Source organism: Paenibacillus algorifonticola (genome assembly GCF_000971975.1).
In the GTDB taxonomy this organism is placed as follows: domain Bacteria; phylum Bacillota; class Bacilli; order Paenibacillales; family Paenibacillaceae; genus Pristimantibacillus; species Pristimantibacillus algorifonticola.
The window spans coordinates 115,343-173,013 of record NZ_LAQO01000006.1 but is presented as its reverse complement, the minus strand read 5'-3'; the positions used below and the strand labels follow the sequence as shown (position 1 = coordinate 173,013).

48 protein-coding genes, 1 pseudogene and 2 riboswitches (1 of these 51 cut by a window edge) are annotated in these 57,671 nt (G+C 50.3%); of the genes and pseudogenes, 14 read left to right on the top strand and 35 right to left on the bottom strand.

Translation table 11 applies throughout. The features are described 5' to 3' along the window. Nucleotides 1-148: the final stretch of a response regulator transcription factor gene (locus tag WH37_RS14375; RefSeq protein WP_046231282.1), read on the top strand. The gene continues 452 nt to the left of window position 1, outside the view; the window shows 148 of its 600 coding nt (coding positions 453-600); its start codon lies off the left edge, out of view; the stop codon is at nucleotides 146-148. A 195-nt stretch (nucleotides 149-343) separates the two neighbouring features. Here WH37_RS14375 and WH37_RS14370 read toward each other — a convergent pair whose 3' ends face one another. From WH37_RS14370 to WH37_RS14360, 3 genes are read right to left on the bottom strand one after another with little or no spacing between them, the layout of a single operon-like run. After that, nucleotides 344-1,246, bottom strand: coding sequence for a MetQ/NlpA family ABC transporter substrate-binding protein (locus WH37_RS14370; RefSeq protein ID WP_046231281.1), 903 nt, complete (start codon nucleotides 1,244-1,246; stop codon nucleotides 344-346). Between the two features lie 45 nt (nucleotides 1,247-1,291). Next, nucleotides 1,292-1,957: a methionine ABC transporter permease gene (locus WH37_RS14365; protein WP_046231280.1), complete on the bottom strand. Its 666-nt coding sequence runs from the start codon at nucleotides 1,955-1,957 to the stop codon at nucleotides 1,292-1,294. Then, complete coding sequence (locus tag WH37_RS14360) at nucleotides 1,954-2,739, bottom strand: methionine ABC transporter ATP-binding protein (protein WP_046231279.1); 786 nt, start codon at nucleotides 2,737-2,739, stop codon at nucleotides 1,954-1,956. Before WH37_RS14360 ends, WH37_RS14365 begins: the two co-directional genes overlap by 4 nt. A gap of 294 nt (nucleotides 2,740-3,033) precedes the next feature. Between WH37_RS14360 and WH37_RS14355 the strand changes: the two genes are divergently transcribed. Then, nucleotides 3,034-4,389, top strand: a complete 1,356-nt coding sequence (locus tag WH37_RS14355; protein ID WP_046231278.1) for an LLM class flavin-dependent oxidoreductase — start codon at nucleotides 3,034-3,036, stop codon at nucleotides 4,387-4,389. Nucleotides 4,390-4,524: 135 nt separating this feature from the next. Here the strand turns inward: WH37_RS14355 and WH37_RS14350 are convergent, their stop codons facing one another. From WH37_RS14350 to WH37_RS14335, 4 genes are all read right to left on the bottom strand, one after another. Further along, the gene (locus tag WH37_RS14350) at nucleotides 4,525-5,466 is read right to left on the bottom strand and encodes an ADP-ribosylglycohydrolase family protein (protein ID WP_046231277.1); all 942 of its coding nucleotides are present in this window, start codon (nucleotides 5,464-5,466) and stop codon (nucleotides 4,525-4,527) included. 57 nt (nucleotides 5,467-5,523) lie between these two features. Continuing rightward, nucleotides 5,524-6,336, bottom strand: coding sequence for an inositol monophosphatase family protein (locus WH37_RS14345; RefSeq protein WP_046231276.1), 813 nt, complete (start codon nucleotides 6,334-6,336; stop codon nucleotides 5,524-5,526). 156 nt (nucleotides 6,337-6,492) lie between these two features. Further along, complete coding sequence (locus WH37_RS14340) at nucleotides 6,493-6,951, bottom strand: hypothetical protein (protein WP_046231275.1); 459 nt, start codon at nucleotides 6,949-6,951, stop codon at nucleotides 6,493-6,495. 169 nt (nucleotides 6,952-7,120) lie between these two features. Continuing rightward, nucleotides 7,121-8,794, bottom strand: a complete 1,674-nt coding sequence (locus tag WH37_RS14335; protein WP_177218040.1) for a glutamine--tRNA ligase/YqeY domain fusion protein — start codon at nucleotides 8,792-8,794, stop codon at nucleotides 7,121-7,123. Between the two features lie 203 nt (nucleotides 8,795-8,997). Here WH37_RS14335 and WH37_RS37045 point away from each other — a divergent pair, with 203 nt between their 5' ends. Further along, entirely contained in the window at nucleotides 8,998-9,132 is a 135-nt protein-coding gene (locus WH37_RS37045) for a hypothetical protein (RefSeq protein WP_269431309.1), read from the top strand. Nucleotides 9,133-9,358: 226 nt separating this feature from the next. Here the strand turns inward: WH37_RS37045 and WH37_RS14330 are convergent, their stop codons facing one another. The 3 genes from WH37_RS14330 to WH37_RS14320 all read right to left on the bottom strand — a co-directional run bounded on the left by WH37_RS14330 (nucleotide 9,359) and on the right by WH37_RS14320 (nucleotide 11,845). Then, nucleotides 9,359-9,904 carry a glutathione peroxidase gene (locus WH37_RS14330; protein ID WP_046231274.1) on the bottom strand — a complete coding sequence of 182 codons (546 nt, stop codon included), beginning with the start codon at nucleotides 9,902-9,904 and terminating at the stop codon, nucleotides 9,359-9,361. A 71-nt stretch (nucleotides 9,905-9,975) separates the two neighbouring features. Beyond that, a complete protein-coding gene (locus WH37_RS14325; RefSeq protein ID WP_046231273.1) occupies nucleotides 9,976-11,319 on the bottom strand; it encodes a DUF2252 domain-containing protein in 1,344 nt (447 codons plus the stop codon). 43 nt (nucleotides 11,320-11,362) lie between these two features. After that, nucleotides 11,363-11,845 (bottom strand): CcdC family protein, encoded by a 483-nt coding sequence (locus WH37_RS14320; protein WP_046231272.1) that lies wholly within the window; start codon nucleotides 11,843-11,845, stop codon nucleotides 11,363-11,365. A gap of 240 nt (nucleotides 11,846-12,085) precedes the next feature. On the opposite strand from WH37_RS14320, the gene WH37_RS14315 reads away from it, so the two are divergent. From WH37_RS14315 to WH37_RS14305, 3 genes are read left to right on the top strand one after another with little or no spacing between them, the layout of a single operon-like run. Continuing rightward, nucleotides 12,086-12,790 carry a dioxygenase family protein gene (locus WH37_RS14315; RefSeq protein WP_046231271.1) on the top strand — a complete coding sequence of 235 codons (705 nt, stop codon included), beginning with the start codon at nucleotides 12,086-12,088 and terminating at the stop codon, nucleotides 12,788-12,790. A gap of 4 nt (nucleotides 12,791-12,794) precedes the next feature. Next, nucleotides 12,795-14,060 carry an RCC1 domain-containing protein gene (locus WH37_RS14310; protein WP_082110806.1) on the top strand — a complete coding sequence of 422 codons (1,266 nt, stop codon included), beginning with the start codon at nucleotides 12,795-12,797 and terminating at the stop codon, nucleotides 14,058-14,060. A gap of 3 nt (nucleotides 14,061-14,063) precedes the next feature. Further along, a complete protein-coding gene (locus tag WH37_RS14305; protein WP_046231269.1) occupies nucleotides 14,064-15,710 on the top strand; it encodes an MFS transporter in 1,647 nt (548 codons plus the stop codon). Between the two features lie 143 nt (nucleotides 15,711-15,853). Here WH37_RS14305 and WH37_RS14300 read toward each other — a convergent pair whose 3' ends face one another. Further along, the gene (locus WH37_RS14300; protein ID WP_052736981.1) at nucleotides 15,854-16,951 is read right to left on the bottom strand and encodes a hypothetical protein; all 1,098 of its coding nucleotides are present in this window, start codon (nucleotides 16,949-16,951) and stop codon (nucleotides 15,854-15,856) included. Between the two features lie 358 nt (nucleotides 16,952-17,309). On the opposite strand from WH37_RS14300, the gene WH37_RS14295 reads away from it, so the two are divergent. The 4 genes from WH37_RS14295 to WH37_RS14280 all read left to right on the top strand — a co-directional run bounded on the left by WH37_RS14295 (nucleotide 17,310) and on the right by WH37_RS14280 (nucleotide 23,070). Next, the gene (locus tag WH37_RS14295; protein ID WP_046231268.1) at nucleotides 17,310-17,768 is read left to right on the top strand and encodes a MarR family winged helix-turn-helix transcriptional regulator; all 459 of its coding nucleotides are present in this window, start codon (nucleotides 17,310-17,312) and stop codon (nucleotides 17,766-17,768) included. 12 nt (nucleotides 17,769-17,780) lie between these two features. Further along, entirely contained in the window at nucleotides 17,781-19,526 is a 1,746-nt protein-coding gene (locus WH37_RS14290) for an ABC transporter ATP-binding protein (RefSeq protein WP_046231267.1), read from the top strand. After that, the gene (locus WH37_RS14285; protein ID WP_082110805.1) at nucleotides 19,519-21,375 is read left to right on the top strand and encodes an ABC transporter ATP-binding protein; all 1,857 of its coding nucleotides are present in this window, start codon (nucleotides 19,519-19,521) and stop codon (nucleotides 21,373-21,375) included. Before WH37_RS14290 ends, WH37_RS14285 begins: the two co-directional genes overlap by 8 nt. Before the next feature lie 771 nt (nucleotides 21,376-22,146). After that, entirely contained in the window at nucleotides 22,147-23,070 is a 924-nt protein-coding gene (locus WH37_RS14280) for a putative RNA methyltransferase (RefSeq protein WP_046231266.1), read from the top strand. A 93-nt stretch (nucleotides 23,071-23,163) separates the two neighbouring features. Here WH37_RS14280 and WH37_RS14275 read toward each other — a convergent pair. Continuing rightward, a pseudogene (locus tag WH37_RS14275) lies at nucleotides 23,164-23,523 on the bottom strand (oxidoreductase); the annotation flags it as partial. Between the two features lie 79 nt (nucleotides 23,524-23,602). Here WH37_RS14275 and WH37_RS14270 point away from each other — a divergent pair. Beyond that, nucleotides 23,603-24,052: an Lrp/AsnC family transcriptional regulator gene (locus tag WH37_RS14270; protein WP_046231264.1), complete on the top strand. Its 450-nt coding sequence runs from the start codon at nucleotides 23,603-23,605 to the stop codon at nucleotides 24,050-24,052. 125 nt (nucleotides 24,053-24,177) lie between these two features. On the opposite strand, the gene WH37_RS14265 is transcribed toward WH37_RS14270, so the two are convergent. The 4 genes from WH37_RS14265 to cls form a co-directional block, all read right to left on the bottom strand. Then, the gene (locus tag WH37_RS14265; RefSeq protein WP_046231263.1) at nucleotides 24,178-25,668 is read right to left on the bottom strand and encodes a catalase; all 1,491 of its coding nucleotides are present in this window, start codon (nucleotides 25,666-25,668) and stop codon (nucleotides 24,178-24,180) included. Nucleotides 25,669-25,894: 226 nt separating this feature from the next. Beyond that, entirely contained in the window at nucleotides 25,895-26,746 is an 852-nt protein-coding gene (locus WH37_RS14260; protein ID WP_052736980.1) for a winged helix-turn-helix transcriptional regulator, read from the bottom strand. Then, nucleotides 26,728-27,117, bottom strand: a complete 390-nt coding sequence (locus WH37_RS14255; RefSeq protein WP_046231262.1) for a Fur family transcriptional regulator — start codon at nucleotides 27,115-27,117, stop codon at nucleotides 26,728-26,730. Before WH37_RS14255 ends, WH37_RS14260 begins: the two co-directional genes overlap by 19 nt. Before the next feature lie 552 nt (nucleotides 27,118-27,669). After that, complete coding sequence (cls, locus tag WH37_RS14250) at nucleotides 27,670-29,115, bottom strand: cardiolipin synthase (RefSeq protein WP_046231261.1); 1,446 nt, start codon at nucleotides 29,113-29,115, stop codon at nucleotides 27,670-27,672. A 148-nt stretch (nucleotides 29,116-29,263) separates the two neighbouring features. Here cls and WH37_RS14245 point away from each other — a divergent pair, with 148 nt between their 5' ends. Next, entirely contained in the window at nucleotides 29,264-30,580 is a 1,317-nt protein-coding gene (locus tag WH37_RS14245; protein ID WP_046231260.1) for a deoxyguanosinetriphosphate triphosphohydrolase family protein, read from the top strand. Between the two features lie 394 nt (nucleotides 30,581-30,974). Here the strand turns inward: WH37_RS14245 and WH37_RS14240 are convergent, their stop codons facing one another. Continuing rightward, on the bottom strand, nucleotides 30,975-31,937 hold the full coding sequence (locus WH37_RS14240) for a nucleoside hydrolase (RefSeq protein ID WP_046231397.1): 963 nt from the start codon (nucleotides 31,935-31,937) through the stop codon (nucleotides 30,975-30,977). 74 nt (nucleotides 31,938-32,011) lie between these two features. Between WH37_RS14240 and WH37_RS34665 the strand changes: the two genes are divergently transcribed. Next, nucleotides 32,012-32,167, top strand: a complete 156-nt coding sequence (locus WH37_RS34665) for a DUF1540 domain-containing protein (protein WP_074904922.1) — start codon at nucleotides 32,012-32,014, stop codon at nucleotides 32,165-32,167. A gap of 109 nt (nucleotides 32,168-32,276) precedes the next feature. On the opposite strand, the gene WH37_RS14235 is transcribed toward WH37_RS34665, so the two are convergent. Beyond that, entirely contained in the window at nucleotides 32,277-33,263 is a 987-nt protein-coding gene (locus tag WH37_RS14235) for a D-alanyl-D-alanine carboxypeptidase family protein (RefSeq protein WP_269431308.1), read from the bottom strand. A gap of 272 nt (nucleotides 33,264-33,535) precedes the next feature. On the opposite strand from WH37_RS14235, the gene WH37_RS14230 reads away from it, so the two are divergent. Next, a complete protein-coding gene (locus WH37_RS14230; RefSeq protein ID WP_046231258.1) occupies nucleotides 33,536-35,404 on the top strand; it encodes an LTA synthase family protein in 1,869 nt (622 codons plus the stop codon). Nucleotides 35,405-35,531: 127 nt separating this feature from the next. On the opposite strand, the gene WH37_RS14225 is transcribed toward WH37_RS14230, so the two are convergent. From WH37_RS14225 to WH37_RS14145, 17 genes are all read right to left on the bottom strand, one after another. Continuing rightward, nucleotides 35,532-36,500, bottom strand: a complete 969-nt coding sequence (locus tag WH37_RS14225; protein ID WP_052736979.1) for a formylglycine-generating enzyme family protein — start codon at nucleotides 36,498-36,500, stop codon at nucleotides 35,532-35,534. A gap of 47 nt (nucleotides 36,501-36,547) precedes the next feature. Then, nucleotides 36,548-38,008: a sulfatase gene (locus tag WH37_RS14220; RefSeq protein ID WP_046231257.1), complete on the bottom strand. Its 1,461-nt coding sequence runs from the start codon at nucleotides 38,006-38,008 to the stop codon at nucleotides 36,548-36,550. Between the two features lie 40 nt (nucleotides 38,009-38,048). After that, the gene (locus WH37_RS14215; RefSeq protein ID WP_046231256.1) at nucleotides 38,049-38,921 is read right to left on the bottom strand and encodes a carbohydrate ABC transporter permease; all 873 of its coding nucleotides are present in this window, start codon (nucleotides 38,919-38,921) and stop codon (nucleotides 38,049-38,051) included. A gap of 20 nt (nucleotides 38,922-38,941) precedes the next feature. Then, a complete protein-coding gene (locus tag WH37_RS14210; protein WP_046231255.1) occupies nucleotides 38,942-39,808 on the bottom strand; it encodes a carbohydrate ABC transporter permease in 867 nt (288 codons plus the stop codon). A 79-nt stretch (nucleotides 39,809-39,887) separates the two neighbouring features. Next, complete coding sequence (locus WH37_RS14205; RefSeq protein WP_046231254.1) at nucleotides 39,888-41,198, bottom strand: ABC transporter substrate-binding protein; 1,311 nt, start codon at nucleotides 41,196-41,198, stop codon at nucleotides 39,888-39,890. Nucleotides 41,199-41,440: 242 nt separating this feature from the next. Further along, a complete protein-coding gene (locus WH37_RS14200; protein ID WP_177218037.1) occupies nucleotides 41,441-43,798 on the bottom strand; it encodes a helix-turn-helix domain-containing protein in 2,358 nt (785 codons plus the stop codon). Nucleotides 43,799-44,125: 327 nt separating this feature from the next. After that, complete coding sequence (gene bcp / locus WH37_RS14195; protein WP_046231252.1) at nucleotides 44,126-44,593, bottom strand: thioredoxin-dependent thiol peroxidase; 468 nt, start codon at nucleotides 44,591-44,593, stop codon at nucleotides 44,126-44,128. A 64-nt stretch (nucleotides 44,594-44,657) separates the two neighbouring features. Then, nucleotides 44,658-45,719, bottom strand: a complete 1,062-nt coding sequence (locus WH37_RS14190) for an asparaginase (protein WP_177218036.1) — start codon at nucleotides 45,717-45,719, stop codon at nucleotides 44,658-44,660. A 128-nt stretch (nucleotides 45,720-45,847) separates the two neighbouring features. Continuing rightward, nucleotides 45,848-46,426 carry a ferric reductase-like transmembrane domain-containing protein gene (locus tag WH37_RS14185; protein ID WP_046231250.1) on the bottom strand — a complete coding sequence of 193 codons (579 nt, stop codon included), beginning with the start codon at nucleotides 46,424-46,426 and terminating at the stop codon, nucleotides 45,848-45,850. Next, nucleotides 46,423-47,481 carry an FAD:protein FMN transferase gene (locus WH37_RS14180; protein WP_046231249.1) on the bottom strand — a complete coding sequence of 353 codons (1,059 nt, stop codon included), beginning with the start codon at nucleotides 47,479-47,481 and terminating at the stop codon, nucleotides 46,423-46,425. The genes WH37_RS14185 and WH37_RS14180 overlap by 4 nt, the downstream gene beginning before the upstream one ends. Nucleotides 47,482-47,483: 2 nt before the next feature. After that, nucleotides 47,484-47,828: a hypothetical protein gene (locus WH37_RS14175; protein ID WP_046231248.1), complete on the bottom strand. Its 345-nt coding sequence runs from the start codon at nucleotides 47,826-47,828 to the stop codon at nucleotides 47,484-47,486. Between the two features lie 247 nt (nucleotides 47,829-48,075). Further along, the gene (gene mglC / locus WH37_RS14170; protein WP_046231247.1) at nucleotides 48,076-49,095 is read right to left on the bottom strand and encodes a galactose/methyl galactoside ABC transporter permease MglC; all 1,020 of its coding nucleotides are present in this window, start codon (nucleotides 49,093-49,095) and stop codon (nucleotides 48,076-48,078) included. Nucleotides 49,096-49,128: 33 nt separating this feature from the next. Then, the gene (locus WH37_RS14165; protein ID WP_046231246.1) at nucleotides 49,129-50,640 is read right to left on the bottom strand and encodes a sugar ABC transporter ATP-binding protein; all 1,512 of its coding nucleotides are present in this window, start codon (nucleotides 50,638-50,640) and stop codon (nucleotides 49,129-49,131) included. A 243-nt stretch (nucleotides 50,641-50,883) separates the two neighbouring features. Continuing rightward, nucleotides 50,884-51,912, bottom strand: a complete 1,029-nt coding sequence (locus tag WH37_RS14160; protein WP_074904919.1) for a galactose ABC transporter substrate-binding protein — start codon at nucleotides 51,910-51,912, stop codon at nucleotides 50,884-50,886. 136 nt (nucleotides 51,913-52,048) lie between these two features. Continuing rightward, complete coding sequence (locus WH37_RS14155; protein ID WP_046231245.1) at nucleotides 52,049-53,038, bottom strand: substrate-binding domain-containing protein; 990 nt, start codon at nucleotides 53,036-53,038, stop codon at nucleotides 52,049-52,051. Beyond that, nucleotides 53,035-54,912 carry a cache domain-containing sensor histidine kinase gene (locus WH37_RS14150; RefSeq protein WP_046231244.1) on the bottom strand — a complete coding sequence of 626 codons (1,878 nt, stop codon included), beginning with the start codon at nucleotides 54,910-54,912 and terminating at the stop codon, nucleotides 53,035-53,037. Before WH37_RS14150 ends, WH37_RS14155 begins: the two co-directional genes overlap by 4 nt. Beyond that, a complete protein-coding gene (locus tag WH37_RS14145; RefSeq protein ID WP_046231243.1) occupies nucleotides 54,909-56,564 on the bottom strand; it encodes a response regulator in 1,656 nt (551 codons plus the stop codon). Before WH37_RS14145 ends, WH37_RS14150 begins: the two co-directional genes overlap by 4 nt. A 373-nt stretch (nucleotides 56,565-56,937) precedes the next feature. Then, a riboswitch (cyclic di-AMP (ydaO/yuaA leader) is annotated at nucleotides 56,938-57,138 on the top strand. Nucleotides 57,139-57,245: 107 nt separating this feature from the next. After that, nucleotides 57,246-57,436, top strand: a riboswitch (cyclic di-AMP (ydaO/yuaA leader). Nucleotides 57,437-57,671: the final 235 nt, after the last annotated feature.

The following is a 57,671-nucleotide window of genomic DNA, read 5'->3' as shown; positions in this document are numbered from 1 at the left end:
CGGCAAAAATACGAAGGAAATCGCCGACCAGCTTTATTTGACCAATGGCACCGTGCGCAATTATATTTCTGTCATTTTGGATAAGCTGGGCGTGAGCAACCGGATCGAGGCGATTACCCGTTTTAAGGAGAAGGGCTGGTTTAAATAAAAAAAAGCATGTTCTTTCCCGCAATAGCGGTACGGAACATACTTTTCCATCGCAGGCCAAATCTAGCATGCTGGTTGGCCTCTTTTATTTGTCTCAAGCGTAAACGGCTGTCGCCATCCTATGGCGGCAAAGCTGCCGTTTCGAGGGTGAAATATAAGCCCATTATAAGGGTAAAACTTATAAAGTCTTATATTTTTAAAATGCTGGCACAACCGCCACGCCGTATTTGTCCTGAATGAACTTTTTCACCTCGGGCGATACGAGCACCGCATCCAGCTTCTTAATTTCGTCGCGGTTCTCATCACCGCTGCGGACGACGATAATGTTGGCGTAAGGCGATTCTGCATCCTCGCGGAACAGCGCAGTGTTCGGATCAATGCCCGCCTCCAAAACCAGGTTCGTGTTGATAATGGCGCCATCTACATCAGGCAATACCCTTGGCAAAGTAGCCGAATCCACTTCCTCGAACTTGAGATTTTTAGGATTGTCTACAATGTCCTTCGGCGTTGCCTCATACGTATTTTCCAAGCCTTCCTTCAGCTTAATCAGCCCTTGCTGCTCGAGCAGCACCAGCGCTCTGTATTCATTCGATGGGTTGTTCGGAATCGCAATAGTCGCGCCATCCGCAATGTCATCCTTCGATTTCAGCTTCTCGGAATAAAGGCCAATTGGCTCGACATGAACTTTCGTGGTTACCGCAAAATCATACCCCTTCTCTCCTTTAATCGAGTCCAGGTACGGAACGTGCTGGAAGTAGTTCGCATCAATCTGCTTCTCAAACAGCGCAGGATTGAGCTGGCCCTCATCATCAAGCACGACGACTTCCAAATTAACGCCCTGCTCCTTAAGCAGCGGCTTTACAAACTCCAAAATTTCGGCATGCGGCACTGGCGCAGCACCTACCTTAAGCGTTGCTGCTTCCTGCGGGGCTGCAGAAGCGGAAGCTTCCGGCGACTGGGTTTGTTCGGCAGGGCTTACAGCCGCGCTTGCTTCCGGCGAGCTTGCCGGGGCATTATTTGCTGCGGTACCGCAGCCTGAGACGATAAGGCTAAACATAAGAATAAGGGCGGATAAAAAAGTCCATTTTGTTGTTTTCATGGTTACACTCCTGCTTTCTCTATTTAGGTTAGAGGGCAGCTACAGCTACCCCAGATGACGTTTTTTCAAAATCGCTTTAGCTACGCTATCGCCTGACAGTTGAATAATTTGCACCAACAAAATAATGACGATAACGGTAGCGATTAAAATATCTTCGCGAAACCGCTGATAGCCGAAGCGGATAGCCAGGCTGCCAAGTCCCCCAGCGCCAATCGCTCCTGCTACCGCTGTAAATTCCGTAATGGCAATGACGGCGATGGTCATGCCCCGAACGAGCGCCGGAAGCGCTTCGGGAATCAGCACGCGGAATATAATGGTTAGCGGCGTCGCTCCCATCGCTTTGGCCGCTTCAATTTTGCCCGCACTCACCTCCTTTAAGGAGTTTTCAATAATACGGCCCAGAAAGGGCGAGGCTCCAATCGATAAAGCGACGATGGCTGCTGTCGGGCCAAGCGAGGTACCTACAATAAGCCGGGACAACGGCAGCAGCAGCACGATCAAAATAATAAAAGGCAGCGAGCGTACGCCATTAATCGCCGTCCCAATGATTTTGCCCACGATCGGCGCCTCCAAAATACCCCCCTTCTCGCTGACGACTAATATAATGCCTAGCAAAATGCCAATGATTAAAGCAAATACCGACGACCAAGCTACCATATACAGCGTCTCCAGCAGTCCCTCCCATAGCAGCTCGAACAGATCATCTCTCATATTCCTGCTCCCAGCCCCTCCATGATCGACCGTTTGTCCCGGTAATAATCGATGATGCTGACGAACCGGCGGGCGGTATAGCTGACAGGGTCCATAAACAGCTTGTCGACCGTCCCTGTCTCTACGATGGAGCCATGCTCGATGACCGCCATATGGCGGCAAATATGCTGCAGCACATCCAGCTCATGCGTAATTAATACGATCGTCAGCTTCAGCTTGCGGTTAATATCCTGGAGCAGCTCCAGAATGGAGTAGGTCGTCTGCGGATCAAGCGCTGAGGTCGCCTCATCGCTGAGCAGCACATCCGGCTCATTCACAAGCGCCCGGGCAATGCCTACCCGCTGCTTCTGTCCGCCGCTGAGCTGGGACGGATACATATGCTCCTTGTCGGACAGTCCGACCAGCTCCAGCATCTCTCGCACGCGCTCCCGAATGAACGGCTTCGGATAACCGGCCACTTGAAGTGGAAAAGCGACATTTTGAAACACATTTTGTGAATCCAGCAAATTAAACTGTTGAAAAATCATCCCGATTTTCCGCCTTGCCAGCCGCAGCTCCTTGCCAGACAAATCAGTCAGTACCTTTCCGCCGATTTCAATCGAGCCTGAATCAGGCTCTTCGAGCCGGTTCAGACAGCGGATCAACGAGGATTTGCCTGCCCCGCTAAAGCCGATAATGCCGAAAATATCCCCCTTATCAATCGTCAGGTTAATATTATCCAAGGCAGTAATCGTACTGCTTCCGCTTGTATAGGTTTTATGCAAATCCTTTATGACGATCATGCTGAAAAACTCCTCTCCTCCCTGAAAATAAAAAAAACCAAACTTCAGCACCGTTCAATCTGTTCGGTGGAGAGTTTAGTTTCCAGTGTTCTGGTCAACTAGTTTTGGGCTTATCACCCGAAAACCAACTATTCCTATTTGTTTTATTAATTTAAAGCAATTGCCCAGCGGTGTCAACTTCTTTTTTTGGCAATAATCGGGATTGACGCTAGAAAATGAAGGTGATAAATTAAAGCAAACTATTCCACCCTGTTCACTTAATATATTATCCCATCTATCAAGGAGGAGCTTGACATGTCCCAAGAAACCGCGCGGAAACGCAGGCAAATGAAATTATCCGCTTATTTGGTTGGCACAGGCATGCATGTGGCGGGCTGGCGTCATCCCCATGCGCAGCCGGATGCCAGCATCGATATTGACTATTACCGCAAGCTGGCCCGAACCGCTGAACGCGGAAAATTCGATATCGCTTTTATCGCGGACAGCCTGGCGATTAATGAGCAATCCCATCCGAACATTCTAAACCGTTTTGAGCCGATTACACTGATTACCGCTTTAGCGTGCGCCACGACGCACATCGGCGTAGTCGCCACCGCCTCAACCTCTTATATTGAGCCCTTCAATCTGGCCCGGCTGCTGCTGTCTGCCGATCAGATAAGCAAAGGCCGGGTTGGCTGGAACATTGTCACCACGCGGGATCTGTCAGGGAATACGGCGCGCAATTTTGGCAGGGATGAGCATTTCGAGCATAGTCTTCGGTACAGACGGGCAGAGGAATTTCTCGAGGTTGTGCAGGGGTTGTGGGATTCTTGGGAGGACGAAGCCTTCGTCCGAGACAAGGAATCGGGGCAGTTTTTCCATAAGGAGAAGCTGCACCGGCTCCAGCATCAAGGCGAGTTTTTCTCGGTGGAAGGACCGTTAAATATCGGTCGCTCGCGGCAGGGGCATCCTGTGCTCGTACAGGCCGGAAATTCTGAAGCCGGACAGGATTTCGCCTCGCGAACAGCGGAAGTTATTTTCTCGATCAAGCACAGCAAGGAAGAGGCGCAGGCGTTCTACCAATCGTTTAAAGGCAAAGCCGCTAAATGGGGGCGCGCACCCGGGGATATTTATATTTTGCAAGGCATTTCGCCGATTATTGGCGATACCGAGGAGGAAGCGCGGGCGAAGCTTAAGCAGCTGGAGGCGTTGATTACGGAGGAGCAGGGCATCGGCTTTCTGGCGGATTATTTTCAGGGGATCGATTTTTCTGGATATACGCTGGAGTCACGCGCTCATGAGGTCGGGCTCGACCGCATCAAGCTGGATAAAACGGACTACCTCAAGCATCAGCCGGTCATCGCAAGGGAAAATCCGACGCTGCGCGAGGTGTATTCCTTTCTCACAGGCTCATTCAGCGGCGATCATTTCGTCGGCACCGCCGAGAAAATCGCGGACACTTTGGAGGAATGGTTCTCCGAGCAGGCGGCTGACGGCTTTATGCTCATGGCTCCGCTGCTGCCGGATGGACTAGAGCTTTTTGTCGATCGGGTCGTGCCGATTTTGCAGCAGCGCGGCCTTTTCCGCACCGAATATGAAGGCGTTACGCTGCGGGAGCATTTTAACTTGCCGCTGCCGCGCAATCGTTTTACTAGAGCAACGAGCCATTAATATGCAAAGCCGCCGCACCCTTATAGAACTAAGGGAAGCGGCGGCGGCTGGCTTATATTTTTTGCTGGAGAACGGTTATGTGGTGTTAAACGAAGAGAGGCCAGTAGACCCGGCGGGATCTTACGCTAGATGGCTCTATCGCTTCAGCTCCGCAAGCCCTTCGTTAAAACTGTCGCATAGCTGGAATAGTTCATCTGCTCGCACAAGCTTTTCCAGCCAATGCGAGGGTATGGACGACAGGCCGTAATAGATGCCCGCTAGACCGCCCGTTACCGCACCTGTCGTGTCCGTATCTTCCCCTAAGTTAATAGCACGAAGTACCGCCGCCGCATAGCTGTCGGTCGTCAGCAGGCTCCAAATGCTTGCTTCCAGCGTGTGCATGACATAGCCCGACGAAGCAATGCTGTCCTCGTTCAGATTTGCCAGCTGCCCGCTAAGCAGACGTTCAAAACGCTCCAGATGACTATCACCCGCATAAAAAAGCTGAAACGCCCGATTCGTTGCCGTATAACTCTCTTGAGGGCCATGGCCCATCAACAATTGTACGGCATACTCCGTATAATAAACGCAGGCCATAATCGATAAAGGATGCCTATGGGTTAACGATGAAACTTTGCCAACCGCAGCCGACCGTTCCTCTCTGCTAGCATCTAGCAGCCAGTAGGCCATCGGCAAAATGCGCATCAATGAGCCGTTGCCATTGCTGTATTCGCCGATACCGCCTGCCAGCTCAGGCTCTGCCCCACGCGCAAGCCGAGCAATCGCCTCGCTCGTCGCTATGCCAATATCGAATACCTCGCCATGCGGCGTCCAGCGCTCGCCCCGCTTCCATTCCACGAAACGCCTCGCCACATCATGCACATCAACGCCTTTGCAATGGGCGAGGCTCTCCACCAGACATAAGGTCAAAGACGCATCATCCGACCAAGTGCCCGGCGGTTGCTGATGTGAGCCGTAACCGATCATATCTGTTAAAGGCTCCTTCATTAGCGCCTTCCGACTGCAAAATTCCACGGGAACCCCTAACGCATCCCCGATGCAAAGCCCTATTAATCCTGCTTGAATAGATAGATTCATTTCATAAACCTCCTGCTGCTACCAGCTTGGACTAGCGGTATAGTAAAGCATTTTCGCTCACTTCCCAACAAGGCCATTATGCACAAGACCACGAAAAAAAGGCAAATGCTGCGGATGGCACGCAATCAAATATGGCTCGCGGCTCATGCCTGTGAAGGGCCTGCCCTCATAGTCGGTAATGATGCCACCCGCCTCGCGCACCATGAGCATTCCCGAATAAAGGTCCTCGCCCTCCGAGTTGTACAAAATAATCGCATCCAGATCGCCCTTCGCCAGCATACTCCATTGCAAGGTAGGCGCCCATAGCCGCATCATTCGCTTGGTGTTTGCATCAAGATGCTGGCGCAGCCTCACCGCCCGCTGCTCCTGCTGTACCTTATGCCCTTGAATCCAGCCGACCGTTGCTTTTTTGAAGGGGCGCGGCTCACCTATCCGAATAAGACGTCCATTGCAGCGGAAACCGCCATTGGCGGCAGCCTCGTACAAGCGGTCCGTCAGCGGCTCATAAATGACCGCCATAACCGCCTCGCGCTGATACATGAGCGTAATAGATACAGCAAATAACGGCATCCCGACCGCGAAATTATTCGTCCCATCCAGCGGATCGACCAGCCACAGCCAGTCACTCGCCAGACGATTGTCCCCAGCCTCCTCCGAAATCACCTGATGTCCCGGAAACGCCTGCCTAATTTTCGCCAAAATAATCGCTTCCGCCTGATGGTCCGCTTCAGTCACCAAATCGCCAGAGTCGTCTTTGTGCTGAAAAGCACTGGAATCGAGCTTTTCAAAAAGCTTTTTCAACAGCACTCCCGCCTCTCTCGCTGCCAAAACCGCCACTCGCTGTGCCTCTCTTACGATCGTTGTATCCACATCAAATCCCCCTATTTTCGTATCATGGTCGAGCACAACATCTAGACATCCAGCATCTAAGACGGCAAAACAAAATCCTTCTTGCAAATAAGAAGGATTTCATGGTTGAGATCATATTCGGAATCATAATTAATTAGGCATTGGATAAAACAGCGCCTACGTATTGCTGTTCTGGTCAGGGCCTGAAGGCAGGTTGGGCAGTGGAGGCGGCGTCACATTGGATTGCGGGCTCGAGCTGCCAGAGTTAAATGGGCTGTTGGACGGGTTAAAATTGGACTGCGGTCCCGGCGCATACCCGTTTCCTGCTGGTCCCTTCGTTAAATCCAGCTCTGTTTTCTCTTGGACGATCAGCTCCAAGCCGCCGAATTTCTTGGCCAGTACGCCATACAAAAGTGCAACCAACATACTAATTGCACCATATATACCGATTAGAAAAACCGGCATTAGTATATACGGAATTCCTAATGCCAGTAAAGTGGGCTCTTGAGCGACCACTGCTATCATTGTTAAAATAATACCGAGTAAAAACAACAGCGCAGAAGGAATAATCATCATATACGCCGTCGCTTTAAAAGCACTGACCGTTCCTATTCCTTTAATTTCCAATTTCTTCATCGTTTCAGCTCCTAGTTATGTTTTTTGCGCTTTCTTTTTCGCAGCAGCCACTAGGTAAAATTCACCAAAAAGTGACAAATTCCTGCTTGCAGCGTAAAAAAAGCAAAAGCCGCGAACGCTGCTCATAAAGCAGGCATTCACGGCTTATCCTATTGCTCGACTGCTGTTCTTATGCTTTCGCTGGGTCAAAAGAGCTTTTCAGCGAAACGATGCGGTTGAAAGCAAGCTTCTCCGGCGTCGTATCCTTCGGATCAACATTGAAGTAGCCGTGGCGGAAAAACTGGAACTTCGCCTGTCCTTCGGCATCCTTCATATTCGGCTCCACGAAGCCTTGAAGCAGCTCCAGGTTGTTCGGGTTGATACATTCGAGGAACGGCTTGCCTTCCTCTTCTGCTTCATTCGTAATAAGAGGCTCGAACAAGCGGAAGTCTGCAGCAACCGCCTGCGACGCTTCAACCCAGTGAATGGTGCCCTTCACCTTGCGGGCGTTGAAGCCCGAGCCGCTTTTCGTTGCCGGATCGTATGTGCAGCGAAGCTCAATAACGTCGCCCGCTTCATTTTTCACAACCTCTTGGCAAGTAATGAAATAAGCATGCTTCAGACGCACTTCATTGCCAGGGAACAGGCGGAAATATTTATTTGGAGGATTTTCCATAAAATCATCCTGCTCAATATAAATCTCGCGCCCAAACGGAATTTGACGAATGCCCATGTCTTCGTTCTCGGCGTTATTTTCTGCATCCAGCAGCTCGGTTTGGCCTTCTGGATAGTTCGTAATGACGACTTTGAGCGGACGCAATACCGCCATCGTACGAAGCGCCTTAAGCTTCAAGTCCTCACGAATAAAATGCTCCAGCATCCGCTCATCGACCGTGCTGTTCGCCTTGGCAACCCCGATCTCGCGGCAGAAGGCGCGAATCGCTTCCGCCGTAAAGCCTTTGCGGCGCAGGCCGCTGATCGTCGGCATCCGTGGATCGTCCCAGCCGTCTACGACTTTCTCGTCGACAAGCTGCTTCAGCTTTCTTTTGCTCATCACGGTATTCGTGACGTTCAGACGGGCGAACTCGTATTGACGAGGCACCGCCGGCATCTCGCATTCGGCAATCGCCCAATCATAGAGCGGACGGTGATCGGCGAACTCCAGCGTACAGATGGAATGCGTAATGCCTTCAATCGCGTCACTGATCGGATGCGCATAATCGTACATCGGGTAAATGCACCAAGCATCGCCAGTCCGGTGATGATGGGCATGAGCGATACGGTACAGCACCGGATCACGCAGGTTGATATTCGGCGAAGCCATATCGATCTTCGCTCTCAGCACCTTTGAGCCGTCAGGAAATTCTCCGGCGCGCATACGGGCGAACAGATCGAGGTTTTCTTCTACGCTGCGCTCACGGTAAGGGCTGTTTTGCCCAGGCTGTGTCAGCGTGCCGCGCGTCTCGCGGATTTGCTCGGCGGACAGGTCGCATACGTATGCTTTGCCTTTGTTAATGAGCAGCACTGCACGATTGTAAAGCTCTTCGAAATAGTCCGAGGCAAAACGAAGCTCGTCCCAATCAAAGCCCAGCCACTTCACGTCCTCTTGAATCGAATCGACGTATTCGGTATCTTCCTTGACCGGGTTCGTATCGTCAAAACGCAGATTCGTTCTGCCTTTGAAATCGTCAGCCAGCTCAAAATTCAAGCAAATCGACTTGGCATGCCCAATATGCAAATAGCCATTCGGCTCCGGCGGAAAGCGCGTCACGATTTCCTGGACATTGCCGGTCTTCAAATCTTCGCTCACAATATTTTTTATAAAGTTAGAGGATGACAGCTTTGTGTCCACGTTGTTTTCCATTGTGACCAACCTTTCCCACGAAAAATAGATATCTTTCTATAATACACAAAATCCCGAAAAATTATAAGATCATCCGACTGGTTAATAAAATAGATGGCATGTGATCAACCTTTGTTTTCATAGGTTCTATCAATAACGTATTTGCTCGCGGCTGGCGCGCGCTGCCATTGGCTAGGGCAACCTGAACGGATGGTGAAGACATCATGACTGGGAATCCGATCGTTATTTTTCCCTACAGCCGTTTTGGAGCGTTCCCGGCGGCGGAGCGCGACTGGCTGGCAAAGCTCGCTCGGAGAGCAGCGCCAAATCTATATGATCGCCGAGGACGCGCTCCCTGACTGGGCAAGCGCCGCATCTATTGTTCCCCTAACGCTGCTCGGAATTCTTGGCAATGGAGCTTCGATTACTTGGTGGGAATACTAGCTCGTAAAGACATACCACGAAGTAAGGAAGTTGAGGAAGCATATCGGCTGCATCACCCCGCTTAATAGCAAGAAGCCGCTGCGAACGTCATCTCAAGATAACGTTCGCAGCGGCTCTTTGTACCTTTATCTATTACTAGTTCTACAGCAGCTTTTCAATATCCGCCTTCATGCTCAGCGGCTCATCGGTCGATTCGAAACGCTTGACGACATTGCCTTCACGGTCAATGAGGAACTTAGTGAAGTTCCATTTGATGGAGTCTCCATCCAGAAAATGCGGCAGCTTTTCAGTCAGAAAGGCGCTCAGCATTTTGCCGCTTGCCTCAGCTGTATCAAAGCCATTGAACGGAGCTTCAGTCGTCAAATAGTTAAACAAAGGATGTGCGGTTTCATCGCGTACATCCGTCTTCGCAAACAGCGGGAAGGTTACTCCGTAGTTCAGCTGGCAAAAGCTTTGCACGTCCGAATTTTCGCCCGGCTCCTGCTCGCCAAATTGATTGCTTGGAAAACCGAGTATTTCCAGCCCTTGATCCTTATACTGCTCATAAAGCTTTTGCAGATCGGCATATTGAGGCGTAAAGCCGCATTTACTCGCTGTATTGGCGATAATAACGACCTTGCCTTTATATTGCTCCAGGCTGACTGTCTTCCCTGTAATCGTATCGGCTTGATAAGTATAAATGGACATCGCTGCACACTCCTATAATTTGTCTATCTACTTGCTGTACGACTCTATTCTACTACCTTGCCTGGCCTCACTTAAAGAGCAGCTGACTTATTGCCCAGCCAATCTACAAACAGCTCATAATCCTGCTGCGTCTGATCCGCATAGGAAATCGCCCACTGAGCAATGAAGCGGCTAAATGCCTCCTCGTCGCTGCCCATTGCCTTGACGATTTCATGCTCACTGTGATAGTCCAGAATGCCGCTCTGCACATCGGTATCTGCGCGCGCATGCAGCTTCGCTGTCAGCTTGCCCATCGTCTCCGTAACGGCCTGCATATCTTCCACTGTCTCTAGCGATTCGAGCTTGAGCCGCTTTTTGTAGGGAGAGCGCTCACGCACATAAAACTGCCTGCCGCCAATCGTCAGGTAACCGAGATAAGGGTCTGCCTCATGATGCATCGCCTGCTGGGTCATCGTCACGCGTTTGCCCTGATGCTCGAACGAAGCCCAGAACGACTCATCATAGGGAAGAAAATAGGCTGGAACCGCGACTCGCACCTCTTTCACTTCCAGCACAATGTCATCATCGTGCCCTTGCTCACTGCTGCCCGCCTCAATCAGTACATAGAACCGATCCAGCCCGATAGAAGCTGTGCCCGAGCCATGCTTCACAGCGATATCTTTAATCTGATAATGAGCAGCGTCCTGCAAATCATCGGCATGCAGGCTTTCGATATATTGCGGCCAAGCCTCTAGTAGCGCAGCGCGCTCCTTTTCCGTCGGAGCGAGGATCTCATCCGTATGCGCGAACTTGCGATGCTCCTGCACGAGCGCCGTAACCTTTTCCAAAAAATGCTGTTCCTTGCGCTTCTGCAGTTTGCGAAGCAGCTTTCTCACCTTGCCGCTCGCCTTCTCCTCATCCACCCCGAACGAAGCCGGATCATCCTTGCCCTTGACGAACCTCCACATTTGTTTCGCATAGGCGCGCAGATAAGCCTCGATTTGATGCTTCTGGGCTTCCTCCGATTCGCCTTTCATGCGGCACACAAGCGCTATGCTAACCGACATGCGCAGCAAATCATATAAATATGAGCCCAAATAGCCCTCGTCAAAATCATTCACATCATAGACGAGCGCCCCTTGCTCATTGCGGAAGGCGCCAAAATTTTCGAAATGCAAATCGCCCTGAATCCAGGTCGGACGCTCCGCTGGCGTGTGATAGGGAAACCATTCCCTCGTCACATCCATATAAAATAAATAAGCGCTGCCGCGAAAAAAGGAAAACGGGCTTAGTGACATTTTGCGGTATTTCTCCTCGCGCTTCTCGCTGCCCAATCTCATGATTTTATGATCAAATTCATTAAGAACGGCCGTAATCGTCCGTTTTCGAAGCCTCTTTTGCGTAAGCTTTACACGTTCTGTCAATGATCCATCCATTCCGGTTCCCCCTTAGGCAGCTCTATCATTTATACGATTTCATCTATGAAGAAAGCTTGTACAATCTGAGATAATCATTGACCATCGCCAGCCGCCACGGAATAATCATGCCGAAAGCCACGAGATAGAACAACGCCCCCGTCTGCGGAATCGACATATATTGCTCCACAACGCTATGAAGCGCAATTCGAATAATGAACAAGGTCAGCATGATGAAAATAAAAGCTTTGGATCGCCTGACATAAATATCGGCATCAATACGCTCCAGCCGGGTCGATACGACCAGCGGAAAAGAAAAAAGCAACAGGCCTGTTCCGAAGGCAGCTAAACCCCAGCCCCACGGAATATGAGTCATAGGCGCCAGGAACATCATAAAACCGGTCGACATGCCGACTGGCGGAATAATGATTTTACGAAGGGTAATCGGCTGCTTGCCTGCCCGGATACGCAAAAAGATGAGCATAAGCCCTGCGATAGCTGACAATATAATGGAGCCTACCTGAATCGTTTCAGTAGACAGCTGCACCGCCCTTTTCCCCCTTGTTCTTAAAAGAATGCCTTTTCTTTCTTTATCCTACTTCAAAAAAGAGGCCGCTGCAAATATTGTCTAATCGCGCAGAACCGCTGGTTCTAGAGCTTTCTGAAGCCTTCTGATTGGGGCGAGCAGTAGCAGTAGAGCTGCAAGCACCCAACATTCAGTTGCCTTTCAGGCAACTGAAAAATTGAAATGTTATACTTTTGTCACAAACGAAAAGGAGAATGACCGATGAAAAAGACGAACCTATGGACCCTTCTAATATTGGCAGCCCTGCTGCTTTCCAGCGGCTGCTCTACTGAAAATGCACCTAAAACGCCTGAGAGCAGCGGTTCAGCCAGCAACACAGCTGCAGAAACCAGCACGCCAGCCGGCTCTGAATCGACCGATGCCGCGGATGACAGCGGACTTACTGAGCAGGTCACACAAGGGCCTTATTATATAACAGGGACAAATGTGCTCGAAAACGGCGTTCTGAACTACGATAATCTGGAAGGCGAGCAGATAAAGGTTAATGGCTACGTCTATGCAGGAGCAACAGGCACAACCCCAGTGGTCGGTGCAAAAATCGAAATTTGGCAGGCCGACAACGGCGGCAATTACCACCCAAACTCCAATGGCGCAGCCAGCAGCTACAATGCAAGCGAGCTTTCGCTTCGCGGCTTCGTAACAACGGATGAGGACGGCTACTACGAATATATGACGATTTATCCAGGCGAATACACCGGCCGCACGCGCCACATTCATACGAATACGACAGCGGACGGCTACACGGGTGTCATTACGCAGCTAATTATTCCAAGCCTCTCCGGCGACCAAATGACAGCGGATGAGGATAACATCGCCCAAAGTCTTCCCGCTTACAACCAAGTAACCTTTCATGAAATAGATGGATTGAGGGCGACAAACTTCAACTACAGACTGGCGGCTCAGTAAGCGGATGAGCAGACAGAGGACACCTTTTAAAATGCTGTTCGCTGTGCTGGCATTCGCCATCGTTGCAGGTGTCATTTACAGTCTGGTTCCCAAGCAGAAGGAAAGCGAGACGGTCATTTCCGGCAGCGGTAAAAATGCCCACGGGCAGCTCGCAAACTATTCTACCAGTGGTACAAGCAGCATCATTGATATTCCTGAAAAGGTAGCCGAGGTCGCGGCGGGCTTCGACCACTCGCTCGTGCTGACGGAGGAAGGCCATGTCTACTCTTGGGGCGACAACACCTACGGGCAAGTAGGCATCGACAGTGCAAAAGGAATTGTGAGCGGTCCGCAGAAGGTTGACGGGCTGCCAACGATTACGCGCATCAGTGCTGGCTTCCGCCATAGCTTGGCGCTTGATACCGATGGCAATGTGTGGGTATGGGGCAACAATATTGCCGGACAGCTAGGCACTGGCGACCGCACCGACCTGCGCAAGCCCACGCAGATTACGCTTCCCGGCAAAGTAACAAGCGTCGCCGCAGGGCATCGCTTCTCGCTCGTCACGCTGGATAATGGACAAGTGTATGGCTGGGGGGCAAAGTGTGAAAATGATACAAAGCGAACGTTCGCTGAGCTCATGCAGCTCATTGGACAATCGGCAACCGGCATCAGCTATTATGTCGATGCTAATGCCGACCCGAGCAGCAGCGATACGCAGGAGCTTTGTGAATTTCAAGGCTTCGTCGCAGTAAGCAGCCTGATTCCCGTGGAAATTCCCGAGCTTGCGGGGAGCCTTCAAATCGTAGCCGGCTTCGGACATGTGCTTGCGCTTCAGCCGGATGGCACCGTGAAATCCAAAGGCTGCAACGCTTACGGACAGCTCGGCTATCCGACAGCAGACATCGTGCCAGCCGAGACGATCCCTGGATTAAGCGGCATTGTGTCGCTCGCCACCAGCACGCGGCATTCCATGGCGCTCGACAGGGATGGGAACGTCTGGGCGTGGGGGGCGGACAACACGGGCCAGCTAGGCAAAAATCTAGGCAATCTCGAAGGCGTGTTCGAGCCCGAGATCGTGGCTGGCCTGCCCGCCATTACAAGCATTGCCGCAGGACATGATTTCTCGCTCGCGCTTGATGAGCAAGGAAAAGTATGGGCATGGGGCGTCAACAACAACAGCCAGGCGCCAGGCATTGATGCAGCCGACTATAACTCGACGCCTAAACTGACGAGCTTGACGAACGAATCCACTATTATAGCAGGGGGAGCCTTTATACTGGCGTACTAAACTATGAACCCAACAACGAAACGAAAAACCGCTGCTTTTTTGTCCCGAAATGTTATTGTGCTGTCGATTGTCAGCTTCTTCACTGATATTGCGACGGAAATGCTTTATCCGATTATGCCGCTTTATCTCAGTGATATTGGGTACGGCGTCATCCTGATCGGCTTGATTGAAGGGCTGTCGCAGCTTGCGGCGGGCGTCATCAAGCTCATCAGCGGCGTCTATTCCGACCAGCTCCAGAAGCGCAAAGGACTTGTGAATACCGGCTACCATATTTCGGCGCTTGCCAAGCCGCTGATGGGCCTGTTCCCGACTTATTGGGCGATTTTCGGCTTCCGCCTAATTGACCGTTTCGGCAAGGGCGTGCGCAATGCGCCGCGCGATGCGATGCTCGCCGATGCTTCGACCCCCGTCACCCGTGGGCGGGTATTCGGCTTCCATCGTGCTGCCGATACGCTCGGAGCAACGCTCGGACCGCTTATTACGCTGGCTATTCTGTATTTCTACAGCGAGAACATTCCGCTTATTATCGGACTGACGATTATTCCTGGTATCGGCGCCATCGTCGCGGGATGGTTTCTGAAAGAAGCAAAGGATAAGACGGAGCTGCCAACTGCGGAAAAAGGCGGCATCAAAGGCTTGTGCCACCGCCTCAAAACCCATTATGCAGGCGCTTCGCCGAGCTACAAACGGATTTTGTACCTGATCACGATTATTACCTTGCTGAAAAGCACCGATATTTATTTGCTGCTCCGCGCCCGCGAGCTTGGGCTAAGCGATCTGCTCATCATTAGCGCTTATGTCGCTTACAATCTCACGGGTACCGTTATTATTTATTATTTAGGGTCGCTTAGCGACCGCATCGGTTTTGCCAAAACGTTCGCAATTGGCGCCCTTTCGCTTGGCGCAACATATATGCTGCTCAGCCAAAATGAGCTGCCGTTGATTTTGGTTTTTGCCGCCTTCGTCATTTATGCGGTGTTCCAAAGCGTTTTTGAAGGGCTCACCAGCGCCTGGATGTCGCTGCACGTCAGGCAGGAGGAGCGTGCGTCCGGCCTTGGCGTTATGATGGCCTTTCAGGCAGTCGCTACACTCGTCGGAACATTGATTATTGGTTTTGCCTGGGCAGGCTTCGGCGCAAAAATCGTATTCGCGATCACAGGCCTGCTCGCGGTAGGCGTCGCTGCGTATCTGTTCTTCTATCAACAGCGCGATTACAATAGCACGACGGATTTTGGACGAAAGCCCTATGTCGTCGATGTTAAGGCGCTAACCATGGAGAATGAAAACTTCCGCACCGCCATCTGGACAGGCGCACAGCTGCAAGTAACGACGATGTCCATTCCGGTCGGAGGCGAAGTCGGGCTTGAGGTTCACAAAAATATTGATCAATTTCTGCGCATTGAGGATGGCGAAGCGCTGGTGCTGATGGGACCGCGCGAGGATGAGCTTACGTTCCAGCAGCCTGCTGCAACCGATTATGCCATCATGGTTCCTTCCGGCATGTTCCACAACGTCGTCAACACGGGCAGTAAGCCGCTCAAAATCTACAGCATCTATGCGCCCGCTGAGCATCCATACGGCACGGTTCACAAAACAGCGGACGATGCTGACCGCGCCGAGCTTGCCGAGCTGCTGGAGGATGAAGACTAGAAAGCGCTAGTATGTATAACAACAGCGTTGAAACCGCAAATTGAAAAAGCTATCCCTTGGCCGTTCGAAAACAGCTTAGGGGATAGCTTTTTTAAATATACTGACTCGGATTCAATGCTAGCAATAGATTGTATTTTCTGGACTTAGTTATAGTAATTAACGGTAGGTGCAGGCTCGATGCCATTTGCATAGTAGTAATTCAAACCACTAACAAAATCAATGACCTTGTTCGTATTCAAATCATACACCAAAATATGTGGATTTCCGATCATGTCCAAAAAGCCCAATCTTCTTGGGGTCGTAAACCCTTTCGTATCCACAAAGGTTTGGAAATATTGCGTTGGAGGACCTGAAGCGAAGGTCGAATAGTGATACGTGAATAATGTTTCTTCCTTCAATACAATAAGTACAGCATTGTTGGAGCTTGCATAAGTAGAATGATAGTCCACCGCCGTCGTAATATAATTCACCCGTGCGTCTGAAATGCTATGAGTGCGTGATTGATAGCTGCCTCCATAAGAGAAGTAATATACTCTCTCCCAATCCAATTGCGGGTTAGTATTCGCTGCATCTGTCGTATTAGCGATCAGCTTATTGTTGAGATATAAATCTTGATTGGAATACTCCCATACAACCGACTGCAAAAGACTTGAAATTTGATTATAGGATACTGCGCCACTTGGAGCGGAGGCATTGGACTGGATATTATAGGAAGCCTCTAATGCACCCGTGGAAGTAACTAATAGTCCAAAATCACCTGCTGGCAAATTGTTGGCGGCCGACAGATTGCCGCTTGTATTGCCTACACCTGTTGGATAAGCCGTTCCCGTATTCCAATCAATCTGATACAAATCTACACGGTAGCTGGCATTGCTGGATTGAATCCGAAAAATGATGCTGCGTGCCGTAGCCAAACTAAAGAAATAAAAATTTTGCGGATTGCTTGCAGTTAATGAACTGCTATGGTAAAGGATATCGCCTTCCACATTATAATTTAATCGGCTTGCTGCATTTGCTGGCTTAGGTTTTTGCAAAAGCTCTGACGGGCTTAGCGCTATACTGCTCTCCCAATCCGTTTGTATACTTTCGACTTCCCCAATTACATCAGGTTCTGCTTGAACAGCAGGCAGCAATTCTGAGTTATTCAAAGGGACGGCTTCGGCTGAAATGGGAAGAGCCATTACGAAAAACAGCATGAGAACTAAAAAAGGCGTAGTCATGTACTTTCTTTTGAATGTCATGGGTTATTCCTCCATCATTTTTATGATTTTTTATCTCACAAAAACTCATAGCGTACGACCATAACTGATTTTTCCCACTGAAAAATAGACTCCTCCCTTATCGGCTTATTAGGTTTCAATCAATTATGTTATAAAAAAAGGTAATTTAGTAAATCTTAATTTATACTTTAAGATAGTTACCAATAACATTCAATACAAATTTATACAAAAATACCTTTTCTATTAACGTGATGTTTCTGAGATTAGGCCGCATTACACTCTGGATAAAGCTTGACGGCGGTTCTGGCGTCGTTTTAGAATATAGTTAGCCGACAAACTAATTTTCTGCATGTATGTTCAATAAGAGAGGGGTGCCGCTATGCCATTTCGCAGAGGGCCTGACCATATTACGCGGATTTTCCGCCATTTAACCCGCCAACATCAGAAGCAGCTGCATGCCCAGCTTCAAGATTATGATCTTTATCCGGGGCAGCCGCCGCTTATGTTCGCCTTGGAGCGTGGGCCGGGACGAAGCCAGAACGAGCTGGCACAGGAGCTTGAAATTAAAGCGGCAACGCTGACTGTGATGCTGAACCGGATGGAGCGAAACGGAATTGTCCGCCGGGAAGCCGATCAACGTGATCAGCGCGTGTCGCGAATTTTTATGACCGACAAAGGAAAAGCCATGCTCGGCAAGCTGCGGGAGACGCTTCACCTGCTCGAGGAGCAGTCGCTGCAAGGCTTCAGCGAGGAAGAAAAAAAAATCCTGAAAGGGATGCTGCACCGAATTGGCGATAATTTAAACGCGATGAACCCTACCGAGGGAAATCAAAATTAGAGGAAGTGGACGATGATCAAACTTGCGCGATATTTAAAATCGCACTGGGTCGCTGTATTGCTCGCCCCGCTGCTGATGGTTTTGGAAGTATGCATGGACCTGCTCCAGCCTAAGCTGATGGCGAGCATTGTCGATGAAGGCATCATAAAAGGCGATTTAAGCCATATCAAAATAACAGGCTTATACATGCTTGCAGCCGCATTAGTCGGCCTCATTGGCGGGGTTGGCTGCACCGTATACTCCAGCATCGCCTCGCAAAAATTCGGAGCCGATCTGCGCGGCGATTTGTTCCGCAAGGTACAGACCTTTTCCTTCCGGAACCTGGATGAGCTTAAGACCGGATCGTTGATTACTCGGCTTACAAGCGATATTGTCCAGCTCCAGACGATGGTACAAATGCTGCTGCGCATTTTTGTCAGGTCGCCGATGCTGGCCATTGGCAGCATTATTATGACGATTGCGATTAGCCCAAAGCTGGCGCTCATTCTCGCCATTGTCGTTCCGCTGCTGTTCATCGTCATGTTTGCACTTATTCGCTCTACACTGCCGCTGTTTGCGAGCATGCAGTCGAAGCTGGATGCGGTAAATACGGTGCTGCAAGAAAACTTTACCGGCATTCGGGTCGCCAAAGCATTTGTACGCTCCACCTATGAAAACGAGCGGTTTGGCCGCGCGAATCGCGATTATACAGGGTCGGCTATTAAGGCGATGCAATTGGTTGCCATTAATATGCCGATTCTCACTTTTATTTTGAATACAGCGATTGCTGCCGTGCTCTGGTATGGCGGTCTTGATGTACAAAAAGGTTCACTGCCCGTTGGCGATTTAATTGCTTTTATCAACTATGTAACACAGGTCATGCTTTCGCTGTCGATGATCGGCATGATGCTCGTCCGCTTCTCAACGGCGAAGGTATCTGCGCAGCGCGTGCAGGAGGTGCTGAACACGTCATCGGAAATTCGCTCAGCCGATTCGGCCACCCAACATAACAACACGGCGGGAGAAATCGCGTTCGAGCATGTTTCATTCGCTTATGCGGGCGCATCTGCGGCAGAAAAGGCGTATGAGCTGCGCGACATTAGCTTCACGGCGAAGCCGGGACAGAAGCTCGCGCTGATTGGAGCAACCGGATCAGGTAAGTCCACGCTGGTCAACCTGATTCCGCGGCTGTACGAGGCTACGCAAGGACGCGTGCTTCTGGACGGCATTGATGTGCGCGACATTGAGCTGGGCAGCCTGCGCAGTCATATTGGCATCGTGCTGCAGGAGTCCATTTTGTTCACGGGCACGATTCGTGAAAATATTTGCTTCGGCAGGCCAGAGGCTACCGAAGCCGAAATGCTTGCCGCCGCCAAAGCTGCGGCGGCGCATGATTTTATTACCCGCCTTCCCGAAGGGTATGACACGCAGCTTGGCCAGCGCGGCGTCAATTTATCCGGCGGGCAGAAGCAGCGGCTGTCGATCGCTCGTGCGCTGCTGCTCCAGCCGTCGGTGCTTATTCTCGACGACAGCACGAGCGCCATCGACATGGGAACGGAGGCGCAGATCCAAGCTGCGCTGAGGCAGCTGATGCACGGACGCACCAGCATTATGATCGCGCAGCGCATCTCCTCCGTCATCGACGCCGATCATATTATCGTGCTTGATGAGGGGCAGATTGTCGCACAGGGCACCCATGGCGAGCTGCTTCGCTCCTCTGGGCTTTATCAAGAAATTTACCAGTCGCAGGCTGGCAAGGAGGCGACCGTTCATGGCTGATCCAAAGCATTCCTCCAATAGCGGGCGCCCGCCAGCGCCAGCATCATCGCCTGCTCTGCCGAACCTCGGAATGCGCGGTGGTCCTCCGGGCATTCCAACTGCAAAAGCCAAGCCCAAAAACACGCTCCAGACGCTGCGCCGTATTTGGAACTACTTGAGCCGCTACCGTGCAACGCTAATGAGCGTGCTGTTTGCAACGATAGGCGCAACGCTTCTGTCGCTCGCCGCGCCGTATCTCATCGGCCACGCGATCGACCAGTACATCATTCCGCGCAGCTATGACGGACTGCTGTCGCTATGCTTCCTGCTGCTTGCCGTATACGCGGGCAGCTCCGTGTTGACCTGGCTCCAGCAGAAGCTGGTTGTGAGCGCATCCCAGAATACGGTGCTGGACATGCGCCGCGACCTGTTCGGCCGGCTGCAGCTGCTGCCGCTTCGCTTCTTCGACGGCAAGACAAACGGAGAGCTGATGAGCAAGGCAACGAATGATATCGAAAATGTCTCCAGCACGCTCAGCCAAAGCGTCACGCAGCTGTTATCCAGCGTCATCATGCTTGCCGGATCGCTGGCCATTATGCTGTCGCTCAATGTATGGCTGACTCTGCTCAGCATGATTACGATTCCGCTCGTGCTGCTGTTCACCAAGAAGGTGGCGGGCTTCACCCGCCGGTTCTTCTCCAAGCAGCAGCAGCATTTAGGCGAGTTGAACGGCTTTATCGAGGAAACGGTTGCCGGGCAAAAAGTCGTGCAGGTGTACCGCCGCGAGCAGCGGGCTGCGGAGCAATTCGATAAAATGAACGGCGAGCTTACGAATGCGAGCATTCAAGCGCAAATTTATTCAGGAACAATCGGCCCATTCATGAACGTGATGAACAATCTCAGCTTTGCGCTTATTGCCGCCGTTGGCGGCTTTATGGCACTGAATGACTGGACGACAGTCGGCATCATAGTCAGCTTCCTGAACTACTCGAAGCAATTCCAGCGCCCACTCAACGAGCTTGCGAATCAGTTCAATTTGCTGCAATCTGCTGTGGCGAGCGCCGAGCGCGTATTTGAGCTGATCGATACCGATACGGAATACGAAGGCGACGGCACCAAGCAGCTTGAAGCATGCAGCGGCCATGTCCGCTTTGACAACGTATCGTTCGGCTATCGCTTAGGCCATCCGATTTTGAGCGATGTATCGCTGGAAGCTAGGCCTGGACAAATGATTGCTCTCGTTGGTCCAACCGGAGCGGGCAAAACCACAATCATTAATTTGCTAACGCGCTTTTATGATATTGAACATGGCAAAATTACGATCGATGAGGCCAACATTCGCGAGCTGGACCGAAACAGCCTGCGCCGCCAGCTTGGCATCGTGCTCCAAGATGCCTATGTGTTCTCCGATACCGTTCGCGAGAATTTGCGCTACGGACGGCTGGACGCCAGCGATGCGGAGATCGAGCAGGCAGCGCGGCTGGCGAACGCCCACAGCTTCATCAGCAAGCTGCCGCAGGGCTATGACACGCCGCTCACCGCCGGCGGGGGCAACCTCAGCCAAGGGCAGCGGCAGCTGCTCACCATCGCCCGCGCCGTACTCGCCGATCCGTCCATCCTCATTCTGGATGAGGCGACAAGCAGCATTGATACGCGGACGGAAATGCATATTCAGACCGCCATGCGCAAGCTGATGGAAGGGCGTACCAGCTTTGTGATCGCCCACCGACTCAGCACCATTCGCCAAGCGGATCAAATTCTCGTCATTGCGGACGGCGGCATCAAAGAGCGCGGCACGCATGACGAGCTGTTAGAACAGCAAGGCTTCTACTACGAGCTGTATATGAGCCAATTCCAGCGCAGCAGCTAGATGCGCAATAAGGACAAAGAAGGCGAGCGGGGTGATTTCCGCTCGCCTTTGCTTTATTTTCAGCATGATTAGCCTATTCGCCCATTAAAGCTGTTTCTTTCATAGCTGCTCCTATTTCTTTAGACCGCCTGACAAAATGAGCAGCAGCTGCCGTTTGGGGAGGAACAGATGCGCGGCCGCATACAGGAGCAAGGGCGGCAGGGCAATCCAATATCCGTAGACCCATTCCATTAAAGCTCGGAAATGCTGGAGCCCTACCCAAGACGAATTCATAAAACCGCTAAACGATTTATATAACTACATGCTCGGCATATTGGCTTTCAATACTCATTGCTGTTCACATCTAGTTTTTATTTTATCCGTCATTTCCGAAACAATATTACCCATAATGCGCATTTAGTACAACACCTTTATAAAGTTTATGAAAATAAGCATTCCAATTTCCACTACTTTGAGATGGGAGGATTCATCCTTAGTGCCCCACTCATAAAAAAACCTGTTTGCTCAATTAAACGAGCCTTTTCCCGACATTGACCAGGAGAAGGCTCTTTGATTTTTTGCTATAATCATTGAAGGAAGCGCCTTTCGGCTGCTTCTGCGTTCAATTTCCGCAGTGGGAGTGATAACTGGTCATGATCATCCAATTCATTCGTTTGCGTTAATGAGAGGTACAGAATGATGAGCCAAGCTTTTTTCGCGCAAAAGAGCTAGGTTTATTTATCTGTGCCTTGTTTCATTTACTCAAATCGAATGAATGAGGTGCTTTTTGTGATGCGTAAAAATAGGAAAAAAACCGCGGTGGCGCTAACCTCCCCCGCCTATTCCCACTTGCTCCGCTGCCCGATATGCGCAAGCTCCATGCAGCTACGGGACGGCCGAAGCCTCGTGTGCAGCAGCAAGCATAGCTTCGATCTTTCGAAGCATGGCTATGTTCATTTTCTAAGCCGTCCTATGCGGACAAAATACGAAAAACCGCTGTTCGAAGCGCGGAAAAAGGTGATGGACAGCGGCTTCTTCGCTCCCGTCCTCTCCCATATTGCCGAGCGAATAACCGCCTCCTGGCAGGCTCGGGCTATGCCATTGAGGCTGCTGGATGCCGGATGCGGGGAAGGCTCGCATCTGTCCGTACTTCAGCAGCAGCTCAGCCGTGTTTCAGATGCTGCGGTACTGGCGTCAGGCCTAGATATTTCCAAGGATGCGATAGCGCTTGCCGCGAAAAATAACGGCGAAGCATTCTGGTGCGTCGCAGACTTGGCTCACAGCCCTTTTGCCGACCGCTCCTTTGATTTCATTGTCAATATCCTGTCTCCTTCCAATTATGCCGAGTTCCAGCGGCTGCTTGCCGGTACGGGCAATGTCATTAAGGTTTTTCCCGGACCGGACTATTTAAAGGAGCTGCGCTCCTTGCTATACAGCAGCACAGACAGCAGTCACAGCATGAGTCTTGAGAGGAACGTATATGATAACCTCGCGACTATAGCGCGTTTTAGCGAATATTTTGAAGTGCTGGGCAGTCAGCGGCTGCACTACAGCTTTCTTTTGCAGCAGCCGCTGATCGAACCTTTCATTGCTATGACACCATTGTCCTGGGGAATGAAGGAATCGCTTGTACAGCAAATAAAGCAGAGGCATACGCTCGAAGTGACAGTCGACTTGACGGTCATCATTGGCGGCAGGAAAGCCGCTGTTTACTAGCAGCTTTAGCATTTCATGAATGTTAGTCCATTGAGGGCATGCAGCAGCTTTTCTTTCTATATGAAAGAAAAGTGCGGCATGCCCTTGCGGCATTTAATTAACTGCCGTTAATTGGGCGGAATTAAACCAATGTCCCTTGTACGAAGCAGGCTCTTCAATCGTTACGCCAAGCTGCTCAGCAGCCGTTCGCGGCCAGAAGGGGTCTCTTAGCAGTTCCCGCCCAATCGCGATAAGATCGGCACTCCCCTTTTGCAAAATGTCCTCGGCTTGCTGCCCTGTTGTAATAAGTCCAACCGCTGCTGTAGCAATCCCGCCAGCACCGCTGCGAATCTGGTCAGCCAATGGCACCTGATAGCCTGGAAAAACATCTGGCTTCTCGCTCGTTATGCCACCACTGCTCACATCAATGAGATCGACGCCCTGCTCCCGCATGAGCGAGGCATAATAAATATAAACCAAAGTGTTTTGGCAATATCACTTTCATAATCAATCCATTTTCCTTATATTACTTAATAAAAGAGGAGTGTTCGACATGGATCAAACGGACCAGCACATTCTCACCATCCTCCAGCAGCAAGGGCGAATTTCGATGACCGATTTGGGGAAGCAGGTCGGGCTAACCCAGCCCGCCGTAGCGGAACGAGTCCGCAGGCTGGAGGATAAAGGCATTTTGACAGGCTATCGGGCCGCTGTCTCGCCCGCCGCAATCGGCAAAACGATAAGCGCCTATCTGCTTTTTCATACGAAAAGCTGTGATGATTTTATCGCATTCTGCAGCCGCTCTGCCGATGTGATGGAATGCCACCGGATTAGCGGGCAATACAATTATTTGCTTAAAGTTACGACCGAATCGATGCATTCTCTGGAGGCATTCATTAATGCCAGCAGTAAATATGGCGATTCCTCGACCATGATCGTCATGTCATCGCCAATCGAGCACAATTTGCTCATTCCCCAACTGCTTGAAGCAGGAGGAAAATGAAGAAAAGCAAACAGGCGGAGCCCCATTTGCCGGAGGACACCGCCTGTTTTTCTGCAATATCATTGTTCAAAATCATTCTTCAATATCATATAAAAGCATCGTTTCTCGCCGTACCTTGACTCCGCTTAACGCTGCGGCATATGCTTGCGAATATCTACGCCAAGCCCTTCGGACAGTCTCATCCCAAGCTCCACATTGGCCCGGAAAAAGTTGCAAATGGCGCGCAGCTGAATATCTGCATTCGTCTGTTCCAGATCATTAACCAAATTTTTCACCAAATTGTCCTGCTGCGGACCCGTAAGGGAAAGATAGCGCTCGCCTGCCTGCGTGAAATCATCGGTTTTATCGATTTTCTGGCGGCCGGCAAAGCCGTGAACGGGAACGGTATGATCGGCGTGGCCCTGCTCGGCTTCCTGCGGACTTGAGCTCGAGCTGTTCGGCTCATAATTGACGCTCGAGGAATCAGCTTTCATCGTCATCGCCCCGTCACGCTGGTGATTGCGGGCAGTCGCATACGGGCAGTTGACCGGAATATGCAAATAATTCGCGCCCAAACGGTAACGCTGCGTATCTGGATAAGAGAATAAGCGGCCTTGCAGCAATTTATCCTCCGACGGCTCAATGCCTGGCACCAAGGCGCTAGGCGAGAACGCCGACTGCTCCACCTCGGCAAAATAATTTTCCGGGTTGCGATCCAGCGTCATCGTACCGACTTTATGCAGCGGGTACATATCCTCCGGCCACGTCTTGGTCGGATCAAGCGGATCAAAGGAGTAACGCTCCATATGCTCAGGAGGCAGCAATTGCACATGCAAATCCCATTCTGGGAAATCTCCTTTTTCGATGGCATCGTACAAATCCCTTGTCGCATGATTAAAATCGCGTCCCTGCATCTCCGACGCTTCCTCGGCGGTGAAATTGCGCACCCCCTGCTTCGATTTCCAGTGGTATTTCGCATACGTCATCTTGCCTTCGGCATTAATCCACTTGAACGCATGCACGCCAAAGCCGTCCATTTCACGGTAGGTCGCGGGTGTGCCATCATCGGAAAACAGCCACGTCAGCATATGCGTCGATTCAGGAGACAGCGTCATAAAATCCCAATAGCGGCCGGGCTCCTGCACATTCGTCTGCGGCGACGGTTTCAGGGAATGCACCATATCGGGAAATTTCATCGCATCGCGGATGAAGAACACCGGAAGATGGTTGCCCACAATGTCCATATTGCCCTCTTGCGTATAAAATTTCACCGCAAAGCCGCGCGGATCACGCGCTGTCTCAGGAGAACCCGTTCCATGGATGACGGTCGAAAAACGGACAAATACCGGCGTCTCCACTCCCGCCTGCTGCAAGAAATGTGCTTTCGTATGAGCAGCCATGCCGTTCTCTACGCGGAATACGCCATGCGCGCCAGCGCCTCTGGCATGAACAACCCGCTCAGGAATCCGCTCTCGGTCAAAATGCGCCAGCTTCTCCAGCAGATGATAGTCCTCCAGCAGCGTAGGGCCGCGCTGTCCGGCTGTGCGTGAATTTTGATTATCGGCAACAGGTGCGCCTTGATTAGTCGTCATGTAGTTCGCATTGGAATGATGATTCGTATTCGTCGTATTGGTCATCGTTTTTACCTCCGAGTTGGATTTAGACTTGGTCTAAATATTTACCCTTATTATAGCGAGGCCAAACGATGCCTGTCATGAATATTGGATGAACGTATGATGAAGATCGGATGAACACGCCTTAATACGGCATACCTCACAAGAAGACCGCACTACTATCGCACCTGACAAGTACGCCACATAAAAATACCACTGAGGGCCGTTTGACCCATCAGTGGTATTTTCATTACGACGATGCAGCTTCATCCGCCAGCCGGTAGCCCGCACCGCGCACCGTCACAATATATTTCGGCGCTACTGCGCTGTCTTTCAGCTTCTTGCGGAGCGACTTAATATGCACATCTACTACATTGCTGCCGCCGAGAAACTGGCTCCCCCATACCGAATCGAACATCGTCTCGCGCGAGAGCACGGAGCCGTCGGACGTAATAAACATGAGCAGCAGATCATATTCGGTCTTCGTCAAATCAATGCGCTGCTCGCCGCGGAACACGGCCATTCTTTTCAGATCGACCGTCAGATCCTTATAGTGGTAGCCTGACACGACGACCGGGCTCGACTGCGGCTGCTGCTCCATCATGCGGTTGATTTGGTTAACTGCCTCCTGCGGTGCAGCTGGCCATTCAATCATAGCTGCAGCATCGGGCAGCAGATGGCGGATCACGCCTGCCGGAGCGCCTGCCAGGAACAAAATCGGCACTCCCTTAAGATGCGCCGTATGCTGCAAAGCAGCCTGCAGCGCTTCTACCGCATCCGTATGACCTTGGACATACGGCGTTGCATCATAGATCAGCAGCTCGGGCTGCAAGCTGTGCACAAACGCTTTATTCAAGTCGTGCAGCGTAAATAGATCAAAGCAATCTGCGGCAAGCAATTGCAGCAGGCTATGCACCCGCTGCGGGAACGGACTGACGACCATAACCCGCTTCGTCATGGAGCAGACCGCCCCTTCTGGAATGATGCCTGCGTCGAGCTGCTCCGTAAAATCCGGCTCAAAGCTGTCCTGACGTGGCCGGGCGAGCTTTCTCCCTTTTAAAGCTGTCTGTTTGTCCTGATTCGTTACGACTGGCTCGCGCATGACTCGCAAACCCCCTCTAACACAATATGTGAATGGTGAATAATGAACCTGGTTTCCTCCGCAACTTGACGAGTCCACTCCTGTGGCACCTCAATCATCACTTCTTCAATACGCCCACATTTGCTGCACATGACATGCTGATGCTCTTCCGTACGCCCGTCGTAGCGGCTAACCGCCTCACCGAGCTTGAGCTCGCGGATAACCCCCGCATCGGTTAAATAACGAAGCGAATTATATACCGTCCCGTAAGCAAAGTTGAAGCCTTTGCCCCGCAAACGCTCGATAATATCGGCTGCTGCCGGATGGTCGTGAGATTGCTGGATAACGTCCAAAATCGCCTTGCGCTGGACCGTTAAATTTAGCTTTGCCATAAGGCCTTCATTCCTTCAATTTTTGATTTAGACTAAGTATAATTCTGTTGTCAAAATCGGTCAACCCTACCTCTATACCCTAATGGCCTATTGCCAAAAGCAAGCTGAATCCAAGTACTCACGACTTTATGATCATTTTGCAAAAAATGAGGAATTTAAATATTCTGAATATTTACAAATTTCAAATAATAAGATATGATGAACCTATCCTAAACGAGAGGGGATAGCCCGTTGGAGTAGCGTAAGCGAAGCATGTCTCCCATTTAAGCGGAAAGGAGATTGCAAGGATCATCCGGACATGCGGGAACTCACCATAATGAGCAAGCGAGAATGCTGCACCGTCACCCAGTCAAGTAATACAAGCAATACTTAACTTTGATAGTTTGATTTTCAATGAGAGTTCATTCGGTTGTGGCAAGCGCAATAATGAATGGAAGTTGTACATGGAAATGCGAACTTTGGAATGGAGCGTTTGAATAAATTGAATAGAAGTGAGTCAGAAAGTTAAAGGGATTCCGGTTATCATCGATAAGCGGGATCCCTTTATGCTGTCTAAAGAATCGGTGAGAGCAGCCGGCTGATCGACTCCTTGAAGCGTTCAAACAGCGGACGTTTTGCAAACTCCTCTTTCTGGAGCTGAATGCTATTTTTAATATCTGCCTCAAAAATCCGTTTTAATTGTCCCGCGGTACTCTCCTCATAAATAAAAGCGTTCATCTCAAAATTCAGCTTAAAGCTGCGAATATCAATATTCGCCGTTCCCACCGAAGCGATCTTGCCATCGATGACAATCGTTTTTGCGTGCAGGAAGCCTTTTTCATACAAATAGCATTCAATGCCGCCTGCCAGCAGCTCGCCAATATAAGCGCGTGTCGCCCAATATACAAAGAAATGATCGCGTTTTTTCGGAATCATAACCTGCACCCTCACACCAGATTGGACGGCAATTTTCAGGGCGGTCATTAAGCTTTCATCTGGCACAAAATAAGGGGTTTGCAGGCAAATCGACCGTTTCGCCGAATAAATCATTTTAATATAAGCATCTTTAATTTGCTGCTCCTCGGAATCCGGGCCGCTGGCTACAACCTGCATCCCAATGCCGCCGCCTTCTTTGACCACCGGAAAAAAGCTGCGATTCAGCTCTACCGTACCGGAGGACGCGAGATTCCAATCCATGAGAAACTGCGCCTGCATTTGATGCACGGCATGTCCATTCACCCGCAAATGCGTATCCCGCCACTCACCGAAATGCTTGTCCAAGCCCAAATATTCGTCTCCCACATTAAATCCGCCAATGTAGCCAGTCATGCCGTCGATAATCGCCAGCTTGCGATGATTGCGATAGTTCAGCTTCAAATTTACATAAGGAATGCGCGAGGGAAAAAAGGCCTGCGCCTTGCCGCCCGCTTCCCGCAGCTTGCTGAAAAACGACCGCGGAAGCCCCGAGCTCCCGATGTGATCATAGAGAAACTTCACCTCAACGCCTTGCTGCGCCTTCGCTACCAACGCTCGCATCAGCCTGTTGCCCAGCACATCATTACGCACAATGTAATACACCAGATGAATATGATGCTCTGCGGAGGCAATATCCGCAATAAGCGCGTCGAATTTTTCATTGCCCTCGGTATAGATGCGAATGGCGTTATTTTGCGAGAACAACGCGTAGCTGCTAACCAAATTCATAAAAATCATATCCCGATACTCGTTCGTCTCGGCATCATGAAAGACGGTGTTGCGATCCTGAAGCTGAAGCTTCTGCCGCTCCACGGTATCTTCAATGATGCGCTGGCTGTCTCCAAGCAGCTTGAACAACTTGCGTTTGCGCAACTGCTGGCCGAGAATTAAATATAGAATAAAACCGAATACAGGTATGAAAGATAATACCATGATCCAAGCCCATGTAGAGCTGACGTTGCGTCTCTCCAAGAAGACAAGGGCGAAAGCGAGCAATATATTCAGCAATGTAAAGATGAAATAAAAGTCTTGAAACATAGTCATCGCTAAAGCTCCCCCGATATGCCATTTACAACATGCATATTTTTTTTATAATTAATCAAATCATACTCTATGGGCGGTATATGTTCAAACTTGAAAGTATGCTACAATTTTTCAAAAGAACTGCTGGAGCGGCATGGGAGGAACAACAATGGACTTACGCAAGCTACGATTGGACGAACCTGCGCTGGGAACTTTCAGTGAAGAACGAGACGAGTATGAACGGGATTATGCCCGATTGATTCAATCCCCCTCTTTTCGCAGGCTGCAGGGAAAATCACAGGTGTTCGGCGCCGGTTCCGGCGACTATTATCGCACGCGGCTGACACACTCGCTTGAAGTCTCACAGATCGCCCGTGAGGTCGCGCGGAGACTGGGCAAGCAATATGCCTTTTTAGCTAAAAAAGAGCATCCCGGCCTGATGCTCGATCCCGCCGTCGTCGAAATTGCGGCGCTGGCCCATGATCTCGGGCATCCGCCATTCGGCCATAAAGGCGAAGAGGTGCTCGATCACCTGCTTCAGGAAGAGCATGGCATGACCTATGAAGGCAATGCGCAAAACTTCCGCATCCTCATGTTTCTGGAGAAGCGCGCCGGCAGCGGCAGCGGGCTTGATTTGACCGCAGCCGTGCTGCTCGCTACAAATAAATACCCCTATTCGCTGGATGAGCCTGGCCGGCTTAAAGGGCTGTACAGCTCCGAATGGGCAGATATTGAGCAGCTGCGCCATTCGTGGAAAATGCCCAAGGGCCGTTCCACCCTCGAAGCGCAGCTGATGGATTTATGCGACGATATCGCCTATTCCACCCATGATATCGAGGACGGCATCCGCGCAGGCAAAATCCAGATGAATCGCACGTTTTTTGAAGATCAGCGTCTGATTGACCATCTGGTACAGGAAATTGTCGAGGACCAGGGCAATATGGAGGTTGGCTGGCATCAGGTGGACATTCCCGCGATGGTGAAGAAGGTGCTCGCCGCTTATTTGGAGCAATGGGAAGAGCTGTATGGGCTGTACGATCAGGAAACGTCGCGCACGCGCAGGGAGATGAAGGCGCGCTGGGTCAGCGTTTTTGCCGGAAAGGTCGGCATTATTGACTCCTCTGCCCCAGGCTGGAAGAAGGTTACCTTCGTCAAGGATGGACAGCAGGATCTGGAGCTGCTCCGGACGATGGAAATTCTTAAGAAGCTGGCGTGGGTGACGCTGATTAAAGATTTCCGCGTCCAGCGTCTGCAGAAACGCAGCGAAATTATGATTCGCAGACTTTGGGAGAGCTTCCGTATTCCTGATCATGGACGGCTCATCATTCCGCCAGACTGGATTGCCAACTATGAACAGCACAAGCAGAGCTGGACCTGGCCGCGCTTCGTTGCAGACTATATTTCCGGCATGACCGACGCTTATGCGGAGAAGGTCTACGCCGAGCTTTACGCCAGCAAATCCGGCTCGATCTATGAAATGGACTAGTGGTGAATTTCAAGCGCTGTTCTAGAACTTTTGGGAAAAAGAGGCTGCGCTGCATGAAAAGATTGGCTTCCGATCGCCATTGCCCTTGAATGTCTTTGAATAAGCCACCACAGGTGGACATTCAAGGGCAAAGCATACGCTTACGATGCTGCTTTCCTACGGAAAGCTTTAAACGAACGCTAACGCTTCTCCAGTCCAATCTTTTCATTCCTCTGCGCCTTTTTCACCATGCTTCTAGAAATGTCGTTTTAAATATGCAGCTTAAGTATGTTACTTAAGCAAAAAAAGAGATGAAGCGCATGCTTCATCTCTTACTTTTTTTCCAAAATGAATCGGAAGCCTCTGTGTAATAATAACCCGCACGGTAAGGCTTGAAACGCACTGGGCTGCCTATTTACGCCGGATTAAGCTCAGCGCTGCATGCCAGCTCCGTTATATAGTCGAAGAAACGCTCCGGCTCCACATCGTACACGAGGCTGACCGGACGGCCATCAGCCGCTTCAATAGTGCGCCCTTGGCTGGCGCCATGCGCTATCGCCTTGCTGTGCACCGTCGTCATCGAGACGAGGCTTGAATCGCCCACTGTTGCTGTTGTTAGCACATCCCATAGGTAATACGTCGAATTCGTCTCCATATAAACAAGCGGCGGACAGGCCGCGTAACATTGCCCTACAAAATCCATGCCTTCATGGCGGCGCAGCGAAGCCCAGCGATTGCGAATCGGCACCGTCAGCGGCACTTTATTGGTGCTTTCCAAAGCAACGAGGAAGATCGGAATTTCGCTTGCCCATACCCGCTCTACTGCTTCCGGGTCCCAGAACGCATTCCACTCTGCGGTTCCATCATGCTCCGGCTCCTGTACATTGCCTTTCTCATTGAATGTACCGCCCATCCAGACGAGCTTCTCGATTTTCGCTTCAATATCCAGCGCTTCATCTAACGCACGAGCTAAATCCGTCAGCGGTCCAGTGAACAGCAGCGTTGTTTTCTCATCTGAGGCACGAATCGCTTCAATCATATGAAGATGGGCCGGCAGCTCCGCTTCACGCGTCTTGATCTGCTCCGGCTCGTTTAAGATCGGCAGCGCATCGACGAAAAACGTATGCATCCGCCACTCCGCAGGGAACGGATTGCGCCCCCGAGAATTGGATCTCGCAACCTCGACGCTTGCCGAAGCATCGCCACGTCCGAAACGGTCAATGATTTTGCGGCTGGCTTTCATGCCGGGCTCCAAATAGCCGTCAGCCGGGATGACCGAGACGCCGACCAGCTCCAGCTCTTTCATTTGCAAAACAAGAAATAAAGAAACGAGATCATCTACTCCCGCATCATGATTGTAATAAAGCCTGGCTCCCATCAGCATCCATTCCCTTCACTCGTATAAATTGATCCTTAATTCGTCCATCCTAAAGCTGAGGAGGTGAACTGTCAATGGCAAAGGACGTATTGTGCGACGTCAATTCCTGCAAGTTCTGGGCCGCCGGCAACCACTGTGGAGCTGCTTCGATTTTTGTAGCAAGCAACCGCGGCAAGCGGGCTTCCGAATCTGCGGAAACAGACTGCCGCACGTTCGAGGCAAAAATCTAGTTACCGTTCAGCAACGGATAGTAAAGCGGCAGTATGATCATAAAAAAAGCAGCGTCTGCCCGCCTGAGTTCATTCCCAGACTGGGTAAACGCTGCGCTTCCGCTAGCTATCATTGGCTTACTGGAATGGCGTTGTAATACTCCTCCAGCGTCTCGTCGTTTTCCGTCAGTTCCTTCGCCAGCGCCTTGCCTACATAACGAAGATGCCACGGCTCGTATTTGTAGCCGGTAATTTTATCTTTGCCTTCGGGATAACGGATAATAAAGCCATATTCATAGGCATGCTCGCCGAGCCATACCGCTTCATCCGTACCGCCAAAGCAGCTCTCGGCTGCACATTTGCCGTCGCTTCCAGACACGTCAATCGCAAGCCCTGTCTGATGCTCGCTCGTCCCCGGGATCGCGCTGTACGTTCTGGCTTTCTCCAGTCCGTCTCTCTTCACATAACGGTCGAACAACGCCTTTTGGGTCGCCTGCGAACGGTAAGCCGACACACCCGCTAAATAAATTTTGTCTTTCTTCGCTCCTGCGAAGAGCTCCTCCAAAGCGTCCGCCGCTACTTTGCGCATTTTACGTTTATCGATTTTCTCGCTGAAAATAAAAGCCACATCCGGATATACCAGCTCCGAAGGCTCATAGTCATCCGGGAGCTTGTTTTGCTTATTCACTAGCGCTGTGACGCTCTCCGGCTCGGCTACAACGGCTAAGCCCTCATCCAAATCACCAGACGAGCTCCCGCCGGACGGCTTTGCTGTTGCCTTCGGCGTTGCTGTCGGCTCTGGAGTCGGCTTTACGGTCGGCGATGGTGTAGGGGCAGGCGTTGCTGCTTGCGTTTCTTCTGCTGTTGCTGTTTCTTCTGCTGCCGCGGTTTCCGTCGCTTCCGGCGCCATACTTTCCTCGACTGGCGATAAGGACGGCGAAGCGTCCACCTCGGCAGTCGCTTCCACTGTCGGCGCAACAGCCGCTGCATCACCAGCCGCTGCATCACCAGGCGCTTGAGCCGCCGTTTCATCAAACTTCACAACTACTATAATAGCCATCGCAATTAGGCATAAGGATAACAAAATAACGACCGCTCTTCTGCGTTTTTTCTTCATGATGCACTCCTTAAATAGTTTCATATACAGGAAAAAGGTGTAATAAACGATTGGACTGTTCTTTTTATACTATACCTAATAGACTTCCTTCTGTCTTAAAAGGTTGCCGAAATTTCCAATGTAATTTTTGTGATCCTTTTTCGCGAATATGCGGCATAGGGTTATTTTTGCATTTTGACATTCTACTATGGGAAGAGGCATAATAAGTATGAATTTATCGTAAATTTACGAGGAACTCGGCCCTTATTTGGCGAGGAAAGGTAGGAGATATTTTGACTTTATCTGCACCAAAACGTCTGTTCAGCACCAGACCAATCATTGCTTTCTCCATTATTGTTCTTTTCAAAAGCTATCTCACGTGGATGGTTGTATTCGGAAGTCCGTCGTGGAGCACCTTGTTCAAGGAGGTTCCATTTGCCTTAATCGTCTTTTGCCTCATTGAATGGTTCGCGACAAAACGCAAGCTGACTTATTATTTAACAGCGAATTTATTAATAACGGCCATCCTCTTTGCTGTGCTGATGTACTATAAATATTACGGCGTCATCGTCACCACCTCTGCCCTAAAGCAGGTCAATCAGGTGACGGCGGTCAGCAACAGCGTATTTTCACTGATGGACCCGTATTATTTACTCGTCTTTATCGATGTGATCCTTATGTTTTATTTTCTCATGCGCAAGCAGAAGGCGCAGTATTGGAAAACCGCCAGCCAGACCAGCGTGAGCAAAAGAATGTTAACAAGCGTCTTCGCGGTATCGCTCGGCCTGTGCCTGTTCAACATTTTGCCGAATAGCGCCAGCATGAACGAGATTGTGAAAGCGGAGCAAATGGGCATTCTGAATTATGAGGCCTATACGATTTTTGGTAAAAAAGAACCGGAGCTTGTCGATTCCTCCACGATTACGCAGGAGAAAATCAACAGCCTCAAGACGCTTGAGCCTGTCGCTTCACCGCAGCTGCAAGGCGCCGCCAAGGGCAAGAACCTAATTATTATCCAACTGGAATCGTTCCAAAACTTCCTTATTGGCCTCACCATTGACGGCAAGGAAATTACGCCGAATATGAATAAGCTGGCGAAGGAAAACTATTATTTCAAGCATTTTTACCAAGGGGTGGGCCAGGGCAATACGTCCGATGCCGAATTCATTGTAAACACGTCCTATTATATTCCGCCAAATGGCGCGGCTACCCAAGTGTATGCTGGCAAGGTACTGCCGAGCCTGCCGCGAATTTTGACGGAAAACGGCTATGATACGGCGACGTTCCATACGAATGTCGTGGAGTTTTGGAACCGCGGAGAGCTGTATCAGGCGCTCGGCTTCAATCGCTATTATGATAAAGCGTTTTTCGGTGAAGACGATACGGTATTTTTCGGCGCCTCCGATGAGGTGCTTTATAAGAAAACAGCGGATGAGCTGGAGAAAATGGACAGCAAGGATCAGCCATTTTATGCCCAAGTCATTTCGATGACCGCTCACCACCCTTTCACCATACCGGATACGAAGTATAAAATGGAGCTGCCCGAGCGTTACGAAGGCACATTCGTCGGCGACTACATTCGGGCACAGAACTATGCGGATTACGTACTCGGCCAATTTATTGACGACCTCAAGCAGCGCGGCCTCTGGGATGACAGCCTGATCGTTTTGTATGGCGACCATCTGGGCTTGCCGATTTATTCGCTGGATCGCGATGATAAAGCGTTAATGGCGGAAATTTACGGTTATGAGTACAGCTATACCGATATGATTAATATTCCTCTTGTCATTGCTTCACCCGGCATTACCTCGCCTAAGGAGTTTGATCAGCTAGGCGGGCAGGTTGATTTGCTGCCAACGATTTCGAACTTGCTTGGCGTTTCGCTGGATAAGCAAATTCATTTCGGTCAAGATTTGCTGAACAACACCTCGTATAACCTGCTGCCACAGCGCTATTATTTGCCGACGGGCTCCTTCGTCAGCAGCAAGGAGCTGTTCCTGTCCGGCAGCGGCTACGACGATGGCACCCATCACCCGCTCGCAGGCGATGGCATGGAAAGCGCCAAGGAAGCAACCGAGGATGAATACAACCGCGCGCTGGAGCTGCTCCAGCTCTCCGACAGCTACGTTAGCCAGCTGCCAGACCGCGAGCCGCAGAAATGACACAAACAAGCGGCAGGCGGGACCCACGCGTAATGCTCGGGTCCTGCCTGCCGCTTGTTTTATGATAAGGCAGGTTTACAACCTGCCATTAATCAAGTTTTCTTATGTTTCTATTAATGAGAATCAGCTAATGAACATCAGCCGCACAGCGGAATCCCATATTTCCGGTCGTGCTATCGGGTGTATTCCTACTGCGCGCCGCCACACGGAATCGATTACAATACGACTTATGGCATAAATAGGAGCCCCCGCGAACAACCTTGCTAACCCCCGTTGAGGGACCAATCGGGTTAACCTTTTTGCCTTCTATATGATAGGTTGGGCTAAACCAGTCAGAACACCATTCCCATATATTTCCAGATGCATTATATAAACCGTACCCATTGCTATCATAAGACTGTGCGGGAGCCGTGCCTTCATAACCGTCGCTCGCATGATTTTTCAATGGAAATTTACCTTGCCAAATGTTGCACATATGCTTTCCGCCGGGCTTCAATTCGTCCCCCCACGGATATCTTTTCTGGACAAGACCGCCTCTCGCCGCATATTCCCACTCCGCTTCCGTAGGCAATCTTTTTCCAGCCCAACGACAGTAGGCCATTGCATCGTTCCATGAAATATGGATGACCGGATGATCCAGCAGCTCCTCGATACCAGAATCAGGTCCAGAGGGATGACACCAATCTGCACCTTCTACAGCCAGCCACCATGGCGAGTGCCGGACGGAATCGATGACGTTCATCGAAGCAGCCTCTGATACAAAAAGATGAAAGACGTACGACCAGCCAAAGGTTTCCGCTTCCGTCTTATACCCTGTAGCATGTATAAATTGTTTAAATTCAAAATTCGTTACTGTACAAGGAGCTATATAGAATGATGAAACCTCTATTTCCCGAACAGGCCCTTCTCCATCGGACGAGAAACCCTCTTGGTCATTAGTACCCATCAAAAACGTTCCGCCCGGCAATAAAATCATTTGCTCTGTACTTTTATCGCTTTCGCCATTTGATGGCATTAGATCATTAGCAGGCATCCGATGATTGGATTGGATCGCATTTCGGCTTGCAGAACAGCATGCTGGCTTATTCGATTCCATACACGGAGTCACCGCTTTCTATATTCGATTCATATGAGTCTACAAGGTTATAAACCGAGCCGCACATACTGCTCCGCCGGAGCCTCGTTCGTCTCCATAAGCTCCTTGAGCAGCTTGATCATTTTCATTTCTATTTCAGGGTCCTGTAAAGGCTGTTTCTGTAAAGGGTCCTCTAACACATCAAATAATAATGTGCCGAAAGCATGGGAATGATTATAGGAGGAGGCTCCGATCTTCAACGTTTGTACGCCTTTAGTGAATGAGAACGGTTCGTGAAGGCTTAATTTAGACAATTCCTCTACGGTAAACAAGCTGCGCATATGCGTTGGCATGAGTGTATAGTTATACAATGGACTGTTATCCTTGGTGATAGGAGCCCGCATGTACACATATCGGCCATCTGTCACATTGACATGCCCGCCGTGCAAGCCAAACAACGCAGCCTGACGGACTTCTTTATCGGAAGCAATCGTTTCCTTTAAAGCTTTGCCCTGCATATCTGCAGGAATATCCAAACCAAAATAGTCAAGCAAGGTTGGCGCCAAATCAATCGTCTGCACGAGACTGCTTCGCCGCTCTTGCTGCTTCCCGCTGCGTGGGTCCCATATAAATAGCGGCATATGAGCAATTTCATTGTAGAAAGGCATAATGGATTTGGCCCACCAGTCATGCTCGCCAAGTAAATAACCATGATCCGTGTTAACAATAAGCATCGTGTCTTCCCAAAGCTCAAGCTCGTCCATAGTATCCAATAAATTACCTAGATAATGATCACACATACTAAGCAATGCAGCATATTCGTAGCGAACATGATCGATTTCTTGTTGCGATTCCTCAACAGGACCATACGGAGGCCAATCAAAATGTTCACCATTGTATAGGTGAGGATATAAATCCCGATATTTTTGCATCGCAAAAAAAGGCTCATGTGGGTCAAAGGTTTCGATCTGGACGAACCAGCGATCCTCCTCATGATTAGTTCGAATAAACTCCAGCCCTTTTGCCATCGTTTGCGCCTGAGGAAAATCCATTTCCTCCTTAATATATTCCCGATTCACCCAGTCTTGTCGAATCAGCTGATGCATTTGCTTCATTTTATTATTCCCCGACTGTTTCGGATTAGCCACATGCCCCTTCCACGGATCTCCTTCCTGCCCGCGCACCAGCTCAAAGGAATTGTACCGCGTGTGGTACGTGCAGCCACCATCCTCCCAATAATGCTGATGATCGGTCACCAGATGAGAGTAAATACCGTTTCTTTTCAACTGCTCCGGCATAGAATCGTCAAACGGCTCCATAGGCCCCCAGCTGCGATGAAGAAAATTATGTCTTCCTGTATGGAGCTCACGCCTTGCCGGCATACAAGGCATACTTCCCACATAAGCTTGATCAAAAACAACCGTTCTTTCTGCCAGCCTCTGGAAATTAGGGGCGTGAACCCAGTTGCATCCATAAGGTGGAAGCATATGCCTGTTTAATGTATCGAACATCAGCATGATAGCCTTCATTTTATTGCCTCTCTTTCGTCTATTATTCGACCTTACCTAGCTATCCCTTGACACTGGATGAGAGCATGCTTTGCACAAAATACTTTTGAAAAACAAAAAACATAATAATTAAAGGAAGCGAAACGACCAAGGTCGCTGCCATTTGCAAATTATAGGCTACGCTGAATTGGCCTTGAAATACGGAAAGCCCCAGTTGTACCGTACGCATCGCTTCTTTTGTAGTAAACACCAAGGGGTGAAAAAAATCATTCCAGACCGCTACGGTTTTCAATATGCCGAGCGAGGCGATTACGGGACCGCTCATTGGAAGATAAATTTTAAAATATCTGGCTAGCACACCACAGCCATCTATCCCAGCCGCATCATCAAGCTCCTTAGGGAAGCTCAAGTAAAATTGCCGGGCAAAAAAGATGCCAAAGGCGCCGGATAATTCCGGTATGATGAGGGCGGCATACGTATCAAGCCAACCGTTCCCGCCATTTCCCCAAATGTCGTTTCCGCCAAATAGCGGAATCGATTTCATAATCATAAATTGAGGAATAATCGTAACCTGTGCCGGGACCATAAGCCCCAACAAAAGAGCTATAAAAATAAGGTCTCTTCCCTTGAATGACAATCGTGCGAAGGCATAGCCGGACAAGGTATTAAAAAACAAGCTGCCTGCCACGGTAATAGCTGTAACAATTAAAGAGTTCTTGAAGTAAACGGCCCAGTTCGTTGCTTGAAGGGCGAGGATGAAGTTCGTAAACTTCCATTCCTTCGGAAAAAAAGTATTCACGCCTGAGGAAAACTCTGCGTCTCCCTTTAAGGCTGTAAAGATCATGATAAGGAGCGGCAGGACCATTGCCATTGAAATAAATATGAGCACAGCATATAATAGCCATTTTTTCATCTGATTTGCTTGAAGCGCCATCTTGATCCACCTTTCCTCAGTCACGCATCCTGCTTGGAACCAAATTTATAATTAATTAAAGTAATCAGCATAGTAATCAGCAGCAGTGAGATTGCCAGTGAGGAAGCGTAGCCCATTCTGTACTCTTGAAAACCAGCTTTAAAAACTTCATTTACAATTGTAGTAGTGGAATTGACGGGTCCCCCACCCGTTAGCACGTACACTAGATCAAATACTTGGAACGAACGAATCGTTACTGTCACAAAGAGGAAAAAGGTTACCGGCTTCAGCATCGGAATGGTAATGGAGACAAATTTGCGTACTCCAGCGGCTCCGTCAATGCTCGCTGCCTCGTACAAATGATCCGGTATACCCTGAAGGCCGGATAAATAAATAATCATGGCAAAGCCTACTCCCATCCACGTCCCTACAACCGTAACTGCAGGCAGCGCGGCTTTCATATTTTGCAGCCAATCCAGCGACGGAAGGCCGATCCAATCCAAAAAATGATTGATAGGCCCTTGCGTTGGGTTCAACAGCCACAGCCAGGTGAGGGCTACCGCAATCGAAGACATAATTCCTGGCAAGTATACAGCCGCCCGAAACACGGCCAATCCGCGAATTTTTGAATTTAGTAAAACAGCAATCAGCAGCCCCAGAAACATAGTTGGGAGCGTCGTTCCAACCCAATAAAAAATCGTATTTCGAACTGCCTTCAGATATATATCGTCTGCAAGCATCATTGTGTAATTTTCTAACCCCACCCATTTTCCTGGGGACAATACGTTATAATCCGTAAGACTAAGGTAGCAGACCCATACTAACGGCAATAAAATAAATACAACATAGATGAATACATTGGGGAAAATCATCAGATACGGTAGTGACGTATGATAAAGCTTTCTCATGAACACACCTCTAGTTCATTTGAAGCTATGGGCATAAGGATATTCATGTCTTCCCTATACCCATAGGCATCCATATTTTTTAATTCAGCTTCAATTCTTCTTTCGCTTTCTGAGCATTATCCTTCATTGCCTGTTCCGGTGTCTTTGCTGCAAAATAAGCTTCTTCCAACGCATTACGCAAATATTTGGAATTGATTGCCCATGAGCTCGAAGGCGTAAATCCTCTCGCATCGTTCATTAGACCGAATAACACTTGATTCTCGGGAGCCAGCTTCACATACTCCTCTTTCAATGATTTTCGAGCCGGAATGTATCCGCTGGCTACAGAGATTTGGAGCAGATTCTCCTTCTTCGTCCAATACTCCATGAACTTCCAGGCAGCATCTCCATACTTCGTGCTCTTCGACATGGTCAGGAAGGTCCCTAGCATGAGAGCCGTTTGTTTTCCTGCGCTTCCCTTTGGAGGAAAGGAATACCCGATATTTTCCGCGCCAACCGTTTTCTTTAAATTAACTAAAGCATACGGTGCTGTGAATCCCATTGCCGCTTCGCTATTTTGAAATAACGAGCCCTCTAAACGCAAACCGTTATATGAAATTAGAGCGCCATTTTTATTGAGATTAACCATCTTTTCTAATAGACTAATACTTGCATCCGAGTCAAACGTTGGAGTTCCGTCCTCTTGATAATAATTTTCTCCTTGCAGCATCAGCATAGACAGAAAGGCCTGTTCACCATTTGATGACGGAATGTCTATTCCTGCACGCACCGTTTTTCCGGTTTCCACCTTCTTAAGCTTTTCTGCAAATGTGAACAACTCATCAAGCGTTTGAGGCGGCGTTTCAGGATCAAGGCCTGCTTCTTTAAAGAAATCCTTTCTCCACACCAGCGGACGTATATCTGGCATCAGCAGCCCGTATTGACCACCTTGCCATTGGCCGGCCTGTAAAATATCGGGGAAATAATCTTCCTTCCCATCCCATTTGGATTTTTCAATGAATGGATTGAGATCCATATACTTGTCTTGATCTACCGTCGAAATCAGTTGTCCAAAACCTAGACCGTGTACATCAGGAGCAGACCCCGCGCTGTAAGCAACCGTTAGCTTCTGGAAATAATCCTTCCAGGGAATCGGCGTGTATTCGATTTTAATGGTAGGATTCTCTTGCTCAAAGCCAGCAATTAGCTCTTTCACAGGCCCGGTGATTGTTTCCTCATGACCGGGGTACCAAAATTGCAGCACCGTCTCCGCCTCGCCCGATTTCCCGTTATTTTTGGAGTTGGCGGTGCTGCCGGTACCATTCCCGGCATTAGTTCCCTGTCCGCAGCCGGCGACTACCAGCGTGATGCCGACCATTGATAATAAGCTCACTTTTTTAATCTTTTTCAAAAGCTCATCCCCTTTTTCAGTTAATAAAGCACAAAATTAAAACGCTTTCAAATGTTATATCCAAGCCTTCTTGAATATGGACCCATTGTATAAAAGCTAACCGCTAAAAAAAATGACCCATTTTTGACAACATGGATGCATGCAATAATTGCAGTTCCATTGTGCCAAAATCGGGTCCTTTTGATTCCTATTCACCATTTTTGAGGTAGTGTACACATTCTGATATGGTTCTGTTATGCCAATTAATACACTTTTTGATTGTCCAAAGCGCGTTGATTGATGGAGTCCCGGTAATTCCCGGGCGTTAAAAGCTCATATTTTTTAAAAGCGCGAATAAAGCTATGCACATTATTGTAGCCCACATTTTCCGATATTTCGTTCACCGTCAGCTTGCTGTTCACTAATAAATATTTGGCCTGATTGATTCGAAGGGTAATCAGGTAGTCTATGAAATTGGTTCCCACCTCCTGCTTGAACAATCGACTTACATACGATGGGTCAAGCTCAAGCTGAGCAGCTATTCCATTCAATGATATTTCTTTATTAAAATTCAGATTGATATACTCCAACATTTTTTGCACAATGGTTGGCTCTTCGGTCTTCTGCAAAATGTCTGGAATAACCATCCAATCCCTCAACAGCGTTTCCGTATATTGAACAATACGGTCTATCGTAACGATATGATTGATTCGATCACAGATGATCGTAATATCGAAGGCAGCGCTCGGCTTCCTGTTTATATCATTTATTTTCCCCAGTACAGTCATTATAATTTCCAAATAAGTATGCCGTACAAGCACGACAGGATATTCCTTCATCTCCATGAAGCTTTTTCTCAAGCGATGAAGAGCGGCCGATACCTGGGATAAATCACCTGCAAAAAAGGCCTGATTAATATTTCTCTGGGCTTTCTCCCGCAAATCGTTCATGTAAATATGGATATCCGTGTCGTCCTGGATCAGCCAGGCAGGCTTTATATGCTCCTTATCTTTTATGACATAGGTGGCTAAAGCACGCTTGGCCTGCTCATATGATCTCGACAAGGTTGACAAGTCCCATTCTAAATCACCTAAGCCTATACTAATTTGAAGAGGCAAGTACGTTTTCAGATGTCCATAGATCTCATCCATTGTATCAAAGGCCCTTTGGCGTCCATACTCCAGCTCTACAGACTCTGATAAATTGAAAATAAGAATGACATCACGCTCATCGGTATCGACCGTAATAATATTGAATTGTTTGGCAGATACCTCCTCCGCCATTTTCGTTATAAAAAATCGCAGAAGCGCTTGATCGAAGCTGCTGTATTTCATTTTAAAATCGATAAGGTCGGTGATCCGTATAACACTAACTATAAAACCATGTGGAAATACGATGATCCCGTTCTTCTCTAATATTTCCAGCCTTTTTTGATGATTGCCCATGGGCTGAGTCAGCATTTCCTTCATTATGCTTTGCCTGGTGTGCGAGAGGCTCGCCTTCATTTGTCCTTCCAAGGCAACTCCCTTGTCCATTAATGAAGTGACGGCCGATAAGAGAAATGCGAATTCATCATCTCCTCTGCCTGGTGGTAGAGACGCCGCTTTATTGGTGTGGAACAAACCAAGCAGTTTCTGAACGGGGCGATAAACCCTCCTTAGCTCCATGACCATATACACGGCTGATAGCAGAACAATAATGATAATAAATATAATTAAAAGCGCTTGCAAAGTATCGTTTGCTTCAATCTCGCTAGCGGGCACTAGGTAGATATATTTCCAGCCCGTTCGCTCCGATTTTTTCATTTGAACAAAATAATCTTTATTTTGATAGGAAACCTCTATAAATTCAGGCGAATTCCTCAAATCGCTATAGATCATTTTGAACGGTTCGCCGTTCACATCAGAGCCTTGCGCCGTTTCAAATGCCTGGCTTTCATCTGGGCTTAGAACCCACAGCAAATCGCCAGATTTTGAAAGATTAGGCTTACTGAACAACGCCTTAGGATCTAAATTTATAATAATGAGACCTTGAAGCTCCTTCCCAAGGGCGGGAACCGGCCGGATTAATGAGATCAGCTGCTCTCCCTTGCTCTCTTGCTCTGTAAACCAAGAGTCTTCATAAAGCTGCCAATTGCCATTCGATCTCATAGCGTCTGCTAGCTCATTCCATTGTTCAAGAGAAATTTTATTCAAACGAATGGTTCCATCTTTAATCGTTTTCGTCAAACCCTTCTCATGAAAGATCAAATTCACACTATCTAAGCAGCATAAGGAATCGGAATAAAAATTCAGCTCATTTTTTAAATTCAGAAAGTCGGACAAATCCTCCGTTAGCCCTGGCTTATTTAATGTGTTTAACACCGCCCTGCTGTTCGTAAAAGCAATCGTTTTCGTTTCAAAATCGGCGATTAAGTTGTCAATCATGTTTTTTCCAATATCCATATTTTGCGTCACATGCAAATCGAAGTTCTTTTTCTTCACCTTCTCCGTGTAAAAGCGATCCTGGAGAAAAATGTAAAGCAAAGGCAATAATATCGCTACGGATAATGCCAGAAAAAGCCGTACGGATATATCCTTGAACCGGCTGCTCATTAGAACCCTTAGCAGTAGTTTTATCATGCTGCCACCTCTCCAGTAAGTATCTATTGTAAGCTTAATAATATATACATGGCCTACTTTCGTAAAGGTGTTGAATTTTGTCGGAACAATGAATCGACCGTCCTGTTCCAGTAACCTATTTATAAGCATTGGCTGAAAATACGATTTATATAAGGAACGCGGCCACAGCAATAACGGAGGCATACAAAATAAGCGGCAGTAGGGATCAGAGCGTAATGCTCGGGTCCTTCCTGCCGCTTTATTTTCGATGGAGATATCGGTGAAAAGAATGGAGCTTAACTAGTACCCACTAGCTAGCTCCTCGCAAAGCTTGTATCACTTTGCAAGCTAAGCTTGGCTTGCCGCCTCCAGCACTTCCTGCACATGGCCCTCAACGACGACGCTGCGCCATTCTTTCACTAGCTTGCCCTCTTCATCGATCAGAAAGGTCGAGCGCTCGATGCCCATAAACTCCTCGCCATTACGGCTGCGCAGCTTCCATACGCCAAACTGCTCGGCAACCTGATTTTCTGTATCCGAGAGCAGCAGGAAAGGAAGCTCATGAGCAGCAATGAACTGATCATGCGACGCCAAATCATCCGGGCTGATGCCAATGACTTCGGTATTGAACGTTTTGAATTGTCCATTGAAATCACGGAAATCGCAAGACTCTGTTGTACAGCCCGGCGTCATATCCCGCGGGTAAAAATAAATGACCAGCTTCTTGCCCTTATAGTCCTGCAGCGATACGTCCTTGCCATTAGAGGCTGGCAATGTAAAATTCTCAACCTGTTGTCCGATTTGCACTTGCGTCATGTCCGAACAGCTCCTTTGTAATGGATATTGCGGCTTGCTTACTCAAACAACGATAGCATGCCCATCAACGGGATGCCACAAACTCATAGAAAAGCGGTGTATTCATGACAAACTCGCGAATTTGCTGCTTATCGGTAAAAAGGGAATAAGCGAGCGTCAGCTTCATAAGCGCTGCATCCACCGACATATTTTCGATAAAAGACACTCCCGCCTGCTGCAAAGCGACCGACGACGCATATAGTGTCTCCGAGCTGTCCTTAAGCGGACACAAATACAAGTCTACGCTATGCTCGGCGCAATATTTGGCGAATGCAAGCAGGGAATGTCGCTCGCTTGCACTCGTGTTCGCCGTGCCGGAGTGGAACAGATCGTGAACGACGGCCTTCGGCGCTTTTTGCCCAAAATCAAAATAGTCATACGTCATGCCGGAAAACGGCTTTACATACAGCAGTCCCGATTGCAGCTTATCCTTGCCAGCGGTGAACGGGCTCGGGGCAGGCTCGCGAGAACGCAGCTCCTGCGGGGACGGGTTGTAAGGATGCTCATTTACGATCAGCTTGCCCTCGCTCATGATGCCATAATGCACGTCATACGGGCATTCCAGCTGATCGGTGAACGACACCGCCTGCGTCACGCGCGTGCCTAAATACACGATGGCCTCGCCTGCGCTGTTTTCATAGACGACGTAGATGCCCTTCAGCTTCTCGCCATCTATGAACTCAACGGCCGAGGTAAAGTTGCGCAGTCCATTGCTGCGCGGATCGCCAAGCGGATAGTTGCTCGCCACCAGCACAATCGGGATGGGACTATCACAAAAAATATAGCTAAGCATCGCAGCCGAATATGCAAGCGTATCCGAGCCGTGGGTGACGATAATGCCGTCATAACGGGATAAGTCTGCGCTGCGGATCGTTTCAATTAAAACATTCCAATCATCCGGCACCACATTTTCGCTGAGTATATTCAGCGGTTGAACGCATTCCAGCTGGACAGACTCGCGGTAACGGGGGCCTGATTGATAGCCTTCAATAATCGCATAGGAGCCTGCTTCACGTACGCTAATCGCTCCTGCGCCAGATTTGCTGCCAATCGTCCCTCCCGTGAAAATAACAAGAAGATTGCTCACTTGGTTTCCTCCATATCCAGCGGCTTCGAAGGCCATCCTTCGCGCCAGCCGCCTGTTCATACCAATTCCCATTCATTCTACTATCTTCTCCGCAAGCTGTCTAAACCTATACGATGCTACAGGAAAAGTTACCCGCCTTTTGCCATGACACCACGACTTTTCACAGCGCCTGGCTTTTTCTTGACGGTCGCCCGTCCCAAAAGCAGGCCAACGGTGACGATTAACGTCGCGCCATACATGAATTGCACGAGTCCAAGCTGTGTATCCGTTCCAGCCAAAATGCCGTGAAACAGGGCCAGCAAATAGATCGGATAGGCCAGCATATGGATAGCGAGCCACACTTTGCGCTTCAGCTTCGGCCGCAGGTCCGAGGTCAAAATGAGTACCAGCATGCCGTAAAGCGCAAGCGTGCCTATGCCGTACAACACCGGATGATCATGTGCGGTAAAAGGGATCAACAGCTCGCCCCATGTAAAGGGGGTATACTTATCAATGACGAGCACCGCCATATGCAGCAGCGCCAGCAACGTTCCTCCATTCGTAAAACGGATATGCCAATTGTAGACGCGGGCTTTATTTGCCCCTTTCACAAACGGGTAGCTGTACAGCATGCCCAGCGACATGCCGACGAACAGCATCAAATAAGAGCCAATGCCCAGTACCCGTGTCATTTGCCATGTTGGCCAGCTTAAAATCCACTCCGTCATGCCGATTCCTCCTTTTCACTTTCGATCTCGCTTCCGCTGCCGGCTCTAGCCCCAGCTCTAGTCGCCGCTCCCGCTCTATGCAGCTGCTCCGGGATATTCCACTCCAAGCCAAGCTTTCGGCTTTTTCCATATTTCACAATCTCACCATTGCTCATGAAAATAACGGCTTCAAAGTCTCGCGCATGCTCGCCCATCAGCCGGATGCCCTTGTCAAGGCCGCCGATGCACAGCGTCTTCGCCCATATTTCACAGGCAACGGCATCGGGGCCCGCAACCGCTGCCTGAACGACGTCACTGTCGCTTGGCTGCATCGTCAGCGGATCAATCAAATGATGCGCGGCCGAGCTGCCCGTTCCCCAGCGCCTGCCCAGCGTCCCCGAGGTCGCGACTGCGCCATTAGCCAGCAGCAGCTCCCCGGTTGTGGCTCCAGCCTCCCAGGGGTGCTGGAGATCAATAATCGCTGGCTGCGCGGCGGCGTCCCCGCTATTCCACGCATACAGATCGCCTCCGGCATTAACGATGCCTGCAGGAATCCTTCTGCTGCGCCTGAGCCAATCGGCGAGCTTTTGCACAGCCCAGCCTTTGGCGATGCCGCCGGCGTCGATGCTCGTTCCCTCAGCGAGCTTCACCGCCTTCATGCCATAGTCCAGCTCCAGCTCGCCAGCCAGGCTCAGCTTCCGCTGCTCAGCACCGCCTGCTCGCGCCTGAAACGCCGCCGCGTGCTCGAAGGACTGCGAATAACCGGATGCTTCCAGCCCCGGCAATATTCGCAGGTCGAACACCCCTTCCGTCATAAGGCGATAGTTCTCAGCCGCTTCAATAACCTCAAACAGCCAATCCGACACGACGTTCCAGCTGCCTGCCGAACGCCCCAGCCTGCTCCACTCGCTATCTGAGCGGAAGCGGCTAAAGCGCTGCTCCACCGCCTCGAACCAGTCGCGAGCACGGTCGGCATAAAAGGCCGTTGTGCGGCGCTCATCTGCCGCATAATCCAGCAAAACCTCAATATCCGTGTTCATCGCCCGAAAACGAATCGTGCCCCGGCCGCCGCTCATCGTCAAGACCTGCCTGACTGCGAGCGCATGCTGCCCGAACTGCTGGAGCTGCCGCTTCCACTGCTGCTGTCGCTCCTTTGGCTGGAGCTGTCCGACCAGCTGCTGTCGCTGCTCCCATCATTCCAAGCCGATCCGCCGCTGTCGGCAGACCCCGTAGACAACCACTGATCGACCGTATCCTGCTGATCACCTTGCTGCTCCGTGCCAGCAGCCGTGCTGCCTCCCGTCGCCGCCGCTTGCGCCTGCTGAAAAGCGGCTGTATTTTGCACCGTACTGAATAATATAAACACGCTGGCCGCACCTGCGGCACCAAGCTGCCATTTTAACCATTTTGAATTTCCGCTCATCTTTCTCCACCTACCCTACTCGTTGTAGTTTAGCCTAGTATAGGAAGCCAAGATGAAAGTAGCGTTAAAACTATCTGAAGAAACGCTAAAAGAAAACGCCCCTACTCTACGATGCGGATTAAGCCTGTATACAACAGAAAAGAATGCGGCCCTAGGACCGCATTCTTCACCTACCTCTATTCAGCTTAACTATTCTCCAGAAGACAAAAATCTCTCCTAGCGACTGCCTCGTTAATCCGCTGCTCCGCTACTTCTTCGCCACATACTTGCGAATGTCGAAAGCAACTGCAGCGACAATAATCATCCCTTTAATAATGAGCTGCCAGTACGGGCTTACGCCAACAAAGGTCAGACCGTAGTTGATCACACTGAAAATCAGTACCCCGGCGAGTATGCCGCGCACGCGCCCGACACCGCCCGCCGTCGATACGCCGCCGACGACGCAGGCGGCAATCGCATCCAGCTCGTACATATTGCCGTAGTTATTCGTTGCGCCCCCGGTGCGGGCAGCCTCCAGCACGCCTGCTAGTCCATAAAGCGCGCCGGCAATCGCATAAATATAAATCAAATTGCGAGATACATTAATGCCCGATACATTCGCGGCTTGGATGTTGCCGCCGATCGCATACATATTTTTGCCCAGCCGCGTATTGTTGAAAATAACCCAGACGATAAACGAGACGACAATCGCTATAATGACGATATACGGGATCGAATACGTGCCGTTCGGCCCTATATACCCGGTCCCCAGCTTACTGAATTCCTTGCTCAAGCCGCCAATCGGCTGCGACTGGTTCGGCTTCATATCGAAGTAAAACGAGTTTACGCCGTACACGATAACCATTGAGCCGAGCGTCGCAATAAACGGCGGAACATGAAATTTTGCGACAATAATACCGTTGATCAAGCCAAAAATCAAACCGACGACAATCGCCAGTACAATTGGCACAATAATCGGAAGCTCCGGCAGATTAGGGAAAAATTTGCGTGGATAATCCGACATTTGCAGCATGGATGCCGATACGACAGCGCTCAAGCCGACGATCCGCCCAGCGGACAAATCCGTTCCTCCCGTAATAAGCACAAACGCTACGCCTAAAGCAATAATGACCCGCGTCGACGATTGCAGCAAAATATCCCGCAGCGTCGTTATGCCGATAAAATTAGGGTCGGCTACTGCTATGCCAATAATAAGCAGAACCAATATAATATAGATCGCATTTTGGGAGAAAAAATGCTTAACTCCTTTTGCATCCAGTGCATTCATCGTATTCACTCCTCCAAGTTGTCCTGCCCGCCATTATTGTGCGGCAAGCCGCATAATTTCTTCTTCCGTCGCCGCTTTGCCGTCCACGATGCCAGATATGCGTCCCTCACGCATGACGATGATGCGGTCGGACATGCCGATCAGCTCCGGCATTTCGGAGGATATCATAATGATGCTTTTGCCCTGCTTGGCAAGCTCGATCATGAACGAATAAATTTCGTATTTTGCTCCGATATCGATGCCCCGCGTCGGTTCGTCCAGCAGCAGCACCTCCGGGTCGGTCAGCAGCCATCTGGCGAGCAGCACCTTCTGCTGGTTGCCGCCAGACAAGTTGCGAATCAGCTGCTTGGTCGATGGCGTTTTGACCCGAAACTTCTCCACGCTTTGCTGCGACACTTCGCCAATCCGCGCATTGCTAATTAAGCCATAGGGTGTCTTGAACCGACCCAAATTCGCAATAACTGTATTTTCCGCAATCGTCAGCACGGGAAAAATCCCGGTAACCCGCCGCTCCTCGGTAAGCAGCGCAATGCCTTGGCGAATGGCGTCAGACGGCGCCTTCACTTTAATTTTTTTGCCATGCAGATGGATGCTGCCCTGCTTAAGCGCCCGCATGCCAAACAGCGCTTCAATGACCTCGGTCCGCTGTGCCCCTACAAGCCCGCCGAGTCCCAAAATCTCGCCCTTGCGCAGCTCAAACGAAACATCCTTAAACGAATGCGGATGCACTGAAGTCAAGCCTTCTGCCCGCAGCAGCACCTCGCCCGGCACGTTCGTCCGCTCCGGATAACGATTGGATAAATCCCTGCCCACCATGCGGGTAATGATTTTATCGATCGTCAGTTCCTTCGCTTCCCAAGTACCGACATGCTTGCCATCTCGCATAATCGTGACATCATCTGAAATACACAATATTTCTTCCATTTTGTGGGATATATAAATAATTGATACGCCACGCCGCCGCAGCTCATTAATGATGCGGAACAGCTGCTCTACTTCATTTCCAGTGAGCGAGGAGGTTGGTTCGTCCATGACGATGACTTTCGAGTGAAACGATACCGCTTTGGCAATTTCCAGCGATTGAATTTTCGATACGGATAGGTCGCCTACCTTTTGTTTCGGATGAATATCCATCTCCAGATCTTTGAGCAGCTTCACCGTATCCTCCTGCATTTTGCGGTGGTCGATGAATTGCAAAGGCCCCAGACCTCTGGTCGGGAATCGTCCCAGCCAGATATTTTCCATGACGTCGCGCTGCGGCACCGGGTTCAGCTCCTGATGGATCATCGACACCCCGAGGGTCAGCGCATCCTTCGAGCTGTTGATGTGCACCAGCTGCCCACCCAGCATAATCTCGCCGCCGTCGGGCTTATAGATGCCGAACAGACATTTCATCAGCGTCGATTTCCCCGCACCATTTTCACCCATCAAGGCATGTACCGTACCGGGGCGCAGCTTCAGCGTCACATCGTCGAGCGCCTTCACGCCGGGAAAAGATTTGGAGATGTTATTCATCTCTAGCACATAAGCCGGATGCTCTGGCATTTGTATAACACCCCTTTACATACATTTAAGTTAAAATTATCAAGTTATTAGTCAAGCGTAAACGCCATTGCCAGCCTTTGGAGGCAATGCTCGTTTCGTGGTGAAATAGAAGCCTATTTATAGGAACAAACTTATAAATGCTTATATTTTAGAAAAAAAAGCAAGGGCAGCGCCAGCCTAATGCTTCCCTTGCTCTCCTTATCCGCTAACCACCGCCACCCCCGCAGGCAGCCGGCTTAGCGATTATTTCAGCACTTCATCCTTGTTCTCGCTCGTTACCTTCTGGTACGGAATCCACACGTATTTGCCGTCGGTAACTTCGAAGCCTGTGTTTTCCTTGCTTGGCGTCTCGCCAGCAGCCAGTACGCGGGACAGCTCCACTGTCGCCTTGCCTTGGTTAACCGCATCGTTCAGCACTGTGCCGAGCAGCGTACCTTCATCCAGCGCCTGAATGGCAGGAGCGGTAGCATCTACGCCAACAACCGGAATATATTTATCGCCTGTAAAATAGCCCGCCGCCTTCAGCGCTTCAATCGCACCGAGTGCCATATCATCGTTGTTGGCGAGGACGGCTTCGATTTTATCGCCATGGGAAGCGATGAACGCAGCCATCTTCTCCTGACCTTTTACGCGGTCCCACATCGCGGTATCCTCCGCCAGCTTCTCGACCTTAATGCCTGCATCCTCAATTGCCTGCACGGAAAACTTCGTCCGCAGCTCGGCATCCTGATGGCCCGGCTCGCCTTTAAGCATCACATATTGCAGCACGCCGTCGCCGTTCTTATCCGCTTCCGAATGCGCCTTCCAATAGTCGACGATGAGATCGCCGGACATTGTGCCCGATTCCTCCGCCTTCGCTCCGACAAAATACACCTTATCCCATTTCGCCATATCATCCGCCAGCGGCTCGCGGTTGACGAACACGACCGGAATGTCCGCTGCCTTGCCTTTATCAATAATGACGCCCGCCGCTGTGCGGTCTACCGGGTTAATGATCATCGATTTGACCTTCTTCGTAATGAATAGGTCAACCTTGTCATTTTGCGTCGGCTGCGAGTTTTGGCTGTCTACGATATCCACCTGTACTTTGCCTGCCGCTGCTTCCGTAATCGCGTTGCGGACGCCCGTCATAAACGTATCGTCGAACTTGTAAATCGCGACCCCAACCTTCGGCTGGTCGCCCTCGCTTCCCCCTGCGTTGCCGTTTGATGCCGAGCAGCCTGCAGCTACCGTCAATGCGCCGATCAGCAGCGCAGCCGTTACTTTTTTCATTTCATCATGACCTCCCCGTTTTTTTGGTTCATGCTGATGAGCGTGTGCAGCTCTGTTTCTCTTTCGTGTCCTCATTATGGCTGAAACGGAGCCAGAAACGAATGTAAAATCCTCATCATTTTTATTAAAATCCTCCTTACTTCTGAATAAAGGGAAACAGCACCCGTTGATTTTCAGGCCAAAACATCGTGTCGCTATTCACCAGCTTGGCCTCCATCGCTACATGCAGCGGCACTTCCTCCCCCCGCAAAGCGAGTACGGCATTTTTGATACCAAGATAGCCGATGCTGAACGGATTTTGCACCAGCACCGCTTGCAGCTGATCCTCCTGCAGCAGTTCAAGCAGCTCCATGGAGCTGTCAAAGGCGACAATTTTAATTTTGCCGCCGAGCCCCCGCTGCTTCACCTCAAGGGCAGCCGTGACGGCAGCTTGGACATTAAGCGCCAAAATGCCATCTACCTGCTGCTCGTTCAGCAAGCTGCTGACGACGCTTCGGCAGTTGCCATCAGCCTCCACGCAGGGCTCGATGCCAATAAGCGCCATGCCGCTTTCCTCGGCAAGCGCCTCCTTAATGCCCTCCTCGCGGCGCAGCTGGTTGTTGTCCCCAAGTCCGTCAGTCAGCAGGGCGACGCTGCCTTTGCCTGCCAGCAGCTCACTCATTTTGAGAGCAACTGCGCGTCCCGCCTGATGATGATTAATCGTGATGATCGAGCTGATGCCAGCTTCCTCTGTCTCAGTGTCGATCGCAATAAGCGGAATCCGCGCCGCCTTGCCCGCCTCGACAATGCCGGCCGTAACCTCTTCATTTCCGGCAGCAAATACAACCGCGTCTGGATGATGCACCAGCGCAAGCTTTGCCGTTTCCAGAAGCTGCTCTGGGCTGCCCTGCTTTTCCGGCCCGGAAATATGCAGTGTAACGTTGAACTCCTTCGATGCCGCTTCGGCGCCCATGACAACGGAGTTCCAATAGTCGCCATCCAGCCGCTTGAGCAGCAGACTGATGTCAATATTTTCACGTTGAATGCTGCTGTCCTCTGCCTGATGCATGCAGGAACCCAGCAGCAGCGCAACCATAGCCGCTATGCAAAGCACGGCAAACCGCCCTAACCTGCGTTTTACACTCATCCTTCCTCACTCCTCTCATCAGCTTCCTCATCAGCCGGCTTGAATGGGAACCGTATCGTCACGGTCGTTCCCTCCTCCAGCTCGCTCTCAAACTTCAGGCCATACGGCTCGCCGTAAAACAGCCGAATCCGCTCATGCACATTGCGCACGCCTACGCCGGAGCCCGCTCCGGAAACCGGGCTGGATGCGGTTCCCGCAGAGGCAGACCTCTTAGAAGCTCCCGAAGCAGCACCTACGATGGTGCCGTCACGATCAGCGTTACTTTCTCCCGCATGCCTACCCCGCTTGGTTGTACCGCCAGTCTCTTCCGAGAGCAGCGCAGCCAGCTGCCCGCCGCTCATCCCGAGCCCATTGTCGCTTACCTGCACGTACACTTGCCCGGCTTCGATCCATGCCCGCACCGTAATCATCCCTTTATCGACGGACGGCTCAATGCCGTGCATAATGGCATTTTCCAGCAGCGGCTGCAAAATCAGCTTGAGCGACAAGCTGGGCAGCGCGGCCTCTTCGACGTCAAACACATAATCGAATTTATTTTTGAACCGGATATTCTGAATGATGAGATAGTTTCGCGCATGCTCCAGCTCGCTCGCCAACGGAATCATCGGCTTTCCTTTGCTAAGGCTGATGCGGAACAGCTTCGATAAGGATGTAATCGTCGTCACAACCTCCTCATTGCGGTTCATGCCGACCATGCGCACGACCGTATTGAGCGTGTTGTATAGAAAATGTGGATTAATTTGCGATTGCAGCGCCTCAAATTCATATTTGCGCTTCGCCTCCTGCTCCACAACAATTTGCTGCATCAGCTCGCGGATTCGCGACACCATCAGATTGAAGCGTCTGGACAGCTGCTCCACCTCCAGCGGTCCGCGAATGGCAGTCATCGTATGGAAATCGCCGCGCTCGACATTTTTCATCGACTTCTCCAGCTGCCGGATCGGACGGGCGATAATGCGCGAAATGAGCCACGACATCGCAATGACGAATACGAGCAACATCAGCAGCAGATTCAACAAATAATCGTTCAGCTCGCGCCTCGTCGTAATAATTTCGTCGGTGAAGGACACCCCGACCACCTTCCAGCCGATGTTGCCGATTGTCTGCACCGTAATCATTTTATCCTCGTCGCCGGATTCATCGTGAAAGCTGCCAAACGTATATTTCAGCGCCTGCTCGACGTTTTCGCTTTTCAGCCCGGCGTAGATGAGCTGCTGCTGCGGATGGTACACCATATTGCCCGCACTCTCGTCCACAATGTAGACGTAGCCCTTCTTGCCAAGCACGACCCGCGAGGACAGCTGATTGATTTTGTTAAAATTGACATCCAGCAGCAGCACGCCCTGCTCCGTCTTCCCACTGCGCGCTACGGTAATGCCTTTGCTTAGCGAGACGACCCATTTGTACTGCATTTTGTACATGTTCTGCACATGTGGTAGCGAGTAACTGAGATGATTCGGCGTTTGAAGCGCGCTTTGGAACCAGCGCTGATTGTATAAGCTCAGATTTTCCTTTAGCGCAACGCCCGGAATGCTCATCATCACCTCGCCGTTATGCCCAATGACCGCCAGCGACACAATTTCTCCCCGAATGCCGATAATCGTATTCAGCTGGCTGCGCAGCTCCTCTTCGTTCACATCGCCGCTGCGGCTGATCGTATCGTGGATAACGCCGTAAATTTCCGACATGCCCTGGATATAATCCTCCAAATTGTAGCTGACCTGATCGACGACCTGCTGGGTATTGCGCAGCGCATTCGTCTCCGCGGTCTGCGAAAACTTGTTGTACAGCAGCACGCTGACCATCATAATCGCAGCCGCCGAAAATACCGACAGCGCCACTGAAATTAAAAACTGGATGCTGCGCTTCCTCATGGCGCATCCACATTCATCGCCTGATTGCGATAATCCTTGGCGGAGACGCCGACATTTTTCTTAAAGCACAGTGAAAAATAATTCGGGTCCGAGAAGCCGACCTTCTCGGCAATTTCAAACGTCTTCAGCTCCGTCGCCCGCAGCATTTCCTTCGCCGCCTCCATCCGCAGCTGAAGCAAATAACCGCCGAACGTCAGCTTCACTTCCTTCTTGAACAGGCTGCTGAAGTAGCCTGCGCTAATATGCAGATGGCTGCACAGCCGGGCAATCGACAGCTCGCTGTCATGGAAGTTTGCCTTCGTATAACGCACCGCTTCCTCGACGAGCTGCTTGTAGGAGCTTTGTCTGCGGCTGGCGATATGATGGCGGATTTTCTCGCAGAGCGACATATACCAGCTTCTCGTCTCCTCAAGCCCGCTAAGCTGCCCCAGCTCCGCATAAATTTGCAGCTCGTATCCCGCTATTTCGTACAGGTTCAGCCCTGCTTCCTTCACCAGCTTCATGATCGCCGTCATCATCTCCAGCATGTACAGCTGGTATTCCCGGTAAGCGGCATTAACGCCTTCAATCTCATCAAAAAGCGCAGCCACCAGCTGCTCCAGCTCCTCATGCGTCCCTACACGGAGGCACCGAATGAGCGCCTGCTCTTTGAGCTCGTCGAATTGCAGCTCCTCGACATAACGCGTCTCCACATCGTCAATGCAAATGATCCGGTTGCTGCCCACCAAATTATGATAATCCAGCGCCTGCTGCGCCTCCTCATAGCCCTGCTTCAGCTGCGCGACATCAGGCAGCATCGAGCTAACCCCAATAGTCACTGGAAAACGCAAGTATTTCCGGATATTTTGCAGCATTTCAGCGAGACCGCTCAGTGTTCGTTCCATTAGCTCTTGGGCGCTTCCTTCTCGTCCAACTGCTAGCAGCGCCACCTGGTCCTGATACAGAAATACCTTGCCTAGCCCGAGCCGGCCCCACACCTCTTCCGCCACATTGCGAAGGGCAAACAGCTTGAGGTCGAGATCGCTGGAGGCGGCAAGCGAGCTTTCAGCCGTCCGCAGCGGAACGCCGGGAAGCGCTTCCAATACATGCGTGTGCAGCACGGACACAATGTACGCCTCCCCCGCCAAATCGAGCTCATATTTCTCTGCCTTCTCCTCAATATGCCGCAGCGGAAGCTTACGGGAGAGCAGCGACGACAGGAATAGCTCCTTTACGACCGGCAGGCTTGTACGATAATGCTCCTGCAGCAGCTGCATATTTTCCCGTTTCTCACGCTCATCATCCAGCCGCTCCTTCACCTTGTCCATCACCTCAAGCAGCTGCTGCGCGGAAAAAGGCTTTAAAATATACTCATCCACCTGCAAGCCGATCGCCTGCTTGGCATATTCAAATTCATCATAGCCGGAAAAAATAACGATGCGCGTCAGCGGATACGTCTTCCTCATCCATTCCGCCAGCTCCAAGCCGTTCATATACGGCATGCTAATATCCGTCACGACGATGTCCGGCTCCAAACGCTCGATCAGCTCCATCGCTTCCCGGCCATTCGCCGCCGTCTCTACGATTTCAAAGCCATTGCGCTCCCATGCAATTTCCTGCAGCAGCCCGCTGCGCGTCTCTTCTTCATCATCCACCAGCAGCACTTTATACATCGTTTATCCCCCCGCTATTTAAATACGCGGCCGAGCAGCCGCAAAGACCTGATACTGTCAGCATGCTATTTATCATATTCGTTTCCGTGTTTTCTGGAAAGAGGGGGTGCTTTTAGTAAACAAGCGTAAACGGCTGAAGCCGTCCTTTGGCGGCAAAGCTACCGTTTCGCGATGAAATATAGAGAAAGGATGGAAAAATCATATGCTTTCCTATATTTTAAAAGAAATCGCGAGATAAACCGACCTTGCTAAAGATAAATCTCATTGTAAGCGTTTAAAATCACGCTAATCCGCTGCATTCGCTCTCTTTTGCGGCGCCAGCTTCCTTTACAGCACTCGCGGCAGGGGAGTATGATTCATAACATGAATGAACCTTTTTTGATCGCTGAGTCTTCGCGCATTAGGCGAAGAGCGGGGGAACCAAACGCACTGCAAGGGTCCGATGTGAGAGTCGGAGGCTGGCAGCGCAGGGGTGAATCGTTTGCAGGAGTGTCATGAAACTCCAGGCAAATGTAGGGCGACTCTCACCGCCCGAATCCGACAGCTAACCTCGTAAGCGCAGGTGTAGAGAGGAATGGTGAACGATTGTGACCTTGTAAATCAGGCCACAGAGCGTCATACGCCTCTGTGGTTTTTTGTTGTCTTTTTTCGAAAATAGCAATCGCAACATCGGCAGACATTTTGTTTCAAACGCTGAGTTCTGCACTGCCGCAGAAACGGGGGAACCATCGACGGCCCTCTGCCATTGTCCAATGGACGATTGCAGGGAGCGTCACGGGGTGAATCGCAGGGCACACGACAAGTGCCAAGCGTAGGGCGTCTCTCGCGCCCGAATCCGACAGCTAACCTCGCAAGCGTCAACGGGAGAGGCCACACTTACACTAATCGCAGGCGAATCAGGGGCGTATTATGCCCGGATGAAGGAAGCTGCGGGTGAAGAGTCCTCTTTGCCCAAGGCTTCTTTTTTGTTGCCTTTTTTCCACAATGACTAGGGATAAAACGAAATAAGGAGCGCTGCAGCTATGCTGGATATCGGAATGGCTTTGACCTTAATCGCATCTTTCGGGCTGATTGCCGGATTTATAAGCTGGTGCGACCGGTCCATTA

Bases quoted from the DNA above. Each gene is read 5' to 3' on its own strand.
- WH37_RS14370 (WP_046231281.1), bottom strand. From the start codon at position 1,246: ATGAAAACAACAAAATGGACTTTTTTATCCGCCCTTATTCTTATGTTT.
- WH37_RS14365 (WP_046231280.1), bottom strand. From the start codon at position 1,957: ATGAGAGATGATCTGTTCGAGCTGCTATGGGAGGGACTGCTGGAGACG.
- WH37_RS14360 (WP_046231279.1), bottom strand. From the start codon at position 2,739: ATGATCGTCATAAAGGATTTGCATAAAACCTATACAAGCGGAAGCAGT.
- WH37_RS14355 (WP_046231278.1), top strand. From the start codon at position 3,034: ATGTCCCAAGAAACCGCGCGGAAACGCAGGCAAATGAAATTATCCGCT.
- WH37_RS14350 (WP_046231277.1), bottom strand. From the start codon at position 5,466: ATGAATCTATCTATTCAAGCAGGATTAATAGGGCTTTGCATCGGGGAT.
- WH37_RS14340 (WP_046231275.1), bottom strand. From the start codon at position 6,951: ATGAAGAAATTGGAAATTAAAGGAATAGGAACGGTCAGTGCTTTTAAA.
- WH37_RS14335 (WP_177218040.1), bottom strand. From the start codon at position 8,794: ATGGAAAACAACGTGGACACAAAGCTGTCATCCTCTAACTTTATAAAA.
- WH37_RS37045 (WP_269431309.1), top strand. From the start codon at position 8,998: ATGACTGGGAATCCGATCGTTATTTTTCCCTACAGCCGTTTTGGAGCG.
- WH37_RS14330 (WP_046231274.1), bottom strand. From the start codon at position 9,904: ATGTCCATTTATACTTATCAAGCCGATACGATTACAGGGAAGACAGTC.
- WH37_RS14325 (WP_046231273.1), bottom strand. From the start codon at position 11,319: ATGGATGGATCATTGACAGAACGTGTAAAGCTTACGCAAAAGAGGCTT.
- WH37_RS14315 (WP_046231271.1), top strand. From the start codon at position 12,086: ATGAAAAAGACGAACCTATGGACCCTTCTAATATTGGCAGCCCTGCTG.
- WH37_RS14310 (WP_082110806.1), top strand. From the start codon at position 12,795: ATGAGCAGACAGAGGACACCTTTTAAAATGCTGTTCGCTGTGCTGGCA.
- WH37_RS14305 (WP_046231269.1), top strand. From the start codon at position 14,064: ATGAACCCAACAACGAAACGAAAAACCGCTGCTTTTTTGTCCCGAAAT.
- WH37_RS14300 (WP_052736981.1), bottom strand. From the start codon at position 16,951: ATGACATTCAAAAGAAAGTACATGACTACGCCTTTTTTAGTTCTCATG.
- WH37_RS14295 (WP_046231268.1), top strand. From the start codon at position 17,310: ATGCCATTTCGCAGAGGGCCTGACCATATTACGCGGATTTTCCGCCAT.
- WH37_RS14290 (WP_046231267.1), top strand. From the start codon at position 17,781: ATGATCAAACTTGCGCGATATTTAAAATCGCACTGGGTCGCTGTATTG.
- WH37_RS14285 (WP_082110805.1), top strand. From the start codon at position 19,519: ATGGCTGATCCAAAGCATTCCTCCAATAGCGGGCGCCCGCCAGCGCCA.
- WH37_RS14280 (WP_046231266.1), top strand. From the start codon at position 22,147: ATGCGTAAAAATAGGAAAAAAACCGCGGTGGCGCTAACCTCCCCCGCC.
- WH37_RS14270 (WP_046231264.1), top strand. From the start codon at position 23,603: ATGGATCAAACGGACCAGCACATTCTCACCATCCTCCAGCAGCAAGGG.
- WH37_RS14265 (WP_046231263.1), bottom strand. From the start codon at position 25,668: ATGACCAATACGACGAATACGAATCATCATTCCAATGCGAACTACATG.
- WH37_RS14260 (WP_052736980.1), bottom strand. From the start codon at position 26,746: ATGCGCGAGCCAGTCGTAACGAATCAGGACAAACAGACAGCTTTAAAA.
- WH37_RS14255 (WP_046231262.1), bottom strand. From the start codon at position 27,117: ATGGCAAAGCTAAATTTAACGGTCCAGCGCAAGGCGATTTTGGACGTT.
- cls (WP_046231261.1), bottom strand. From the start codon at position 29,115: ATGACTATGTTTCAAGACTTTTATTTCATCTTTACATTGCTGAATATA.
- WH37_RS14245 (WP_046231260.1), top strand. From the start codon at position 29,264: ATGGACTTACGCAAGCTACGATTGGACGAACCTGCGCTGGGAACTTTC.
- WH37_RS14240 (WP_046231397.1), bottom strand. From the start codon at position 31,937: ATGGGAGCCAGGCTTTATTACAATCATGATGCGGGAGTAGATGATCTC.
- WH37_RS34665 (WP_074904922.1), top strand. From the start codon at position 32,012: ATGGCAAAGGACGTATTGTGCGACGTCAATTCCTGCAAGTTCTGGGCC.
- WH37_RS14235 (WP_269431308.1), bottom strand. From the start codon at position 33,263: ATGAAGAAAAAACGCAGAAGAGCGGTCGTTATTTTGTTATCCTTATGC.
- WH37_RS14225 (WP_052736979.1), bottom strand. From the start codon at position 36,500: ATGGAATCGAATAAGCCAGCATGCTGTTCTGCAAGCCGAAATGCGATC.
- WH37_RS14220 (WP_046231257.1), bottom strand. From the start codon at position 38,008: ATGAAGGCTATCATGCTGATGTTCGATACATTAAACAGGCATATGCTT.
- WH37_RS14215 (WP_046231256.1), bottom strand. From the start codon at position 38,921: ATGGCGCTTCAAGCAAATCAGATGAAAAAATGGCTATTATATGCTGTG.
- WH37_RS14210 (WP_046231255.1), bottom strand. From the start codon at position 39,808: ATGAGAAAGCTTTATCATACGTCACTACCGTATCTGATGATTTTCCCC.
- WH37_RS14200 (WP_177218037.1), bottom strand. From the start codon at position 43,798: ATGATAAAACTACTGCTAAGGGTTCTAATGAGCAGCCGGTTCAAGGAT.
- bcp (WP_046231252.1), bottom strand. From the start codon at position 44,593: ATGACGCAAGTGCAAATCGGACAACAGGTTGAGAATTTTACATTGCCA.
- WH37_RS14185 (WP_046231250.1), bottom strand. From the start codon at position 46,426: ATGACGGAGTGGATTTTAAGCTGGCCAACATGGCAAATGACACGGGTA.
- WH37_RS14180 (WP_046231249.1), bottom strand. From the start codon at position 47,481: ATGAGCGGCGGCCGGGGCACGATTCGTTTTCGGGCGATGAACACGGAT.
- WH37_RS14175 (WP_046231248.1), bottom strand. From the start codon at position 47,828: ATGAGCGGAAATTCAAAATGGTTAAAATGGCAGCTTGGTGCCGCAGGT.
- mglC (WP_046231247.1), bottom strand. From the start codon at position 49,095: ATGAATGCACTGGATGCAAAAGGAGTTAAGCATTTTTTCTCCCAAAAT.
- WH37_RS14165 (WP_046231246.1), bottom strand. From the start codon at position 50,640: ATGCCAGAGCATCCGGCTTATGTGCTAGAGATGAATAACATCTCCAAA.
- WH37_RS14160 (WP_074904919.1), bottom strand. From the start codon at position 51,912: ATGAAAAAAGTAACGGCTGCGCTGCTGATCGGCGCATTGACGGTAGCT.
- WH37_RS14155 (WP_046231245.1), bottom strand. From the start codon at position 53,038: ATGAGTGTAAAACGCAGGTTAGGGCGGTTTGCCGTGCTTTGCATAGCG.
- WH37_RS14150 (WP_046231244.1), bottom strand. From the start codon at position 54,912: ATGAGGAAGCGCAGCATCCAGTTTTTAATTTCAGTGGCGCTGTCGGTA.
- WH37_RS14145 (WP_046231243.1), bottom strand. From the start codon at position 56,564: ATGTATAAAGTGCTGCTGGTGGATGATGAAGAAGAGACGCGCAGCGGG.